A 54,737-nucleotide genomic window follows, 5' to 3' on the forward strand; every position below is an offset into this window, starting at 1 on the left:
CCCCCCGTCCCCCCGTGCCGCATCGGCTGTCGGGGTCAGGCCGGGGACTCGTCCGGCGTGGGATGCTCCGCGGTCGGCGGCGCGGCGCCGCGGCGGCCCGTGCCGGCCTCGTCCGTGTCGGGCACGTCCCCGTCCCCACCGTCGGCGGGCGCGTTCTCGTCGGTCTCCTCCAACCGGTCCGGCGCGCCGACCTCCCAGCGGTCGTCGCCCGGGCCGGCCTGCTGGTCCTGCATGTCCCGGGGCACCGGCGCGTCGGCCTGGCCCCCGTTGTCCCGCTCTTCGGCCACGGCGTGCTCCCTTCCTGTCGCGGCCCGGGCGGGTACCCCGCAGGCGGCGGCGCAACCTCACCCCGTGCGCGGTGCCCGCTCCTCCAGCACGGTCTGCCAGGCGGGGGCCGGACCGCCGGGCGGCGGCTCGGGCCGGCGCCCGCCGCGTGCGAAGAAGTCGGCCAGCGGCAGGATCGCGGCACCCACGGTGACCGCGTCCGGCCCGAGCCGGCCCAGCTCGACGGCGACCTTCTCGGCGGGGTGCCGCAGGGCGTACGCGACGGCGTGGCGGCGCACGGCCGACAGGAAGCCGCTGCCGAGCTGGAGTCCGGCCCAGCCGCCGATGAGGATCCGCTCGGGCTGGAAGAGGTTGATCAGGTCGGAGAGGCCGGCACCGAGGTACTCGGCGGTCTCCTCCAGGACCGCCCGGGCGACGGGGTCGGCCTCGCCGCCGCCCTCGGCCGGATGCGCGGCGGCGAGCATCGCCGTCAGGGCCGTCTCCTCGTCCGTCCCCTCGGGCGGCTGCCCGCCCTCCTCGCGCCAGCGGTCGAGGAGGGCCTCGGCCCCCGCGTACGCCTCCAGGCAGCCGAGCGCGCCGCAGCGGCAGCGGCGGCCCCGTACCCGGACGGTGAGATGGCCCCACTCGACGGCCCGCCCGTGCTCCACCTCGGGGGTGACCAGGCAGGCGCCGACACCGGAGCCGAAGAGGACGACGACCGCGTTGCGGGCGCCGCGCCCGCCGCCGAACCACATCTCGGCCTGGCCGAGGGTGCGGGCTCCGTTGTCTATGAAGTACGGCACCGTGCCGGGCAGGGAGGAACTCCCCCTCAGCAGTTCCTCCAGGGGGACGGCGTCCCAGCCGATGGTCTGTCCGTGCACGACCGCACCCCGTTCGGGGGTGCGCTCGACGATGCCGGGGACGCCGATGCCCACGCCGAGCAGCCGTTCCGGGGCGATGCCGGCGGCGTCCAGTACCTCGGCGACGCCGTCGCGGACATGGCCGACGATCCCTTCGACCTCGTAGCGCCGATGGGTCAACGGACGCTGGGCCCGGGCCAGTTCGGTGAGGGTGAGGTCGAAGAGCTCGATCCGCACCCGGGTCTCGCCGACATCGACGCCGATCATGTGGCCGCTGCCCGGCGACACGCGCAGCAGGGTGCGCGGCCGTCCGCCGTCTGAGTCGACGCTGCCGGCCTCCTCGACCAGGCCGTCGGCGACCAGGTCGGCGACGACGTTGCTGACGGAGCCGGAGCTGAGCCCGGTGGCGGGGCCGAGCTCGAAGCGGCTGAGCGGTCCGTCGAAGTAGAGCCGCTGCAGGACGGCCGTGCGGTTGGCCCGCCTGAGATCGCGTACCGTACGCCCGTTGCGCGCCGTCATGTGGCCCCCTTCGCACCCTGTCCGACCTGCAACATACCTCTGCGGGCGAGGTCCGCGCGATGATCCTCCAGCCCTTAGTTCACGGTGTGAGCCAAGAGGTGCCCGGCAGGCCTTCGGGGAGGAAATCCGATGGCTCGCGCCAACGCCTCCTCCCTACGCTGGGAACCCGAACCTAGACCCCCTAGGTTCGGGGAACTACCACGGCACTGGAGGCAACCCCCATGCGCCCGCTCACCGAGCAGGACATCCGCGACTCCTTCGTCAACTGCTCGAAGGGAGAGGCCAAGCGCCTGGCGGTGCCCCGCGACCTGGAGGCACGCCCGTGGGACGATCTGGACTTCCTCGGCTGGCGCGACCCCGGGGCGCCGGACCGGGGCTATCTGGTGACCGAGCGGGAGGGCCGCCCGCTCGGCGTGGCCCTGCGCCACCCGTCCTCGCGGCGCGGGTTCCTGCACCGCAGCCTGTGTTCGCTGTGCCTGACCACCCATCCCGGCGGCGGCGTGTCCCTGATGACCGCGCGCAAGGCCGGCGCGGCCGGCCGCGAGGGCAACTCGGTGGGGCTGTACATGTGCACCGACCTCGCCTGCTCGCTGTACGTACGCGGCAGAAAGGTCCCGCAGTCCGGAGGACGCTTCGAGGAGAGCCTCACCGTGGAGGAGCAGATCGCCCGGACGACGGGCAACCTCTTCGCCTTCCTCGACAAGCTCGACCTCTGACACCCCCGCCGGCACCTGGTCTTTTTCCGCCCCTCGTGAACAATGAAGCATCCCTTGCGGACAGCTCCCGTCCTAGAGGGACGTTCGAGATCACCGGGGACGGGGAACAGGCCACAAGATGCTGGATGTACGTGAGGGATCGGTGTCGCTCGAGCGACTGATGAGGCGGCGTCGGGACCCGGTGGTCGTGCAGACGCTGCGGTCGGCCGTGGCGGCGACGCTGGCCTATGTCGTGGCCCTGCGGCTGTCGCCCGAGGCCGCCCCGCTCACCGCGCCGCTGACCGCGCTGCTGGTCGTCCAGGTCACCCTGTACGCCACGCTCACCAACGGCATCCGCCGGGTCAACGCCGTGGTGGCCGGCGTCTTCGTCGCCATCGCCTTCAGTCTGCTGGTCGGACTGACCTGGTGGAGCCTGGCCCTGCTGATCGTGGCGGCGCTCACCGTCGGCCATCTGGTGCGCGTCGACGAGTACGTGCCCGAGGTGGCGATCAGCGCGATGCTGGTGCTCGGCGTCACCACGGTCGGCGACACGGCGTGGGCCCGGGTGGTGGAGACGCTCATCGGTGCGGTCGTGGGACTCGGCTGCAATCTCCTGCTGGCGCCGCCGGTCTGGGTGGACGAAGCCGGCGAGTCGATCGAGGGACTGGCCCGGCGGGTACGGCAGCTGATGCTGCGGGTCGGCGAGGAGGCCGCCGGGCGGACGCCCGTCGAACGGGCCGCCGCCCGGTTGCACGAGGCACGCCGTCTCGACCACGACATCGTGGAGGTCGACGCGGCCCTGCGGCAGGCCGAGGACAGTCTGCGGCTCAACCCGCGCGTCAAGGAGGGCCTGCTGCACCGGATCGTGCTGCGCACCGGGCTGGACACGCTGGAGATCTGCACGGTCGTGCTGCGGGTGCTCGCCCGCACGTTGACCGACCTCGCCAAGGAGCGCGAACCCGAACCGCTCTTCCCGGCCGAGAGCGGCGCCGCCCTGGAGCAGTTGCTGTCCGAGATCGCCGACGCGGTGGTCAGCTTCTCCGTTCTGGTCACCACCCATGTCAGCCAGAACGCCGACGCGGCGGAGGCGCGGCTGGCCGCCGAGCTGCACCAGGCCGCCACGACCCGCGACAAGCTGGCCCAGCTGCTCACGGAACAGATCCAGCGGGACGACCGCCACTGGCAGCTGCACGGCGCGGTACTGACCGAGGTCAACCGCATCCTGGACGAGCTGGACACCGAGCACCGCTCCCGCCGCCTGCTGGAGGAGCTGGACCGCTACGGACGCGAGCGGCGCTCCCGGCGGCCCCGCCTGACCCGGGCGAGGGAGTGGATTTCCAGCCATCGGTGGCGGAACCGCAAGGCGGCCGCCGGTCGTTCTATGTGAGGTGACGACGGCGGTCCGCTCGTGTGGCGGGCCGTGCGGTCCTCGGGCCGCACGACAGCGAGGGGGTACCGAGGGATGACCGACAGCAGCGTGCGCGTCGACGGGGACACACTGCGACTGCCGGGCGGTGTGGTGGTGCGGTTCGTGCGGACGCTGAGGCTGCCCGAGCAGGGCACCCACCCACTGCCGCCGGGCCTGGGCCAGTTCCCCGTCCGGCGGGTCGGCGACTACCCGGACACCGCGCCGGCCGAGTGGCTGGCGCGCGGCGGCGTGATGCTGCCGGTGTACCTGCGGGAGGCCATGTGGCTGAGTTTCGCGGGCAGCACGGAGCCCGCCGCCCTGCAGGTCGGGGTGGGCAAGGTGTGCGCGGTTTCCGGGAAGCGGTGGCGCGACCGGCTGAGCCGGCGCCCGCAGAACTACGTCGTACTGCCCCGTCAGCCCTGGCTGGACGGCATCAACTCCGGCAAGGGCACCGTGCGCCAGTTCGTGGCGGTGCCGCTGGGCCTGGGAGCGACCGTCGAGGGCCAGGTGACCGGCGAGGAGGTCTGGGGCGGGATCCAGCTGCAGGTGTTCCCGCTGAACGAGCGGAAGCGGGCCGAGTGGCGGAAGGCGGAGCGGCAGCGGGCGATGCGGCGGCCGCAGTTCGGCGGCGGGTACGGCGGTCCGCCGCCCGCCCCGGGCGGGGTGCCGATGCCCGTGGCCGCCGCCGCTCCGGCCGCCGCGCCGAGGGCCGCCGCGATGGGACTCGGAGTCGGCGGTTCGATGCGGCAGGAGGTCTACCAGGACGACCGGTCGCCGAAGGACTGGGCCGAGGAGCCGGCCGGCCGGGTCTTCGTGCACCTGGTGACCCCGCCGGAGTGGCGGCGCATCACCGGCGAGGCCCCGCCGCCCTCCCCCGTGGACCGCGCCGCGTACACGCGGGCGGGGCTGCCCTGGTTCGACTACTACGACCAGGACGGCGAGGACCTCGCCCCCACCGACACGCTGGGCGCGGTCAAGCCGGTCGGCGACTGGCTGGGCGACGACCTGGAGGCCTGGCAGCCGCCGTCCCCCGGCCAGGTGAAGCCGCTCGGGGACGCGCCGGGCAAACCGGTGCAGGACGGCGACTGGTAGGCCCACAGCGGTGATGCGGCTTTGCGCCCCGCGCGCTGCCGCGTCAAGGTGGCTGTCCGGAAGGGGACGACCGCGAGCCGAGGTGCGGACATGACCGGTGGGACACAAGAGGCGGACGCCGGCTGGAGCAGGCGCCGCTTCGTCGGGGCGCTCGGCGCCGCCCTGGCCGCCGGCGGGACGCTCTCCGGGTGCTCCGGGGACGGCGGGGAGGGGAGCCCCGCCTCGCCCGCCACACCGGACGGCTCCACCGGGCCCTCACGGCGGGCGGGTGCCTCGGCGCCGGCACCGTCCGCCACGTCCCGGTCGCCTTCCCGCCGTCCGCTGTACCTCGGCACCTACACCTCCGCCGAGGGCGGCGGCCGGGGCATCGGGACGGCGTCGTACGACCCGGTGTCCGGGCGGATCACCGGGGGTGCCACGGTGGCCGGCGTGGCCGATCCGTCCTATCTCGCCGTACACCCGGACGGCCGGACGCTGTACGCCGTGAACGAGCGGGAGCGCGGGACGGTGACCGCCGTGCGCACGGCAGACCGGAAGGTGCTGGGCAGCAGTGCCACGGGCGGCACGTTCCCGTGCCATCTCTCGGTCCACCCGGGGGGCCGCTGGCTGCTGAGCGCGGACTACGGCTCGGGCAGTGTCGCGGTGCACCGGATCGGCGCCTCCGGTGCGCTCGGCGACCGCACCGACACGGTCACGCATCGCCGGCCCGCGCCCGGGCCCGGGCAGGACGGCCCGCACGCGCACCAGTTCGTCACCGCGCCGGACGGCGGTCATCTCCTCGCCGTCGACCTGGGCACGGACACCGTCTACAGCTACCGGCTGGACGAACGGTCCGGGACCCTGCGCGAGGTGGCGCAGGCCCACGCGCGGCCCGGTGCCGGCCCGCGCCACCTGGTCTTCCACCCGGGCGGCCGGTACGCCTACCTGGCCAACGAGAACGACGACACGGTCACAGTGTGCGCCTACGACCCGGCGACGGGCCGCCTGACGATCGGCGCGCCCCTGTCCACCGGTTCCGGCGAGGGCACCAACTACCCGGCGCAGTTGGTGGTCGCGCCGGACGGCCGGCACGCCTATCTCGCCAACCGGGGCGCGAACACGCTGGCGCGGTACGCGGTGGAGGCGGCCGGGGCCCGGCTGCGGCTGCTGGGGACGGTGCCGGTGGCCGGGGACTTCCCGCGCCACCTGGCGCTGGCCCCGGGCGGGCGGCTGCTGTTCACGGCGAACCAGCGGTCGAGCACGGTCAGCGTCTTCCACGTGGACCCGTCGAGCGGCGGGCTGCGGCTCGCGGGTGAGCCGTTCGCGTCACCCGTCGCCGTCTGCGCGCTGCCGCTGTAGGGCGTGCGGGCAGCCGGCCCGCCCCGCCTGTGCGAGCAGGGCGTGCACCCGCTCGGTGAGCTGGGCGACCCCGTCGGCCGGGGTGTGGAAGGTCAGCCGTACGTCGCCGTGCGCACGGGCGCGTTCTACCCGCAGGGTCAGCCCGTGCCGGTCGACGGCGAGGGGCTGGACGCGGACCGCGCCGTGCAGGCTGTCGGGGCCGACGAGCCGGGTGAGGCGTTCCACGGCGTCGGGGTGGGCGTCGGCGAGGTGGGTCAGCAGACGGGCCTCGGCGCCGGCGAGCGGGTCGGGCGCGGCGGCGGCGAACTCGCCGCGGTCGACGACCACGGCCCCGGTGGGCTGCTTCAGCACGATCCGGGTGGCGTGGAAGGCGAGTCGGCCGTCGTCCTCGGGACGGAACCAGCCGGCGAGCCAGAGCCGGGCGCGGATCCGGGCGCGGACCGGGACCGGCGCGACGTCGGCGAACTCCAGCACGGCGGACGGCTCGCCGCGCGGCGAGCAGAGGGCGGCGGTGCGCAGGGCGCTGTCGTCGGGCACGCCCAGCAGGACGCGGCCGTCCTCGGCGGCGGTGTGCGCGCCGACGAACTCCTCGCGTCCGCCGTCCGCGGTCACCGCGCAGGACCACGCGGTGGCGAGCACGGACCGGGCCCGCTCCGCCGCGGACGGCGCGGCGGTCCATTCCTGGCTGTCACCCATCCCAGAACCTCCTAAGGTAAGCCTTGCCTAACTTATAGGAGATCGCGAGTGCAGCCAACCACCGGGCCGGCCTCGCGCGTCAGGCCAGCACCCCGAGCAGCGCCCGCGCGCACAGGTCCCGCACCTGCTCCCGGGTCAGTTCCGCCGTACGCAGCCACTCCAGGCAGACGGCCGTCGTGAAGGCCAGCCAGCCCCGCACGGCCAGCCGGACGTCCGCCCGCGCCTCGACGGCCGGTCCGAACTCGGGATCGGCGGCCAGGGCCGCGAGGATCTGGCGCTCCTGGGCGGCCAGCGCCCGCCGGTACACCTGACGCACCGTCCGGTCACCGGCGGCGTCCGCCCGGTGGAAGGCGCGGTAGCCGTGCGCGTGGGCCTGGACGTACTCCAGATACGCCTCCAGCCCGGCGGTGAGCTGTTCTCGGACCGGCACGCCCGGCACCGGGGCCGTCATCCGCAGCATCCGGTCGCTCTCGCGCTCCACCACCGCGGCGAAGAAGTCCCGTTTCGTCGGGAAGTAGTGGTACAGCAGTCCGCGTGAGACGCGGGCGATCTCGGCGACCTGCTCGATCCACACCTCGTCGTACGGACTCTCCGAGAAGAGCCGCGCCCCGACCGCCAGAAGCTGCTCACGGCGCTCCTGCGTACTGAGCCGGCGGCGGGTGCGCCCGCCCTCGTTCGCAGCCATGCCCGCACCTTACTTGACGCCGGTTCAACAAGCGCCGCAGACTGGGGCCGCTATTGAACCCGCATACAACAAGCCGCAAGCCGCCGCTGAATCAGGCTCGTTCAAGGGAGATCGCGTCATGGTGGCACCACTTCCGCGGGGGTTCCGCAGCGCCGAGCAGGGCTGGCCCGAACTGCACCGCATACCCCACCCGCCGCACCGGCTGCCGCTGCTCGGCGATGTGCTCGGCACCCACCGCGGCACCCCGGTGCAGGACTCCCTGCGCCACGCCCGGCGGCTCGGGCCGATCTTCCGGCGGCGGGCGTTCGGCAAGGAGTTCGTGTTCGTGTGGGGCGCGGACCTCGCCGCCGACCTCGCGGACGAGACGCGGTTCGCCAAGCACGTCGGGCTCGGCATCGCCAACCTGCGGCCGGTGGTCGGGGACGCGCTGTTCACCGCGTACAACCACGAGCCGAACTGGCAGCTCGCCCACGACGTCCTGGCCCCCGGCTTCAGCCGCGAGGCCATGGCGGGCTACCACCCGATGATGCTGGACGTGGCGCGGCAGCTCACCGACCACTGGGACCGGGCGGCGTCGGCGGGACGTTCCGTGGACGTGCCCGGGGACATGACCAAACTGACCCTGGAGACCATCGCGCGCACCGGGTTCGGGCACGACTTCGGCTCGTTCGAGCGGTCCCGGCCGCACCCCTTCGTGACCGCGATGGTCGGTACGCTCAGCCACGCGCAGCGGCTCAACACCGTGCCCGCGCCCGCCGCGCCGCTGCTGCTGCGCGGCGCGAGCCGCCGCAACGAGGCCGACATCGCCTACCTCGACCGCACCGTGGACGCCCTGGTACGGGCCCGGCGCGAGGGGGACGGGGCCGGCGGAGGCGACCTGCTGGACCGGATGCTGGCGACGGCCCACCCGCGGACCGGCGAGCGGCTGTCCCCCGAGAACGTGCGCCGACAGGTCATCACCTTCCTGGTCGCCGGCCACGAGACCACCTCCGGGGCGCTCTCCTTCGCGCTGCACTACCTCTCCCGCCACCCGGACGTCGCCGCCCGGGCCCGCGCCGAGGTGGAGCGGGTGTGGGGCGGCACCGCCGACCCCGGCTACGAGCAGGTGGCCAGGCTGCGGTACGTACGCCGGGTACTGGACGAGTCGCTGCGGCTGTGGCCGACCGCGCCCGCGTTCGCACGGGAGGCCCGGCGGGACACCGTGCTCGCCGGGCGGCATCCGATGCGGCGGGGCGCCTGGGCGCTGGTGCTGACCCCGATGCTGCACCGGGCACCCGACGTGTGGGGTGAGGACGCCGAGCGGTTCGACCCGGACCGGTTCGAGGCGGCGGCCGTACGCGCCCGGGCGCCGCACACCTTCAAGCCGTTCGGGACCGGGGCGCGGGCCTGCATCGGCCGGCAGTTCGCCCTGCACGAGGCGACGCTGGTGCTGGGCCTGCTGCTGCGCCGCTACGCCTTCCACGCCGACCCCGGCTACCGGCTGCGGGTGACCGAGCGGCTGACCTTGATGCCGGAGGGGCTGCGGCTGCGTCCGCAGCGGCGCCCGCCCGGGACGGACGCGACCGAGCCGGCCCCGGAGACGGTTCGGTCAGGAGCGTCCCGTCCAGTGCGCCGGACGGGAGACTGACGACGGCAGCCGGGTGCCCGCGCTCCCCCGCGCCGCGGTCACCTGCGGCTGAGTCAGGAAGAACGCGCCGCGCAGATCGGCGTCCGTCAGATCGGTGTCCCGCAGATCCGCGCCGATCAGGTCGGCGCCGCGCAGATCGGCCCCGGTGAGGTCCGCGGCGATCAGCAGGGCGCCGCGCAGGTTCGCCCCGCGCAGGTCGGCGCCCTTGAGCCGGGCGCCCATCAGATCCGCGCCCCGCCGATCCTTCTTCCTGCCGCCGGCGCCTGCCCGGGCCAGCTCGCTGACCCGCAGCAGCAGGACGTTGACGTCCTGGCGGTGGGCGGCCACGTCCAGGGCGGCCAGCTCCTCCGGGGTGCCCCGGGTCAGGGCCTCGGTCTCCTCCAGCGCGCGCCGCAACCCGGCGCGCAGCGGACGGGCCGCCGGCAGGGTGAGCGCCTCGGTGAGGTACCACAACAGTTCCTGCAACTGGCGCACCACCGGGAACACGTCGAACACGCGGCGGGCCTCGCCCCGGGGCGCGGTGCGCCAGTCCCGGCCGGCGAAGGTGACCTGCGAGACCTTCTGGCCGGCGCCGAAGCAGTCGTAGACCGTGCACCCCGTGAAGCCGTTCGTCCGCAGCCGCTCGTGGATGCCGCAGCGGTGGTCGTCCCTCAGGTTCGGGCAGGGCGTCCCGGCGTCCTTGTCGAGGGCGAAGTCCGCGGAGCGGGCGAAGGGCAGGGCGACGCAGCACAGTCCGAAGCAGTTCCCGCAGTCACCGCGCAGGTCCGCCCGACCGGTCGTCTGATCTTGCATGTCGTCCAGGATACGGAAGGCCCGGCGGCAAAAACTCACCGCCGGGAACCCGGGCCTGTGGGGGTCCTCTCATCCAGCGGAAAACAACGTCGGCTATCACTGGAGCACAGTCGACGGACGCAGGTGCAGCAGCGACGCTTCGAGGAGACCGCCATGTGCAGCCACCAGCCACCGTGCCCGCCCGCGGACAGCCGCGACCACCTGGCCGCCGTCGTGGTCCGCGCCCGTCCCGAACAGGGCTGGAGCCTGCTGTGCAACGGCACCATCGTCTTCGACGACACCGGTGAGCTGCTGCCCGACGGGCGGACGGTGGGTCGGCCGGCCGTCGCCGGCTGACCCCCCGTCCGGCGCCTCAGCGGCTGAACACCTCGAAGGCGACGGCGGGCCGGCCCCCGAACCGCTCGCCGGCCGCCCGGGTCGTCCCGGACAGGAACCCGCGTGCGTACGCCTCGGGGTCCTCGTCGGTCAACGCCTCGATGTACGTGCGGTGTTCGAGCAGGGAGGCCACGGCGCGCTCCAGGCCGGGCGAGGCGTCCACGGCGTGGGTGGGGGTGGCCGATCCGGCCACGGCGACCCAGCGGACGCCGTTCCAGGGCTCCAGGCCCCGCTCGGTCAGCTCGGGGAAGATCCAGCGGTTGCCGGCGTCGGCGGCCGCGTCCAGGGTCGCGCGGCCGACGGCGACGTGGTCGGGGGTGTTCCACGCGACACCGCCCCAGGTGTCCCGGTGGTTCAGGGTGATCACAAGTTCCGGGCGGTGCCGGCGGATCGCGGCGGCGATGTCGCGGCGCAGAGCGATGCCGTACTCGACGACACCGTCCCGGTGGTCGAGGAACTCCACCTCGGACACGCCCACCACGGCGGCGCTCGCCCGCTGCTCGCGCTCACGCAGCGGTCCGCACGCCTCCGGTGCCAGGGTGTCGATGCCCGCCTCGCCCCGGGTCGCCAGCAGGTAGGCGACCTCCCGGCCGGCGTCGGTCCAGGCGGCGATCGCCGCGGAGCAGCCGTACTCCAGGTCGTCGGGGTGGGCCACGACCGCGAGGGCGCGCCGCCAGTCGTCGGGCAGGGGCCGGAGCTGGTCGGTGATCGGCTCAGTCATGCCTCCAGCCTACGGAGAGGGCGTCCGCCGGGGGCCCGTTGCGCGCCGCCCGGACGCGTCGGCGGCGGGCGCGTCGTGCCCGGCCGCGGCGCCGCCGAGAAGGGCACGCAGCCGGCCCGGGGCGAGACCGGTGTGGTCACGCAGCGCGTGCGTCATGTGGGCCTGGTCGCTGAAGCCGAGGTCCGCGGCGAGTCGGCCCAGGTCGCGTTCGCCGTCCAGGAGGCGGTCCAGCGCGGCCGTGGTCCGCAGGTGGGCGCGGTGTCCGGCGAGGGTGGTGCCGGTGCGGGCGCGGAAGACCCGGCTGAGGTGGAAGGGCGAGCAGCCGAGCAGCGCGGAAAGGCGCGTCAGGCTGAGGGTGCGATCGGCGGCCAGGGCCTCGCGCGCCTCGTCGGCGAGCCGGCGCCGGGCCCGGTCCGTCGCGGGTGAGCCGGCGGCGACCCGGTCGGGCGCGAGGGCGGAGAACACCCGGCCTGTGAGGGCCAGGACCCGCTCCTCGACGGCGAACGGGTCGGGCGCGTGGCGGGCGGCGGCCAGCAGCGCGCGATGGCCGAGGGTGAGGGCGGGCGTGGTGAACACCAGGCCCTGCGGGATCACGGGGTCGCCGCCGAGGAGGTCGGCCACGGCGGGCTCCGAGACGACGATCTCGGTGTAGGTGTCGGCGCCGGCGGGGTGCGCGAACTGCTGCTCCCCGCCGAGCCGTTCGACGAAGACGGTGGTGGGGTCCATCAGCTGCTCCACCCCCTCGACGCGGGCCCGCACCACCCCGTGGCGCACCAGGACGAGCCCGAAGACCGGCGCGGGCCCCGGCTCGGTCCAGCCGGGGGGCGGATCCCCGCAGTACACGTCGGCGAGGGACGCGGCGTCCCCGTTCAGCAGTGTCCGGCGTGCCACGGCCATCGCGCCCACTCCCCCGGGGTTGCCCGGCCCTCGTCCCATCGGGCAAGAAGTTACAAGAGCGGGGGTTCCCGGGACAGGCACGCTTCTTCCTGTCATCAGCTCGTCGGCCGACCGGGAGGCCCCGCGGTGCGTGTGTCACGTCGGAACGTCCTCAGAGGTTCCACCGCCGCCCTGGGCGCGGCCGCGCTGCCCGCCTGGGCCGTGCCCCGCCGCTCGGGCGCGTTGGAGGTGCTGCCGCTGCTCGACGCCGCGGGACCGTTCCCGTTGCCGGCGCACCAGGCGTTCCCCGGCGTGGACGACGGCGACTGGGCGCGGGCCGAGCGGGTCGACCCGGGGGCGTTCGGCCCGGACGACGTGTGGCGGCCGGCCTTCCGCTGCTTCGCGGTACGCCGGCCCGGCGGCCGGGTCACCCTGGTCGACACGGGGGTCGGGCCGGCGGGCAGCCCGGCGTCGGGCTGGGCCCCCACGCCCGGTGAGCTGCCCGCCCGGCTGGCGCGGGCGGGGATCGGCGTCACGGACGTGGAGGCGGTCGTCCTCACCCATCTGCACTCCGACCACTACGGCTGGTCGGTGCTGCCCGACGGCGCCCCCGTCTTCCCCGCTGCCCGTTACCTGGTGCAGCGGGTGGAGGTGTCGGGGCTGCCCGCGGACGACCCGGCGCGGTCTTACGTGGTCGAGCCGCTGCGCGGGGCGGGGCTGCTCGCAGAGGTCGACGGGCGGTGCCGGGTACGCGGGCGCGGCGGGGCGCTGACCCTCGTACCGACGCCGGGGCACACCCCGGGCCACCAGTCGGTGCTGGTCGAGGGCGGCCGGGAGGAGGTGTGGATCACCGGTGACGTGCTGGTGCACGCCGTGCAGCTGGTGGCGCCGGGGACGGCGTACCGCTACGAGGCGGACCCCGGGCAGGCCCGCCGCAGCCGCCTGGCCCTGCTGGCCTCGGCGCGCCGCCGGCGCGCCTCACTGGCGACCTGTCACCTCCACCGGCCCTTCGTCACGGTGGGCTGAGTCGTCCGTGCCGCCCGCCGACGGGGGTGGCGGGCGGCACGGGCTCACACCTCGTCGCGGACGAGGGCCAGCAACCGGTCCAGGACGCGAGGTCCGCCGGTCCGGACTCCGTCGTGCTCGTACTCGTCCGTGACCCAGGTGCGCAGGCCCCGGACGGAACGGGCCGTGCGCAGGGAGTGGGCGGTGTCGACGTACATGTCGTCGTGGTAGATCGCTGCCGCGACGGGCACCTCGTTCGCGGCGAGGCGTGCCCGGTCGTAGAGGGGGGTCCAGCCGGTGTGGGCGGCGAGGCGGTCGGCGGTGTCGCGCAGGGGGCGCAGGGCGGGGTCGCAGTCGAACATCCACGGGTGGACGGTCTCGCCGGTGAAGAGCACGGGTCCGTCGCCGGCGAGGGCCTTGGCCGCGTCGAACCGCGGGAACTCGGCGCGGATCCGCTCGGCGGACCAGTCGGTGGGTCGCCCGTCCTGGCCGTAGATCGCCTCGTGGACGAGCGCGTAGAGGGGGTGGCCGGCGTACGACAGCAGGCTCCGCACCTGTTCCTGGAAGGCGTCGGAGAGTTCGGGGCCGCGCGGGGTGGTCACGAAGGCCTCTTCGAGGAGGTGGTGCAGTCGGTGGCTGCCGTCGGCCCCGCCGAGCAGGATGCCGAGGGACTGGAAGGCCTCGGCGGTGAGGCGGTAGCCGCCCGGGAGGGTGACGTCGCGGCCGAGCAGGTGGTCGGCGATACGGCGGGCCCGCTCGACGTCCTGCGGGTAGCGGGCGTAGTGCGCGGCGACCTTGCGTTCGACGCGCGGGTAGGCGGCGCGGTACACGTCGTCGGCGTGGGCGTCGAGGGAGGGCAGGCCGCCGGTGATGAGGGCGGCGGTGAGGGCTTCGGGGGCCCTTGACAGGTATGTCACCGTGCAGAAGCCGCCGAAGCTCTGGCCGAGGACGGTCCAGGGGGCGCCGCCGGTCACCTCGCGGCGGATCAGCTCGCAGTCCTCGACGATGGAGTCGGCGCGGAACCGGGTGAGGTAGGCGGCCTGTTCGGCGGGGCCGCCGCGCAGCGGGAGCGTCTGGCGGCCCGCGGGGGTGGAGTGGCCGGTGCCGCGCTGGTCGAGGAGGAGGACGCGGAACTCCCGCAGGGCGCGGCCGAGCCAGGCCTGCCGGCCGATGAACCGGTTGGCGCCGAATCCGGGGCCGCCCTGGAGGTAGAGCAGCCAGGGCAGGTTCTGGTCGGCCTTGTCGCTTGCGACGACCTCGCGGGCGTACAGTCCGATCGTCTCCCCGGCCGGGTCGTCGTGGTCGAGGGGGACGGTGAAGCGGCGGTCGGTGAGGACGACGCCGGGCTGGCGGTAGGTCGCGGTCAACGGGGCTCCCGGAGCGGTGGGTGGGCAGGCCGCGTCCCAGTTCAGCACAGGCGCCGGACGGGAGCGGTCCGGGGAGTTCCGCCGCGTGCGCCGCCCGGCGGCCGAGCGCGACGGACGGGCGCGACGGACGGGTACACCGGATGGGCGCGGTGCCGGGGAACCGCTGACCGGGCGCCGGGACCTGTCAGCGCGCGGAGAGGCTGGAGTGGCGGACCACCAGTTCCGGCTGGAGCACCACCCGCCGGTGTTCGTGCGGCCGCTTGCCCTCCCCCTCCTCGGTCTCCTCCAGGAGCAGTTCCGCGGCCAGGGCGCCCATGGTGACGGCCGGCTGGCGGACGGAGGTGAGCGGGACGGCCGCCGCGGCGGCGAACTCGATGTCGTCGTAGCCGACGATGGCGAGGTCCTCGGGGACGCCGACGCCGGCCGCGTACATGGCCTGGAGCACGCCGAGGGCGAGCAGGTCGTTGGCGCAGAACACGGCGGTGGGGCGGTCGGCGAGGCCGAGGAGGCGGGCGCCGGCGTCCCGGCCGGCGGCGACGTCGAGGCGTTCGGTGGGCAGTTCCCGCAGGTGCTCGGGGCCGAGACCGGCCTCGGCGAGCGCGTTCAGGGCGCCGGTGCGGCGGTCGCGGACCTGGTTGAAGCCGGGCGGTCCGCTGACGTACGCGAGGGAGCGGTGCCCGGCGTCGAGGAGGTGCCGCACGGCGAGGGCGCCGCCGGCGACGTCGTCCACGGACACCGAGCACTCGGTGGTGCCCTCGGCGACCCGGTCGACCAGCACGAAGGGGATGCCGTGCCGACGGAAGGAGTCGATGTTGCGGCCGGTGGCGTCGGCCGGGGTGAGCAGCACACCGCGCACCCGCTGCTCGGCGAAGAGGGAGAGGTACTCGGCCTCCTCGCTGACGCTCTCGGCGCTGTTGCAGACCATCACGCCGAGCCCGGCCTCGCGGGCGGCCCGCTCGGCGCCACGGGCGACGTCCACGAAGAAGGGGTTGCCCATGTCGAGGACCAGCAGTCCCATGATGCGGCTGCGGCCGGCGCGCAGCTGGCGGGCGGACTCGCTGCGGACGTAGCCGAGCCGGTCTATCGCGGACTGCACGCGGGCCCGGGTCTCGGTGGCGACGGTGTCCGGGCGGTTGATGACGTTGGACACCGTGCCGACGGACACTCCGGCGGCGCGGGCGACGTCCTTGATACCCACCGACTGGGCCATCGGGCAGGGACCTCCGGGGGGACGAGGGGCGACAGGACGAGCCTCACATTACCGTCGGGCCGCCCCACAACGGCTGGGTCAGGCGGGCAGGCGGAAGTTCAGCGAGCGCAGCGCCGAGGGCGTGATGCCGCCGGACTTCTCCTGGTACATGATCGACAGGAAGTTGTCCTGCCGGATCCGGGTCTCGTCGATCACGACCTCGCCGAAGGCGTCGAGTCCGGCGCTCACCCCGTCGTAGAGCATCGCCCAGTCGGTGTGTCCCGAGGCCGCGGAGGCGGCGGCGATCCGGCAGTACGGGAAGATCGCGTAGGCGTTGTCGTACCTGTCGAGGATCAGCTTGGTGCGCTGGCTGGAGTCGAGCGGGACCGGGATCTCGGTCTTCCGCCAGGTGCCGGCGGCGGTCTTGCGGAGGTGGAAGGCGCGGCCGTTCCTGGTGCGGTCGGCGACGTAGTTCGTGGTGCACTGGCCGAAGCGGCCGGGGACGTAGGAGATGATCCCGTGCGGGCGGCCGGCGGAGTCGGTGAACTGGCTCTCCTGGTTCATCAGGGAGTGGTCCGGGTCGAGCGGGTCCACCACCAGGCCGCCGTCGGTGACGGAGACCTTGTCGGAGCTGCCGGTGACGCCGACCACGGTGCCGGCGTCGTTGCGCCAGGTGCGGCCGCGGTCGTCGGAGTAGACGTAGCCGGTGTCGTGGTTGGTGATGCCGCCGCCGGAGCACATCACGGCGCCGTTCTGCTCGCGCCAGGTGAACAGAGCGTGCAGCCGGCCGTCCGCGTCGTAGTCGATGCCGTGCAGGTACATGTTGCGGGCCGTGCTGGAGCCGTGCTCGCCGGTGTAGGTGCCGGTGGAGCCGGTCCACTCGCCCAGGTCGGTCCAGGAGGTGCCGTCGTACTCGGCGAGGGCGCACCGGCCGTTGCCCGAGACGTCGACGCGGTAGCTGAGCTGGAGCCTGCCCTCGGGCGTGGAGACGAACTGCGGGTAGGTGAACCGGGAGGTGAGGGCGAGCCCGTCGAGCGTGGACTGCGGGGCGCCGAAGCGGGCGGCGGTCCAGGTGAAGGCGCCCGGGTCGTCCATCAGCCCGGCGACGGACTTGACGTAGGTGAAGCCGTCGCTGTGCGAGTCCATGTTCAGGTGGAGCCGCCCGTCGGCCTTCGAGACGCCCATGGAGATGACGTTGTGGGAGTCGTCGTAGCGCAGGGTGTGGCCGACCTCGACGGTCTCCCAGGTGGAGGCGGGGAACCTGCGCCGGCCGACGACGGCGTTGCGGTCGGCGGTGTACCAGACGGCGTACTGGTGGCCGTTGTGGGTGAGCAGGCCGTTCTTCTGGAAGGAGTTGTTGTTGACCAGGCCGTCGTAGGACACGAAATACAGGGCATGGCTGTCGAGGAGGGTGCTGCCGGTCAGGGTGACCGACGGGCCGGGGGCGGCGGCGCGGGCGGTGCCGTCGGCGAGCGCGGGGCCGGCCGCGGCACCGGCGAGCGCGGCGCCCAGCAACGTACGTCTCTTCATCTCGGGTGACTCCGTCGTCGGCGAGGTGCGGGGAGGGGGGACGTGCGGTTCAGGCGAGGTGGAACACCTCGGTGAGGGGCTTCATGGCCTCGTCGGGCCGGGCGCCGTCCAGTGACTCGAAGAACGGCGCCATCTCGGCCTGCCAGCGGGTGTTGACGTCGGTGGCCTCCATGCCGGTCACGGCGGCCCGGAAGTCCTCGGTCTCCAGGTAGCCGACGAGCAGGCCGTCCTCGCGCAGGAACAGCGAGTAGTTGTGCCAGCCGGTGGCCCGCAGGGCGTCGAGCATCTCGGGCCACACGGCGGCGTGCCGTTCGCGGTACTCGTCGAGGCGGTCCGCCCGGACCTTCAGCAGGAAGCACACGCGCTGCATCAACAAACCCTCCGGGGACTAGAAGGACCAGAAGGACTAGAAGTCGAACTGGTCGATGTTCTTCGCGTCGAACACGGTCGGCTTGCCGAGGCTGATCACGCCGTCCTTGCCGATGGTGTACGTGGTGCCGTCGGCCTCGAAGGCCTCGCCCTCCTTGCCGGTGATCTGCCCGGAGACGAGGGCGACGGCGGCGCGGGCGGCGAGGTCGCCGAGCTTGGCCGGGTCCCACAGTTCGAAGGCGTCGACGGTGCCGTCCTTGACGTACTTGCGCATGTCGTTGGGGGTGCCGAGGCCGGTCAGCTTGACCTTGCCCTTGTAGGTGGAGCCCGACAGGTACTGGGCGGCGGCCTTGATGCCGACGGTGGTCGGGGAGATGATCCCCTTCAGGTTCGGGAACTGCTGGAGCAGGCCCTGGGTCTGCTGGAAGGACTGCTGGGCGTCGTCGTTGCCGTATGCGACCTTGACCAGCTTGACGTCCTTGTACTTCGGGTCCTTCAGCTCCTCCTTCATGTAGTCGATCCAGATGTTCTGGTTGGTCGCGGTCTGGGCGGCGGACAGGATCGCGATCTCGCCCTTGTAGCCGATCTGCTCGGCGAGCAGCTGCACCTCGGTGCGGCCGAGGTCCTCGGCGGACGCCTGGGAGACGAAGGCGTTGCGGCACTCGGGCTTGGTGTCGGAGTCGTAGGTGACGACCTTGATGCCGTTGCTCATGGCCTGCTTCAGCGCGGTGCACAGCGCGCCCGGGTCCTGCGCGGACACGGCGATCGCGTCGACCTGCTGCTGGGTGAGGGTGTTGACGTACGAGACCTGGCCGGAGGTGTCGGTCGCGCTGGACGGGCCGACCTCCTTGTAGCTGGAGCCCAGCTCCGTCAGGGCCTTCTCGCCGCCCTGGTCGGCGGAGGTGAAGTAGGGGTTGTTGACCTGCTTGGGCAGGAAGCCGACGGTGAGGCCCTTCTTCAGCTCGGCACCGGGGTCGGCGGTGGCCCCGGAGTTCGCCGCGCCGGTGCTCTCGTTCTTCACGTCCTCCTTGGTGGTGCCGCCGCAGGCGGTGGCGGCGAGGGCGAGGGAGGAGACGGCTGCGAGGGCCGCGCAGGCACGGCGGAGGGAGGACTGGCGCATGGCTGGGGTTCCTTCGGGACGAGGGGAGCTGAGCGAGGGGAGGGTCACGACGTGGACGTGGAGGCGGACGCGGCCTTGCGGCCGGCCCGGGCGACGTGGATCCGGCGCGCGACCCGGGGGCCGAGCACGGACAGGACGAGCAGGACGCCGGTGACGACGATCTGCGACTGGGCGGAGACGTCCTGGAGGCTCATCACGTTCTGGAGCGCTCCGAGGAGGAACACACCGGCGACGGCGCCGCCCAGCGTGCCTTTGCCGCCGTCGAAGTCGATGCCGCCGAGCAGCACAGCGGCGACGACGGAGAGTTCCAGGCCGGTCGCGTTGTCGTAGCGGGCGCTGGCGTAGTGCAGCGCCCAGAAGACGCCGGTCAGGGAGGCCATCAGACCGGTCGCGGTGAACAGGATCAGCTTGTGTCGCTTGACCCGGATGCCGGCGAACCGGGCCGCCTCCTCGTTGGCGCCGATGGCGAACAGCGACCGGCCGAACGGGGTGGCGTGCAGGGCGACGACGGCCAGGGCGAGCAGGACGAGGAAGGGCAGGAAGGCCTGGGGCAGGAAGCTGTCGCCGACGCGTCCGGACGCGAAGGTGAGGTACCGGGTGGGGAAGTCGGTGACGGCGTCCGAGCCGAGCACGATCTGCGCGATGCCCCGGTAGGCGGCGAGGGTGCCGATGGTGACGGCGAGGGAGGGCAGTCCGAGCCGGGTCACCAGCAGCCCGTTGACCAGGCCGCACACCACGCCGAGCAGCAGGCACAGCGGGATGATCGTCTCGATGGTCATGCCCTGGTTCCACAGGGCGCCCATCACGGCGCCGGACAGCCCGGCGGTGGAGGCGACGGAGAGGTCGATCTCACCGGAGACCACGAGCAGGGTCATCGGCAGGGCGATCAGCGCGATCGGCAGGGTGTTGCCGATCAGGAACGACAGGTTGAGGCCGTTGCCGAAGCCGTCGACGAAGCCGAAGGAGAGGAGGAGGACGACGATCAGGAGGGCGCCGACGACCGTGTCCCAGCGGACGGCGCGCGTCAGGGGCTCAGGCATGGCGGGCGTTCCTCTTCTTCAGGGCGGTGGCCACGCGCAGGGCGACGATCCGGTCGACCGCGATGGCGAGGACGAGCAGGATGCCGTTGATGGCGAGGACCCACACGGAGCTGACGCCGAGGGCGGGCAGCACGCTGTTGACGGAGGTCAGCAGCAGGGCGCCGAGAGCCGCCCCGTGGACGCTGCCGGAACCGCCGGTGAAGACGACGCCGCCGACGACGACCGCGCTGACGACGGTGAGTTCGTAGCCGTTGCCGGTGCTGGAGTCGACGTTGCCGAACCGGGCCAGGTAGAGCGCGCCGGCGAGGCCGGCGAGGCCGCCGCAGAAGGTGTACGCGGCGAGGATCCGCTTGCGTACGGGGATGCCGGCGAGCCGGGCGGCCTCCGGGTTGGAGCCGAGGGCGTAGAGTTCGCGGCCGCTGCGGTACTGCTTGAGGTAGGAGGCGGTGGCGACCAGGACGGCGAGGGCGAGCAGGGCGAGGTAGGGCACCGCTCCGATACCGCCGGAACCGAAGTCGACGAAGCCGCCGGGCAGGTCGGCCGCGGTGATCTGCCGGGAGCCGACCCAGATGGAGTCGATACCGCGGATGATGTAGAGCGTGCCGAGGGTGACGACGAGGGCGGGCACCTGCCCGAAGCTGACCAGTGCGCCGTTGAGGAGGCCGAAGCCGACGCCCAGCAGGACGGCGAGGAGGACCGCCACGACCGGGTCTCCGCCGTTGTCGAGGCAGAGGCCGGCGGCGAAGGCGCTGATGCCCAGCGTGGAGCCGACCGACAGGTCGACGTTGCGGGTGATGACGACCAGGGACTGACCGGTGGCGACGAGGACCAGGATGGTCGCGTTGAGCAGCAGGTCCTTGATGCCCTGGGCGGACAGGAAGTCGCTGTTGCCGGCCTGGGTGACGGCGATCATCACGAGGAACACGGCCAGGATGGCGAGTTCGCGCATCCTGAGGACGCAGTCGACGAGCCGGGTGCCGCCGGACTCGGCCGGTTCGGTCACGGGGGCCTCCTGGGGGGTGGTGGCCGTCATGCGGCCCTCCCGGTGGCTGCGGCCATCACGGTTTCCTCGGTGGCTTCGGAGCGGGAGATCTCGGCGGTGAGCCGGCCCTCGTGCATCACCAGCACGCGGTCGGCCATGCCGAGGATCTCGGGCAGGTCGGAGGAGATCATCAGGACGGCGACGCCGTCGGCGGCCAGTTGACCGAGCAGGCGGTGCACCTCGGCCTTGGTGCCGACGTCGATGCCGCGGGTGGGCTCGTCGACGATGAGCACCTTGGGGCCGGTGGCCAGCCACTTGGCGAGGACGACCTTCTGCTGGTTGCCGCCGGACAGGGTGGCGACGGTGTCGGCGATCCGGGCGTACTTGACCTGGAGTCTGACGGTCCAGTCGAGGGAGCGGCTGCGTTCGGCGCCGCGGTCCATCAGCCCGGCCCGGACGGTGGTACGGAGTCCGGTGAGACCGATGTTGCGTTCGATGGACATGTCCATCACCAGGCCCTGGGCGCGCCGGTCCTCGGGAACGAGGGCGATGCCCGCGGCCATGGCGGTGGAGGGTGCCCCGTTGGTCAGCCCGCGGCCCTCGACCTCCACTTCCCCGGCGTCCCAGCGGTCGATGCCGAACACGGCTCGGGCGACCTCGGTGCGTCCGGCGCCGACCAGGCCGGCGAGGCCGACGATCTCGCCGTGGCGGACGTCGAAGGAGACGTCGGTGAAGACGCCCTCCCTGGTCAGCCGGCGCACGCTGAGCGCCACCGGGCCGGGGGTGACGTCCTGCTTGGGGTAGAGCTCGTCGAGGTCACGGCCGACCATCCGGCGGACCAGGTCGTCCTCGGTCATGCCGGCGAGGGGTTCACTGGCGATCCGTGCCCCGTCGCGCAGGGTCGTCACCCGCCGGCCGATCTCGAAGATCTCCTCAAGCCGGTGGGAGATGAACAGCACCGCGGCGCCCTGGTCGCGCAGGGTGCGCACGACGCCGAAGAGGCGGGCCACCTCGCTGCCGGTGAGGGCGGCGGTCGGCTCGTCCATGATCAGCACGCGGGCGTCGAAGGAGAGCGCCTTGGCGATCTCCACGATCTGCTGGTCGGCGATGGACAGGCCGCGCGCGGGCCGGTCGGGGTCGAGGGCGACGCCGAGGCGGGCCATCAGGGCGGCGGTGGCGGCGTGGGTGGCCTTGTGGTCGATGCGGCCGAGCGATCGCCTGGGCTGCCGGCCCATGTAGATGTTCTCGGCGATCGACAGGTCGGGGAAGAGCGTGGGCTCCTGGTAGATCACGGCGATGCCGGCGTCGCGTGCGTCGCCGGGGCCGTGGAAGACGACGGGTTCGCCGTCGAGGAGCACCTGGCCGGCGTCCGGCCGGTGCACCCCGGCGAGCGTTTTGATCAGGGTCGACTTGCCCGCGCCGTTCTCTCCGGCGAGAGCGTGCACCTCGCCGGCGAACAGCTCCAGACAGACGCCTTTGAGGGCGCGTACGGCCCCGAACGACTTGGCGACGTCCTTGAGCGCCAGCACCGGGGCCGGTCCCGCGTCGGACGGGTGGGTCATGGAGGACTCCTCGACGGCGCCGGCGGCGGGGCCGACCGAACGCCGTGAAAGGTTTCAACGGGATGGCCGGGACGTTAGGCACGCCAGCCATGTCACGTCAATGGGTCCGCCTCGAAAAGTTTTCGATAGGCCAAGGTCACGCCTCGGTTACGGAGAGCTTCCCTGGACAGGGGGGTTGACACTCCCCCAGCAGCCTCATAGCTTCCCCTTCTGAATCGTTTCATAGAAAGCGTGACCGACCGATGCCACAGGAGCCGGAAGTGACCGACCTCGCCGCGGTGAAGGCCGCGCTCAAGACCCAGGCCGTCGAAACACCGTCGTGGGCGTACGGGAACTCGGGGACCCGGTTCAAGGTGTTCGCGCAGCCCGGTGTGCCGCGGACTCCGCAGGAGAAGCTGGCGGACGCCGCCAAGGTGCACGAGTTCACCGGGGTGGCGCCGACCGTGGCGCTGCACATCCCCTGGGACAGGGTGGACGGCGCCGACGGATACGCGCGGCTCGCGAAGTTCGCCGAGGAGCGGGGGGTGAAGCTGGGAGCGATCAACTCCAACACCTTCCAGGACGACGCGTACCGGCTGGGCAGCATCTGCCACCCGGACGCGGGGGTGCGGCGCAAGGCCGTCGGCCATCTGCTGGAGTGCGTCGACATCATGGACGCGACGGGCTCGCGCGACCTGAAGCTGTGGTTCGCGGACGGCACGAACTACCCCGGCCAGGACGATGTCCGCGCCCGGCAGGACCGGCTGACCGAGGGCCTGGCCCAGGTGTACGAGCGGCTCGGGGACGGGCAGCGGATGCTGCTGGAGTACAAGTTCTTCGAGCCGGCGTTCTACACCACCGACGTCCCGGACTGGGGCACGGCGTACGCGCACTGCCTGAAGCTGGGCGAGAAGGCGCAGGTCGTGGTGGACACCGGGCACCACGCGCCCGGCACCAACATCGAGTTCATCGTCGCCACGCTGCTGCGGGAGGGGAAGCTCGGCGGGTTCGACTTCAACTCGCGGTTCTACGCGGACGACGACCTCATGGTGGGGGCGGCGGACCCGTTCCAGCTGTTCCGGATCATGTACGAGGTGGTGCGCGGCGGCGGGCTCGGCCCGGACGTCGCCTTCATGCTCGACCAGTGCCACAACATCGAGGCGAAGATCCCCGCGATCATCCGGTCCGTGATGAACGTCCAGGAGGCCACCGCCAAGGCGCTGCTGGTGGACCGGGCGGCGCTCGGTGCCGCGCAGGCTTCCGGGGACGTGCTCGCGGCGAACGGGGTGCTGATGGACGCGTACAACACCGACGTGCGGCCGTTGCTCCGTGAGGTGCGGGAGGAGATGGGACTGGACCCCGAGCCGATGGCGGCGTACGCGCGGTCGGGGTGGGCCGAGCGGATCGTGGCCGAGCGGGTCGGTGGGGAGCAGGCCGGGTGGGGGGCGTAGGTCTGCCGGGTTCCGTCCGCCGCGGGGGCGGGTCGTTCGTGGTCGATCGCGCGTTTCCCCGCACCCCTGCCGAGCTCACCGTCTGTCGATAAGGAACTGGAATGGCTGTTCATCCTGAAGCCGCTGCCCTGCTCGCCCGGTCACACCGGCTCGGTGCCGATCCGCGCAACACCAACTACGCCGGCGGCAACGCCTCGGCGAAAGGTGTCGACACGGACCCGGTGACCGGCGGGGAAGTGGAACTGATGTGGGTCAAGGGGTCCGGCGGGGACCTCGGGACGCTGACCGAGGCGGGGCTGGCCGTGCTGCGGCTGGACCGGCTGCGGGCCCTGCGGGAGGTGTACCCGGGGGTGGAGCGCGAGGACGAGATGGTCGCCGCGTTCGACTACTGCCTGCACGGCAAGGGCGGAGCCGCGCCGTCCATCGACACCGCGATGCACGGGCTCGTGGACGCCGCGCACGTCGACCATCTGCACCCGGACTCCGGGATCGCGCTCGCCTGTGCGGCCGACGGGGAGAAGCTGACCGCCGAGTGCTTCGGCGACACCGTGGTGTGGGTGCCCTGGCGGCGGCCCGGATTCCAGCTGGGGCTGGACATCGCCGCCGTGAAGGTTGCGAACCCGCGGGCGATCGGGTGCGTCCTCGGCGGTCACGGCATCACCGCCTGGGGCGACACGGCCGAGGAGTGCGAGCGCAACTCGCTGCACATCATCCGGACCGCGGAGGCCTTCCTGGCGGAGAAGGGGAGGCCCGAACCCTTCGGACCCGTGGTCGAGGGGTACGGGGCGCTGCCCGCGGACGAACGGCGGGAGCGGGCCGCGGCCCTCGCCCCGTACGTCCGGGCGATCGCCTCGCAGGACCGGCCGCAGGTCGGGCACTTCACCGACTCCGACGTCGTCCTCGACTTCGTCGCCCGCGCCGAGCACCCCCGGCTCGCCGCGCTCGGCACCTCCTGCCCGGACCACTTCCTGCGCACCAAGGTGCGGCCGCTGGTGCTGGACCTGCCGCCGTCCGCGCCGCTGGAGGAGGCCGTGGCGCGGCTGAGGGAGCTGCACGCCGAGTACCGCGAGGAGTACGCCGCGTACTACGCGCGGCACGCCGGGCCGGACTCCCCCGCCATGCGCGGCGCCGACCCGGCGATCGTGCTGGTCCCGGGGGTCGGCATGTTCTCCTTCGGCAAGGACAAGCAGACCGCGCGGGTGGCCGGCGAGTTCTACGTCAACGCCGTCAACGTGATGCGCGGCGCCGAGGCCGTCTCGGCGTACGCGCCGATCGAGGAGGCCGAGAAGTTCCGGATCGAGTACTGGTCGCTGGAGGAGGCCAAGCTGCGGCGGCTGCCGCGGCCCAAGCCGCTGGCGACCCGGGTGGCGCTGGTCACCGGCGCGGGCAGCGGTATCGGCAGGGCCATCGCGCACCGGCTGGCCGCCGAGGGCGCGTGCGTCGTCGTCGCCGACCTGAACGGCGACGGCGCCGCCGCGGTCGCCGAGGAGCTGGGCGGCCCGGACAGGGCGGTCGCGGTGACCGTCGACGTCACCTCGGAGGAGCAGATCGCCGACGCCTTCAAGGCGGCCGTACTGGCCTTCGGCGGGGTCGACCTGGTGGTCAACAACGCCGGCATCTCCATCTCCAGGCCGCTGCTGGAGACGTCGGTCCGGGACTGGGACCTCCAGCACGACATCATGGCGCGCGGCTCCTTCCTGGTGTCGCGCGAGGCGGCCCGGGTGATGACCGCCCAGGGCCTCGGCGGCGACCTCGTCTACATCGCCTCGAAGAACGCCGTCTTCGCCGGCCCGAACAACATCGCGTACTCCGCCACCAAGGCCGACCAGGCCCACCAGGTGCGGCTGCTGGCCGCCGAGCTGGGTGAGCACGGCATCCGCGTCAACGGCGTCAACCCCGACGGCGTGGTGCGCGGGTCGGGGATCTTCGCCGGCGGCTGGGGCGCCCAGCGGGCGGCGACGTACGGGATAGAGGAGGAGAAGCTCGGCGAGTTCTACGCCCAGCGGACCATCCTCAAGCGCGAGGTGCTGCCCGAGCACGTGGCGAACGCGGTGTTCGCGCTCACCGGCGGGGACCTGACCCACACCACCGGGCTGCACATCCCGGTCGACGCCGGCGTCGCCGCCGCCTTCCTGCGGTGAGCGGCCGGGTGCGGGCCTGCGCCGCCGTCGACCTCGGCGCCTCCAGCGGGCGCGTGATGGTCGGGCGGGTGAGCCGCGACTCGCTGGAGCTGGTGGAGGCGCACCGGTTCGCCAACCGGCCGGTGCGGCTGCCGGAGGGGCTGCGGTGGGACGTCCTCGGCCTGTACGCGGGGGTGCTGGACGGGCTGCGCGCCGCCGGCCGGGTGGACTCCGTGGGCATCGACAGCTGGGCCGTGGACCACGGCCTGCTCGACGCCGACGGGACGCTGCTGGGCAACCCGGTGCACTACCGGGACTCCCGGACCGACGGTGTCCCGGAGAAGGTGTGGGCGAGCGTGCCGCCGGAGGAGCTGTACGCGGCGACCGGGCTGCAGTACGCGCCGTTCAACACGCTGTACCAGCTGGTGGCGGCCCGGGAGAGCGGGCAGCTCGGGCAGGCCCGGCGGGTCCTGCTGATCCCCGACCTGCTGTCGTACTGGCTCACCGGGGAGTACGGCACGGAGCTGACCAACGCCTCCACCACGCAGCTGGTCGACCCGCGCACCCGGGACTGGGCGTACGGCCTCGCCGCGCGGGCCGGCGTCGACCTGGACCTGTTCCCGCCGCTGCGGCTGCCCGGCGACCCGGCGGGGCTGCTGCGGCCCGGGGTGCTGGAGGAGACCGGGCTGACCGGTCCGGTGCCGGTGACGGCGGTCGCCTCGCACGACACCGCGTCGGCGGTCGCCGCCGTCCCGGCGGCCGGCGAGCGGTTCGCGTACATCTGCACCGGCACCTGGTCGCTGGCCGGTCTCGAACTGGCCGCGCCGGTGCTCACCGAGGAGAGCCGGGCCGCCAACTTCACCAACGAGCTGGGGCTGGACGGCACGGTCCGCTACCTGCGCAACATCATGGGCCTGTGGCTGCTCCAGGAGTGCGTACGGGCCTGGGGCGACCCGGACCTGGGCGGGCTGCTGCGGGAGGCGGCGGCGGTTCCGGCGCTACGGTCGGTGGTGGACGCGGGCGACGCCGCGTTCCTCGCGCCGGGCCGCATGCCGGAGCGGATCGCCGAGGCGTGCCGGGCGTCGGGGCAGCCCGTGCCGGAGGGCCGGGGCGAGATCACCCGCTGCATCCTGGACTCGCTGGCCCTGGCCCACCGCCGGGCCGTGGAGGACGCCCAGCGGCTCGCCGACCACCCGGTCGACGTGGTGCACATCGTCGGCGGCGGCGCCCGCAACGCGCTGCTGTGCCGGCTGACCGCCGACGCATGCGGGCTGCCGGTGGTGGCGGGCCCGGCGGAGGCGGCGGCGCTCGGCAACGTGCTGGTGCAGGCGCGGGCCCACGGCATCGTCGGCGACCTCGCCGGCACCCGCCGGCTGCTCGCCCGCACCCAGCCGCTGACCCGCTACGAGCCGCAGGGCGACCCGGCCCGCTGGCGGGAGGCCCAGGCCCGGCTCGCCGCCAGGTGACCCGCTGCCTGTCCCGGCCCCCGTGACCCCACTACGCTTTCCCATCCGCTGAACGACCCCGAGGAGCCGCGATGCGTGTCGCACTGTTCCTGACCTGTGTCAACGACACGCTCTATCCGGACACCGGCCGTGCCGTGGTGAAACTCCTGACCAGGCTGGGTGTCGAGGTCGACTTCCCGATGGCGCAGACGTGCTGCGGGCAGGCGCACTACAACACCGGCTACCGTCATGAGGCCGAGCCGCTGGCCCGGCATTTCTCCGACGTCTTCGGGGAGTACGAGGCGATCGTGACGCCGTCCGGGTCGTGCGGGGCGATGGTGCGGGAGCTGTATCCCCGGATGGGTGAGCGGGCCCGTGCCGAGGGCCGGGGCGACACGCTGGCGCGCACGCTGGCGCCGGTGGTGCCGAAGACGTACGAGCTGACGGAGTTCCTGGTGGACGTGTTGGGCGTGACCGACGTCGGCGCCCACTACCCGCACACGGTGACCTACCACCCCACCTGCCACGGGCTGCGCGGCCTGGGGCTCGGCGACCGGCCCCGGCGGCTGCTGGCGGCGGTGCGGGGGCTGGAGCTGGTGGAGCTGCCGGGTGCGGAGGAGTGCTGCGGGTTCGGCGGCACGTTCGCGGTGAAGAACCCGGACGTCTCGGCGGCGATGGGCACGGACAAGGTCCGCAGCGCCGAGTCGACGGGCGCGGAGGTGCTGTGCGCGGCCGACAACTCCTGTCTGATGCACATCGGCGGCACCCTGGCCCGGCTCGGGTCCTCGATGCGGCCGGTGCACCTTGCGGAGATCCTGGCGAGCACGGGGGAGGAGGCGGCCGTATGAGCGGGACGTACCTCGGGATGCCGGCGTTCCCGGTCGCGGCCCGGCGGGCCGTCGGCGACGCGACCCTGCGGGGCAATCTGCGGCACGCCACGCACACCATCCGCGCCAAGCGCGCCAAGGCAGTCGCCGAGGTGTCCGACTGGGCGGAGCTGCGGGAGGCGGGCAAGCGGATCAAGGACCACACGCTCCGCCACCTCGACCGGTATCTCGTGCGGTTGGAGGAGTCGGTCACGGCGGCGGGCGGTGTCGTCCACTGGGCGGCGGACGCCGACGAGGCCAACGAGATCGTGACCCGGCTGGTCAGGATGACCGGCGAGTCCGAAGTCGTGAAGGTCAAGTCGATGGCCACGCAGGAGATCGGGCTGAACGAGGCGCTGGAGGCGGCGGGCATCCGGGCCTACGAGACGGATCTCGCCGAACTGATCGTGCAGCTGGGCAGGGACAGGCCCTCCCACATCCTGGTCCCCGCCATCCACCGCAACCGGGGCGAGATCCGGGACATCTTCCGCGACGAGATGGGCGAGTGGGGCCGGCCCGCCCCGGACGGGCTCACCGACAGCCCGGCCGAACTCGCCGAGGCGGCCAGGCTGCACCTGAGGGAGAAGTTCCTGCGCGCCAAGGTCGGCATCTCGGGCGCCAACTTCATGGTCGCCGAGACCGGCACCATGGTGGTCGTGGAGTCCGAGGGCAACGGGCGGATGTGCCTCACCCTGCCCGAGACGCTGATCTCGGTCGTCGGCATCGAGAAGGTCGTCCCGACCTTCCGGGACCTGGAGGTGTTCCTGCAGACCCTGCCCCGCTCCTCCACCGCCGAGCGCATGAACCCGTACACCTCGACCTGGACCGGGACGACGGACGGCGACGGGCCGAGCGCCTTCCATCTGGTGCTGCTCGACAACGGCCGCACCGACACCCTCGCCGACGAGGTCGGCCGCCAGGCCCTGCGCTGCATCCGCTGCTCGGCGTGTCTGAACGTCTGCCCGGTGTACGAGCGGGCCGGCGGCCACGCCTACGGCTCGGTGTACCCGGGGCCGATCGGAGCCATCCTCAGCCCTCAACTGCGGGGCACGGGCAGCGAGATCGACGCCTCCCTGCCGTACGCGTCGAGTCTGTGCGGGGCCTGCTACGAGGTGTGCCCGGTGGCGATCGACATCCCCGAGGTCCTGGTGCATCTGCGCGAGCGGGTCGTGCAGGGCGGTCCGGTCACCCGGGACGGCAACAAGGTCGTCGTCAGGCCAGCCAAGGGGCATGCCGCCGAGCGGGCCGCGATGCGGGCGGCGCGCTGGGCGTTCGCCCGTCCCGGTGCCCTGCGTTCCGGGCAGCGGCTCGCCTCGCGCACCCGGCGCTTCCATCCGCGCTCGCTGCCGGGTCCCGGCCGGGCGTGGAGCGCGACCCGGGACCTTCCGGCGGTGCCGGCCGAGCCGTTCCGGGACTGGTGGCAGCGTACGCACGGCGGGAACCGCGACAAGGGGGCCGGCGAGTGAGCGGCAGGGAACGGGTGCTGGGCCGGGTGCGGCGCGCGCTGGCCGATGCGCGGGGCGAGGACGGGCCGGTCGAACGGGCGTATCTGCGCGAGCACGGCCGGCGGAGCGCCGCCGAGACGGTCGCGCTGCTGGCGGAGAACCTCGCGGACTACCGGGCGGTCGTCCACCGGTGCGCTCAGGCCGAACTGCCTACGCTGATCGGCCGATTGCTGACCGAGCGAGCGGCCGGGTCGGTGCTCGTGCCGCCCGGCCTGGATCAGTCGTGGCTGGCCGGGTCGGACATCGTGCGGGTCGCCGACCGCGCCGGGAGCACCCCGCACGAGCTGGATCGGGTGGACAGCGTGGTGACCGGCTGTGCGGTGGCCGTGGCGGAGACGGGAACCATCGTGCTGGACGGTTCGCCGGACCAGGGGCGCCGCCGGATCACCCTCGTCCCCGACCACCACATCTGTGTGGTGCGGGTGCCCGGCCAGGTGGTGTCCTGCGTGCCGCAGGCTCTCGAACGCCTGGATCCGGCCCGCCCGTTGACGTGGATCTCCGGTCCGTCGGCCACCAGCGACATCGAGCTGGACCGGGTGGAGGGGGTGCACGGCCCGCGCACCCTAGAGGTGGTGCTCGTCGACTGACCGCGCTCAGAGGTCGCGCGGCTCCAGGGGCTGGACGGCGGGTCCCTGCAGGACGTGCCCGTCGGGGGCGAACCGGGAGCCGTGGCAGGGGCACTCCCAGGCCCGTTCGGTCCGGTTGAAGGAGACCAGGCAGCCCAGGTGGGTGCAGCGCGCGGACACGGCGTGGAGGGCGCCGTCGTCGTCACGGTGCACGGCACGGCGCTCCCCGCCGACGCGGACGACGGCCCCGTCGCCGGGAGTGATCCGGTCCACCGACGACGGTCCGCCGGACGAGGGGAGCCGGTCCCCGACGAAGTGGCGGGCCGCGTCCGCCTGTTGCTTGAGGAAGGCGGTGCCCTCGCGGACGACGGAGGCGATCCGGCGCGGGTCGTACAGCTCGCCCCACGGGCAGGCGCGGCCGGTGATCAGGTCGCACAGCAGCCGGCCCGCCATGATGCCGGTGGCCAGGCCCCAGCCGCCGAAGCCGGTGGCGACGTAGACGCCCCGGGCGCCGGGGTGCAGGGGGCCGACGAGCGGCACGGAGTCGGTGGGGTCGTTGTCCTGGGTGGCCCAGCGGTGAGTGAAGGACAGCGGGCCGAACCGGTCCGTCGCCCAGGCGGCGAGCCGGTCGAAGCGCTCCGCCACGTCCTCTCCGGTTCCGGGGGTGAAGTGCTCACCGGTGACGATGAGCAGGCGGCCGCCGTCCGGGAGGGGCGCGGTGCGCAGCGAGCGGGTGTTCTGCTCGGGGGTGATGTACATGCCGCGGGGGGCGGCGGCCGGGTCGACGGGGGCGGCCACCACGAGTTCGCGGCGCGGGGAGAGCCGGGTGAACAGCAGCGCGCGGTCGAAGACGGGGTAGTGGGTGGCGACGACCACGTTCCGGGCGCGTACCTCGGTGCCGCCCGTGCCCGACGCGGTGGTCAGCACGCAGGGGTCGCCCTCGCTGAGGGCGGTGACCCGGGTGTGCTCGTGGATCGCGCCGCCGAGCCGGCGGATGTCGTCGGCGAGGGCGAGCAGGTACTTCACGGGGTGGAACTGGGCCTGTCCGGTGACGCGGACCGCGCCCGCGACGGGGAACGGCAGCTCGGTGTCGGTGACGAACTCGGCCGGCAGGCCGGCCTCTTCGGCGGCCGCCGCCTCCGCCCTCAGCTCGGGGATCCGGCCGGGGTCCTCGGCGTAGGTCCAGGCGGCGGTTTCCTCCCACTCGCAGTCCACGCCCAGCTCGGTGGCGGTTCCGGCGGCGTGGCGGATGGCGTCCGTCTGGGAGCGGGCGTAGAGCCGGGCGGCGTCGGGGCCGCGGGTGCGGCGCAGCCGGTCGTAGATCAGGGTGTGCTGGGCGCTCAGTTTGGCGGTGGTGTGCCCGGTGACGCCGGACGCGAGGCGGCCGGCCTCCAGGACGGCGACGGACCGGCCGCGCCGGGCCAGCTCCCACGCGGTGCTGATGCCGGCGACGCCCCCGCCGACGACGGCGACGTCCACGTCGAGGGGGCCCTCGGGGGGCGGCGCGGGGTCGGTCGGCGGCGCCGTCCGCAGCCAGTGGGAGCCGTACAGGTGGTCCGGTGCGCGCATGCGGTCCGGGTGCCCAGGCCGGTGCGGGTCACACGGGGCGCGGCCCGGCCCCGCCGGTGCGGCGGGGCCGGGAGCGGGGCTCGATCGCCCGGGCCTGATGTGTCACGGGCTGGGCGGTGTGTCCCGCCGCGGGTCTGTCCCCGGTCACCGGTTGGGCCGGGCGACGCTGATGTCCCCGAGGGCGGATTCCGGGTCGCGTTCCATGGCCAGGTCGCCGAGGGAGACGATGCCGACCGGCCGTCCGTCCTCGACGACCGGGATCCGGCGCACGGCGTGCTCGCGCATCAGGCCAACGGCCTGGTCGACGTCCTGGTCGGGGGTGATGGTGACGAGGTCGTCGCTGCAGGTGCGGACCACGGTCGTGTCGTCGGGGTCCCAGCCCTCGGCGAGGGCGCGCACCACGAGGTCGCGGTCGCTGACCACGCCGCGCAGCTCGTCCTGGTCGGTGACCAGGACGGCGCCGATGTTCTCGTCCCGCATCAGACGGGCCACGTCGGTCACCGAGGTCTGCGGTTCCACGGTCACCGGCGTCGCGGTCATGATGTCCCGTACGTGCTGGGTCACTGCGTGCCTCCTTGCCGTCCGGCGGTGGCCGTCACCGCCGTTCGGCGGCCGGGTACCCGGTGTCCCCGTCGTACTCGTGGCGGGCCCGCTCCACCTTGGGCAGGTTCTCCTCGGCCCAGGTGGCGAGGTGGGCGAAGAGCGGGGCGAGGCTGAGGCCGAGTGCGCTGATCTCGTACTCGACGCGGGGCGGGACCTCCGGGTGGTAGGTGCGCACCACCAGGCCGTCCCGCTCCAGCTGCCGAAGGCGCTGGGTGAGCACTTTGGGCGTGATGGCGGGGATCCGCCGCTGCAGTTCGACGAAGCGCTGCCGGCCGTGCGTGTGGAGCGTCCACAGCACGGGGGTGGTCCAGCGGCTGAAGACGATGTCCACCACGGGCGAGACGGGGCAGGCCAGTTGGGGGTCGGCGGCGGGTGCGGCGGGCTTCGCTCGGGCGGTCGGCATGGGCTGCGCATCCCCTCTGGAAAGTCACTTTCCTCTAGGTACCTACTATACCGACGCTGTTAGCGTCCTCGACGAACACACCGATTCTTTGCGGGGAGTTACTCATGATCGTGGTGACGGGGGCGACGGGGAACGTCGGCCGTGAGCTGGTGCGGGTCCTCTCGGCGGCGGGTGAGCGGGTGATCGCCACCTCGCGGGGCGTCTCGGAGCGGGACGTGCCGAAGGGGGTTCGGGCCGTACGGGCCGACCTGACGGACGCCGGGAGCCTGCGACCGGCGCTCGACGGCGCCCGGGCCCTGTTCCTGCAGAACGGCGGGGCGAGCGCCCCTCTCATCAGCCCGCGGGACATCCTCGACGCGGCGAAGGCCGGCGGGGTCGAGCGGGTGGTGCTGCTGTCGTCGCAGGGCGTGGTGACCCGCCCGGAGTCGGCGTCGCACGGCCGGCTGGCCCGGGGCATCGAGGACACGGTGCGGGACTCGGGCCTGGACTGGACGCTCCTGCGGCCGGGGGGCTTCCACTCCAACGCCTTCGCCTGGGCGGAGCCGGTGCGCGCGCACCGTACGGTCTCGGCGCCCTTCGGGGACGTGGGCCTGCCCACCGTCGACCCGGCGGACATCGCCGAGGTGGGCGCCGCGGCGCTGCGCGAGGACGGCCACACCGGCCGGATCTACGAACTGACCGGCCCGGCGGCGACCACTCCGAGGCAGCGGGTCCGGGCCCTGGCCGACGCGATCGGCGAGCCGGTCCGGTTCGTCGAGCAGACCCGCAAGGAGGCGCGGGAGCAGATGCTCGCCTTCCTGCCCGAGCCGGTGGCCGACACCACCCTCGACATCCTGGGCGATCCGACACCGCGGGAGCGGCGGATCAGCCCCGACGTCGAACGGGTCCTGGGCCGGGCGCCCCGGGACTTCGCGCAGTGGGCGCGGCGGAACGCGGCCGCGTTCCGCTGACGGCCCCGCGCCCGGCGCAGGGGCGTGACAGAAGAGCTGAACAAGCGCTTAGATAGTGACCCGGTCGCCCTGCCGGGCGGCCGGTCGCCGTCGTGCCCTCACCCTCGGGAGGCCCCGTTGTTCACGTCCGTCGACGACGTCCGCGCACGCCTCGCCGCGACCGGTTATCTGGCTTCCCCCGGGGTCGCCACGACCGTGTTCCTCGCCGACCGGCTGGGCAAGCCGCTGCTGGTGGAGGGCCCGGCCGGCGTCGGGAAGACCGAACTCGCCAAGGCGGTCGCCCAGGTGGCGGGCGCCCGGCTGATCCGGCTGCAGTGTTACGAGGGGGTCGACGAGTCCCGCGCGCTGTACGAGTGGAACCACGCCAAGCAGTTGCTGCGGATCAGCGCGGGGCGGGACCAGAGCTGGGACGAGACCCGCACGGACATCTTCACCGAGGAGTTCCTGCTGCCCCGCCCGCTCCTGACGGCCATCCGCGGGGACGATCCCAAGGTGCTGCTGATCGACGAGACCGACAAGGCGGACGTCGAGATGGAGGGCCTGCTGCTGGAGATCCTCAGCGATTTCCAGGTCACCGTGCCCGAACTGGGCACCGTCACCGCTGCCCGCCGTCCCTTCGTGGTGCTCACGTCCAACGCCGGCCGTGAGCTGTCGGAGGCCCTGCGCCGCCGCTGCCTCTTCCTGCACATCGGCTTCCCGGACGAGGAACTGGAGCGCAGGATCGTCCGGTTGAAGGTGCCCGGCATCGACGCCGCGCTGGCCGCGTCCGTGGTGCGGGTGGTCGGCGCGCTTCGGGCGATGGACCTGAGGAAGCTGCCCTCGGTCGCCGAGACCGTCGACTGGGCGCGCACCCTGCTGGCGCTGGGCGCCGACACCCTCGACGAGGGTGTCGTCCGGGACAGCCTGGGCGTCCTCCTCAAGCACCAGGAGGACGTCCTCAAGGCCGCCGCCAAGCTGGATCTGGACGCGCTGTGACCGACGCGGCGGACCACGCGCGGGATCCGGGCCCGTCGGGGGACACCACGGCGCGGCTGACCGGCTTCGTCGCCGCGCTGCGCGCCCACGGCCTGCGGATCGGCACCGCCGAGACCGTCGACGCGGCGCGAGCGGCGGCCGAGCTGGGGTTCGACGACCGCACGCTGCTGCGCGAGGGGCTGGCCGCCACGCTGCTGCACACGCTCGGCGGGCGGCAGTTGTTCGACGCGGTCTTCGACCTGTACTTCCCGACCGCGGTCGGCGGGCCGGCCGGGCAGTCGGCCGGCCGGGACGACCTGCGTGACCGCCTCGCCGCGGCCCTCGCCGCGGACGACACCGCGCTGCTGCGCCGGCTGGCCGTCGAGGCGGTCGACGGTTTCGGCGGCTACGGCGGTTCGCCGGGCGGGGACGGCTGGTCGTCCCACCAGACCCTGGAGCGGCTGCGCCCGCAGACGTTGCTGGCGCGGGTGCGCGACGACGTCCGTGCCCACGGCGGTGCTCCGGGGTTCGCGGACCGGGTGCTGGAGGACGAGATCCGGCGGCGCGTCGAGGCCTTCCGAACGCTGGTGGCGGCCGAGGCGCGGCGCCGGGTCGCCGAGCGGCGGGGCCGGGAGGAGATCGCCCGGCGAGCCGTCGCGCCGACCGCCGACCGGGTCGACTTCCTCTACGCGGGCCGCGACCGGCTGGCCGAACTGCGCCGGACCGTGCAGCCGTTGGCGCGCAAGCTGGCCACCCGGCTGACCGCACGCCGGCGCCGGGCCGCCCGCGGCAGCATCGATCTGCGCCGCACCCTGCGCGGTTCGCTGTCGACCGGCGGAGTGCCGGTCCGGCCGGTGCTGCGCAGGCGCAGGCCCGCGCGGCCCGAGCTGGTGCTGCTGTGCGACGTCTCGGGCTCGGTCTCGGGCTTCTCCGACTTCACGATGCTGCTGGTGCAGGCGCTGCACGACCAGTTCGCCAAGGTCCGCGTGTTCGCCTTCGTCAACCGGGTCGACGAGGTGACCGGCCTGCTGCGGCGCGGCACGGCGGACCCGGCGGGCCTCAGCGGCCGGATCCACGCCGAGGCGGCCGTCGCCTCCTGGCATGGCAGCAGCGACTACGGCATGGCGTTCGGCGAGTTCGCCGAGCGCCACATCACGGCGCTGACCTCCCGTACGACGGTGTTCGTCCTCGGCGACGCCCGCACCAACCACGCCGACCCGAACCTGCCGGCTGTGCGGGAGATCGCCCGGCGGGCCCGCCGGGTCCACTGGCTCAACCCGGAGCCCCGCGCCCAGTGGGGCACCGGCGACTCCGTCGCGCCGGAGTACGCGGAAGTCGTCGCCATGCACGAGTGCCGCAACGCCCGCCGGCTCGGCGAGATCGTGAGCCGTCTGCTGCCGGTCTGACGCCGGGCACTGCGGGGAGCCGAACCCTGGGGAACCTCCCCGACACCGTTACCGTCGGCCGGGCCGCTCGCCTACGCTCCGTGGAGAGCGAGGCCGCCCCGGGCGCTGCGGCATCTGGAGACCGATCACGCGCGGGGGAAGCTCGTCGTCACCGTGTGAGCGCGCACCGCCCGTTCAGCCGTCCGTGGCCTTCGCGTACTCCTTCGCCATGGTCCCCGCGAAGTCGTGCACGACGACCTGCTCGTCGCCCACGACCCAGGCGTCGTGCCCGGGCGGGCACACGAAGACGTCACCGGGGCCGACCTCGCTCTCCGCGCCGTCGTCCATGCGGATGCGCATCCGGCCCTGGACCATGTAGCCGTTGTGGTGGACCTGGCAACTGGCCGTGCCGGCGATCGGTCCGACCGACTCCGACCAGCGCCAGCCCGGTTCGAAGGTCGCCACGGCGAAGTCCAGACCGGTGAGGTGGACGGCCTCCAGATGGCCGCGGGGGAAGTCCCGCCGCTCGTCGGGCTTGTCGAGCGTCTTCACTTCCAGCATGACGCTCCTCCTTCCGGCCGGTGCCGCGCACCGAGGGTGCCTCTTACCCCCTCATCGTGCGTCCGTCCACCCGGGGCCGCCATTCGGCGGGGCGGTCAGCGTCCGCGCAGGTCGGCGAAGCGTTCGGCGTCGACGTTCCCGCCGGACAGGATCAGCCCGGTCCGGGGCGGAAGCGGACCGGCCCGCCCGGTGAGGACGGCGGCGAGCGGCGTGGCGCCGCTCGGCTCCAGGACGATCTTCAGCCGCTCGAAGGCGAACCGCATGGCGTCCCGGATCTCGTCGTCGCTCACCAGCACGACGGCGTCGACGAGCCGCCGGTTGACCGAGAAGGTCAGCTCGCCGGGGGTGGCAAGGGCCTGGCCGTCGGCGATGGTGCGCGGGACGTCGACGGCGACGCGCCGGCCGGCCTCCAGGGACCGCTTGGTGTCGTCGCCGGCCTCGGGCTCGACCCCGATGATCCGGGTGTCCGGCCGCAGGCCCTTCGCGGCGGTGGCGCTGCCGGCGATCAGTCCGCCGCCGCCGACGGGTACCACCAGCGCGTCCAGCTCACCGGCCTCGTCGAGGAGTTCGAGGGCGCAGGTGCCCTGCCCGGCCATGACGTGCGGGTGTTCGTACGGCGGGATCAGGGCGAGGCCGCGTTCGGCGGCGAGGGCCTCGCCGATGGCGACGCGGTCCTCGGTGTAGCGGTCGTAGGTGACGATCTCGGCGCCGTAGCCTGCGGTCGCCGCGCGCTTGGCGGGCGGGGCGTCCTCGGGCATGACGATCACGGCGGTGCTGCCGAGTTCCCGGGCGGCCAGCGCGACAGCCTGGGCGTGGTTGCCGGAGGAGTAGGCGGCGATGCCCCGGGCGAGTTGCCCGGGGGTGAGGCGGGAGGCCGCGTTGTAGGCGCCGCGGAACTTGAAGGCGCCCGCCCGCTGGAAGTTCTCGCACTTGAGGAAGAGCTCGGCGCCGGCCCGTGCGTCGAGGGTGCGTGAGCGCAGTACGGGTGTGCGGTGGGCGACGCCTTCGAGCCGCCCGGCCGCGTCGCGGATGTCGGCGAGAGTGATCGGCGGGGTGGTCACGGGAGGGCTCCCTCGGTGTCGTCGGCGGCGGCCGCTCTGGCCTGGGCGAGATAGTGGTAGGCGGAGGCGCGGGAGATGCCGAGGCGGGCGGCGACCTGTTCCACCGAGCGGCGCACGGCGAAGACGCCGTGCGTGTCGAGACCGCGGAACAGGGCGATCCGCTCTGCGCGGTCCAGGGCGGTCCAGGCCCGGTCGTGCGGCGAGAGGTGCCGGTCGAGCAGGGCGTCGACGACCGAGTCGATGTCGTCGCCGAAGGTCGTCTCGGGCGCGTCGGCGGCCCGGTCGGCGGCGCCGGCCAGCGAGCCGAGGAGGGAGCGGGCCCGGTCCAGGGCGGTGACGTCGACATTGACGCACAGGGCTCCGAAGACGGTGCCGGAGGAGTCGCGCAACACCATGGTCGATGCCTTGACCAGGTCTCCGCGGGGGGTGCGGGTGAGGTAGTTGAGCTCGTCGGCGGCCGTGTCGCCGCGGGCGAGGACCCGCATCCCGATCTCGCTCATCGCACCGCCGACCGCGCGCCCGGTCACCGATCCGGCGACGGCGACGACGGACGCCTCCGGCCGCCGGTAGTCGTGGAGCACGACTTCGCACAGTGGTCCGAACGTCGCGGCGATCCCTTCGACGACCGGCCGTACAGCGGCGAGGATCGCGTCACGCTCGGCTTCCCGCGCCATGCGCTCCCCCTTTCCGACCCACGGGGCTGCCCGTTCACACCCACTGGACTTTCTGTCTGATGATCGGACTGTACGTCCAGCAGGCGTGCACGGCAAGGGGCGACCGAACTGGCGACCGAGGGAAGTCTCCTCCGCGCGTGCCGTTCCGGACGCCGTCGCGCAGGGACGGGTGGATCAAGAGCTGATACGACCAATTGCCGCTTGCCTACGATGTATTGTCGGTCGCGCCGGTCCACGGCGCGGTGCGGATCTGGGGGAAACAGATGCAACCTGGCGAACAGCTGTCCACGTCGATCGATGCCACGGTCCCCACGGCCGCGCGCATGTACGACCACTACTTGGGCGGCAAGGACAACTACGCGGCCGACCGGGCCGCCTGCGAGGAGCTGGACAAGGTCGTCCCCAGCACCCGCGCCCTGGCGCTGAACAACCGGCGCTTCCTGCAGCGGGTGGTGCGCACGCTCACCCAGGAGTACGGCATCCGGCAGTTCCTCGACCACGGCTCCGGCCTGCCCACCCAGGACAACGTCCACCAGGTGGCACAGCGGATCGACCCGAGCGCCCACGTCGTCTACGTCGACAACGACCCGATGGTGCTCGTGCACGGCCGTGCCCTGCTGGAGCAGGACGAGCGGACCACTGTGATCCACGCCGACCTGCGGGACACCGAGGCCGTCTTCGAGCACGAGGAGACCCGTCGGCTGATCGACTTCGACCAGCCGGTGGCGGTGCTGTTCAACTCGGTCTTCCACTGCATCCCGGACAGCGACACCGACGGCCCCCGGGCCGTGATCCGCCGGGTCACCGAGCGCCTCGCACCGGGCAGCTACCTGCTGATGTGCCAGCTGGTCAGCGACGACCCGAAGGTGCGGGAGTTCGTCACGGACTTCATGGACAAGGCGACCCAGGGCCACTGGGGCCGGGTGCGCGAGGAGAAGGACGTCGCCGAGTGGTTCACCGGCATGGACGTCCTGGAGCCGGGGCTGGTGGAGGTGTCCACCTGGCGCCCGGACACGGAGGTGGCGCCCCGTCAGGCCACACAGGAATGGATCGAGTTCGGCGGTGTGGGCCGGCTCAGGTAGCCGGCCCCGGTCGGCGTGTGGGCCGGCGCAGGTAGCCGGCCCCCGGTCACGGGAGCGGGTAGCGCCGGTCCCGGGTCTCCTCGATGAGCGCCAGCGACTCACGGGGGTCGAGCGCCTCGTCGGCCAGCCGGTCCAGGGTGACCCGGTACTCCTCCGTCTCGTCCCGGTCCTCCAGGAACGTGGCGCTCCTGATCTGTTCCAGATACACCACGTCGGGCAGATCGGAGCCGCCGAAGCGCAGATAGGTGAGCGGGAAGCCCGGCGCCGAGGCGTGGGTGACGTCCAGCGGCACGACCTGCACGGTCACTTGCGCGCTGCGCGCCTTCGCCAGCAGATGGTCGAGCTGCTCCCGCATCACCTCCGGTCCGCCGAGGACCCGCAGCAGCACGGACTCGTCGACGACCGCCCACAGTTGCGGTGCGTCCTCGCGCTCCAGCAGCCGGCTGCGGCGCGTGCGCAGTTCCACCCGCCGCTCCACCTCGCGCGCGGGCGCGCTGGGCAGCCCGCGCTTGACGACCGCACGGGTGTAGGCGGGCGTCTGCAACAGGCCCGGCACGTACTGGGTCTCGTAGGTGCGGATCGCGGTCGCCGCCTCCTGCAGTCCGACCAGCCGGTCGAACCACTCGGGCATCAGCCGCTTGTCGTACCGCTGCCACCAGCCGGGCTCGCCGGCCCTGCGCAGCAACCGCAGGAGCACCGACGCCTCGTACTCGTCGGTGCCGTACAGATCCAGCAGCGCCCGCACATCGGCCTCGACCGGGGGCTTGCGGCCTTTTCCGGCCTCGATGCGCGAGAGTTTGGCCGGGCTGAACCCGAGGGCACGCGCCGCCTGGTCCTGAGCCAGGCCGGCATCCTCGCGGATGCCCGCCAACTGCACGCCGACCAGCATCTTCAACAGCGTCGGGGCGGGCTCCGCACGGTCCAGATAAGGTTCGAGGCGGGTGACGCGAGGTGACTCGGCGGACATCCTGACTCCCCATGAACCGGCTGACGGCGACACCTCATTGTGGCACCGGTCCGCCGAAAGCACCGCACCGGACGTTGCCTGACTGCGAGTCAACTACGGACTCACACCAGGTGGTCGAACTCCCCGCCCTTCGCACCGGCCAGGAACGCGGCCAGTTCGGCCGGGGTGTAGACCAGGGCCGGGCCCTCGGGGTCGCGCGAGTTGCGCAGCGCGACGTCTCCCCCGGTCAGCAGGGCGATCTCGACGCAGTTGCCCTCGGCGTTGCTGTGACTGCTCTTCGTCCAGCGAACCCCCAGGGAACTCGCCGGCACTCCGTTGCGCACTGACGGCATCGCACTCTCCTCACTCGTGGCGCAATTTCTCGTGAAATTGCACGAGGCCATCGACTCCGTGGATAATAGCGGTGCCGTCAACCGCCTTTCGGCGCCCCGTCCTGACGTCGCCTCAGGGAGATGCCGTGTCATCACCTGCGCAGTTCCGGAGCCAGGAGTCCGCAGAGGACTCGCCGAGAACAGCCACGCTGCACATCACGGGCACCCGCGAGGGGTTCGCCGAAGCTCGTGACTTCACCCACCGCACCCTGGACCGCTGGGAGCTCGGCCGGTGCGCCGAGGACGCGGTCACCGTGGTCACGGAGCTGGCCGCCAACGCCGTGCTGCACGCCCTGCCTGACGTCACGCCGGGCGTCGCCGACGTGCGGCTGCGGCTCAGCCTGCGCAGCTCCCACCTGGTGTGCGCGGTCACCGACCAGAGCGACACGCCGCCCGTGTACCCGTACCCGGAGGAGTCGCTGCTGGAGCACGGGCGGGGGCTGCACATCGTCGAGGCGCTGTCGGAGCACTGGGGCTGGACCCGGCGCTCCCCGCTGGGCAAGACCGTCTGGGCCATGCTGCCGACCCGGCCCCGGCCGGCATGAGCGGCCGACCGGGGGCCCTCGCCGGGCTCGCACTGGTGCCCTGGCCCGAGATCAAGGACTCCACCGGCTCGGCCGCCGGGATCCCGTACCTGCTGGCCGACGTGGCCCGGGGCGACGAGGCCGCCGCCACCGGCGCGCTCGACCAGCTGCGGGCGCGCATCTGCCAGTACGGCTTCGTGGTGGACCAGGCGACCGCCGCGACGGTGCCCTTCCTGTGGGAGCTGGTCCAGCTGCCACAGGTTCCCTGCCGGGCGCGGATACTGCGTCTGCTCAAGGACATCGCCGACGCCCGCCAGTGGGAGACGACCGCTGCGAGCTATCCCAAGCTGCTGCGCCACCGCGACAACTACGTCGAGTGGGAGCGGGCGGCCCGCCGGGCGGTGCGCGCCCAGCGCGGCGTGCTCGACCGGCTGCCCGCCGAACCGGACCCCGACATCGCCCGCGCGCGAGCGGAACTCGCGGCGACCATCGGCGGCTGACGCCGAGGCGCCCGACCTCGCGATCCCCGACCTCGCGGTTCATGGCCCTGTGGTTCATGGCCCCGCGGTTCATGGCCCCGTGGTTCCGGGCTCCCCTGCGCCTGGCGTTCCGGGGCCCCGCCTTCTTGGAGTGCCGGTCCGCGGCGTTGGCCAGATCCACCCGGTGCACAGGCGTCGGTCACCTCAACTCCCTTGGCAACTGCCGGAGTTCACCTAGGGTGGTCCCGCGTTGATCATCAGAACTCATGGGAGGTCTTGCCGTGACGGACTCCACCGCTCCGGACGCCGCCGTTCCGGGAGGACGTGCCCGGATCGACACGTCCAAGCCTCACTCCGCGAGGTTCTGGAACTACTTCGTCGGCGGCAAGGACAACTACGAGGTCGACCGGGAGATCGGCGACCAGATCAAGGAGATCTTCCCCGGTCTGGTCGACGTCGCGGTGACCAGCCGGGACTTCCTCGGGCGGGTCGTACGCCATCTGGCAGGCGAGGCGGGCATCCGCCAGTTCCTGGACATCGGCACCGGCCTGCCGACCGCCGACAACACCCATGAGGTCGCCCAACGCGTCGCCCCGGACGCCCGGATCGTCTACGTCGACAACGACCCGGTGGTGCTGGCGCACGCCCACGCCTTGCTCACCAGCACCCGCGAGGGCCGGACCGCCTACCTCGACCAGAACCTCTACGATCCCGAGGGCATCCTGAAGGCCGCCGCCGGGACGCTGGACCTCTCCCAGCCGGTCGCCCTGATGATCCTCAACACCCTCGGCCACGTCGCCGAGTACGAGCAGGCACGGGACCTGGTCGGACGCCTGCTGGCGGGTCTGCCGTCAGGCAGTTACCTGGTCATCAGCGACGGCACCGCCACCAGCGAGGGCATCATCGCCGCCTCGGACGCCTACAACGCGAGCGGCGCGGTGCCGTACTACGTGCGCGGTGTCGAGGAGATCGCCGGGTTCTTCGAGGGGCTGGAGCTGGTGGAGCCGGGCGTGGTCCAGGTGACCGCGTGGCGCCCGGACCCCGCGGATTCGGCCAATCCCGGCCTCACCGTCGACGCGTACGGCGCCGTGGGCCGCAAGGCGTGACCGGGACGTGACCCGCCGCGCTGCCGGGCGCGGCGGGTCACGCCCGTCTCGGTCCGTCGCGTCAGGCCGACGAGCAGCTACTCGGCTTCCCCTGGTCACGGGCTCGTCGGCCGGGCCGGCTACCCGGAACCATCGGGCAGGGCTCGCCGGCCCGCGGTCCTGCTACCCGTCAGCCGGGCCAGGTGCCCGTCAGCCGCCGGGTGGCGGCGGCGCCGGCGCCGTCCACGGCCGCCTTGGTCACGGCGAAGATCGCACCCTGGACGGTGGCCGCCAGCAGGACCTCCCGCCAGGTGCGTTCCTCGTCGGTCGCGTCCGGGGCGTCCTCGTCGTGCCCCAGTACCTTCCAGGTCTGTTTGAAGGCCGCACCGGCCATCGCCCCGCTGGCGGCCCCCGCGGCCAGCCCGACGGGCTTGTAGGCGATCTTGCTCGCTCTCATCGGTGGTTCCCCTTGTGATGGCGGACTGCCAGGACGACGGCACCGCCCGCGGCCGTCCCCGCGAGCAGGGCGGTACGACGGCGCCGCATGGCCGACCGTGCCCGGTGCCCGCCCCGGGCGCGCACCGGCCCGGGCGTCGTACCCCGCTCGACGTGGCCGGAGCCGGAACCGGCGGCGGAGTCCCGGGCGCGCTCGGCCGGGTGGTGGACCGCTTCCGGCAGCTTCTGCCGCATCCGGTCGGCCGTGTGGTGGACGGACTCCGGCACCTTCCGGCGTACCCGGTCGGTCCCGTGCTGGACGGCTGCGGGCACCTTCCCGCGAACCCGGGCGGCGCGGGCACGGGCGCGCGCGGCGATGCGGTCGGCGGCATCACCGGCACGCGCCTTGGCGGCACCGGCCTTCTCCTGGGCGCGGGCCTTGACATCGGCCCGGGCGGCGAGTTCTTCCACGGTCCTGCCGAGGTCCTCGCGGGTCCGCTCGATCTGATCGCGCAGTTCCTCGGCGCTGGGCTTACGGGCAGGCGTCCCCTCGCTGCTCATCGATGTGCCCTTTCCTTGATCTCCGCAAGGTCAGCCTTGACGGTGTCGATGGTCTGTTCGGGCGTGGGCGGGTTGGCCCGGCGGACCTGCGACCTGCCCACGACGGCCAGCACGGCGGCGATCAGGAGCAGACCGCCGGCCGTGATCAGCCCCGCGGCCCACACCGGAAGCGGCAGGGACAGGGCGGCGATCGCGGCGGCCACCAGCGCCTGGAGTGCCAGGAAAGCGACCAGGCCGGCGCCACCGAACATGCCGCCGCCCAGCCCGAAGCGCTTGCTCTTCTGCGTCATCTCGGTCTGCGCCAGCCGCATCTCGGCCCGGACCAGTTCGGTCATCTGCCGGGAGGCCTGCTGCACCAGCTCGCCCACCGAGGCGTCGGCTGGAACGCTGTGCCGCGGTTGCGTGACGGTCATGTCGATTCTTCCTCTCCGGAGCAGGGCTGGTCGGCCGAGTACCCGGCAGGCGATGACTCTCACCAGAGACAGGTACCTTGACATAGGTATCCGCGGATACTTACCTTGGCGGACATGTCCCGACCCAGCGCACCCGGACCGGACGTCGACGAGGTGGCCGCCGGCCTCGTGGCATGGCTGCCCGCGCTGCACCGCGCCCTGGACCGTCGGGTCGGCCGGGACTGCCCGGCCGCGAAGCTGCCCGAGGCCCAGCTGGCGCTGTTGCGGCACGTCGAGGCACAGGCCGGGGTGACCGTGCGCCAGGCCGCCGACGCCCTGCTGATGAAGCCGAACAACGTCAGCGCGCTGGTCACCCAGCTCACCGGACAGGGACTGCTGGAACGACGGGGGGACCCCGCCGACAAGCGGATCGCGCACCTGCACCTCACCTCCGCCGCACGGCGACGGCTCGACGAGGCCGGACAGCTGGCGGGCACCCACCTCGGGCACGTCCTGCGCGCTCTGCCCGACCGTGAGCTGGACGCCCTCGGCGCCGCTCTGGGCGCGCTGCGCACCCTCACCGAGCAGCTGCGCCTCGACGCCCCCTGACAGGCGCGCCGGTTCCGCGGACACGTCGGGCCGGCACGCCCGGCAAGGGCTACGTCCCGAACGTCGGTCCCATGGCGCCGCCGCGGTCCCCGCCGCCGGTGCCCGCGCGAACGCCCCCGGCCGACGGGCGCCGGCGTACGGCGGCCCGGGTCAGTGCCGGGCGAACTGCACGCCGGTGCGCTGGACGACGTCCGGCCGCAGCGCCATACCGTCGATCACCAGCCGCTCCCCGTAGATGTCGGTGAGCCGGAGGGAGCCGCCGCAGCCCGCACCCTGCTCGGAGAGGAAGTAGTTGTACCCGGTGCGTGGCAGGGCCCGCCAGCCGGCGCCGGCGCGCACCTCCAGCCGGGCCAGCGGATTACGGTGGCCGAGCGCCTGGATGCCGCACCAGTACCGGCTGGAGCCGGTCTTGTAGCGGATCGAGAGCGGCTCGGAGGTGCTCGGGCTCAGCAGACTCCAGGTGACCGCGATCCGGCCGGTGACGGGATCGGCGAGCTTCGCGAACGCCTGTCGGCTGAGGTCCAGTTGGCCGGGCGCGCAGGGCAGCGGGCACTCGTTGGTGATCAGCACGGTGACGGTGGCGCCGTTCGCCGCGCGCACCAGCACATGCGCCCCGCACGCCTGGGCGGAGGCGTAGTCGGTGGTGTTCATGGCGGCGATCATGAGGTCGTCGCTGGGGCCGAAGGAGCATGCCCCGTTGCCGTCACCGGCGTCGTAGTGGGTGGCGACGCCCCGGTAGGTGGTGCCGGGGCGGATCCGTCCGGCCTGCGGGGCGGTGGCGGGGGCGGGCCGCCCGCCGTCCGCGGCCTCGGAGCGCGCGGACGAGGTGTCCGCCGTAGGGGTGGTGGTCGGGCTCGCCGTGGGCGACGGGGACGCGGACGCCGAGGGGGAGGACGGGAGGGGCTCGGGCCTGGTGCCCGTCGCCGTCGGCGTCGCCGTGCCGGAGGTCTGGGCTGGGACGAGCGCGCGCGGCGCGGCGGCAGCCGTGGCCGGGCCTGGCCCGGAACCGTCCCCGTCGCCGGGGCGAAGTACCAGGACGAGGGAGACGACGGCCGCGACGGCCGCCACGGCGACGGCGGATATGAGGAGGGGGTGCCGCCGGCGGGGGGCACGGCGGTGGGAACGGGACGCCACAGGTGAGTCCTTACGCGGTTCGGCCGGACATGGTGCGGATACGGGGCTCCCGCCACGAGGAGCCTTCGACTCGTCAGTGGCCGCGAAACCCGGAAAGGTTGCCGTGCACCCGGCGCGGCGGTGCACGACCACCGTCACCGAGCGCCGTCACGCCTGCGCGTGATGCCGCGCACACGCTTCGGGACGCATGGGGCGCACGTGTTAGCGTCCGGGCCGTGACCTCCCCGGTTCTGCACGCAACCCCCGCACTCGGGCCGCTCGACCTGTTCGGCGACGGCTTCGTGAGCGACCCCTATCCCTGGCTGGACACACTGCGCGCGCAGGCTCCGGTGCACCACGACCCCGGCACCGGGCTCTGGCTGGTCAGCCGGCACCGGGACATCCGCCGGGTGCTGCTGGACCCGGACGTCTTCCGCCCCGACAACGCCCAGCACGCGGTGACGCCCCTGCCGGTCGGGGTGCTGCGGGTGCTCGCCCGGTCGGGCTTCAAGCTGCCGCCGGCGCTGGCCAACAACGGCACCGCGAGCCATGCGGGGCTGCGCCGGGTCGTCACCAGGTTCTTCAACGCGCGGCGCGTCGCGGACGCCGTGCCGGTGATCGAGCGGATCGCCGGCGAACTGCTCGCCGCGGCGCGGGAACGCCTCCACGTCTCGGGCGGCGTCGACCTGTTCCCGTCCTTCGCCCAGGTGCTGCCCTGCCGGGTGCTGATGGAACTGCTCGGCATCGACGGTGTCTCCCCCGCCACGCTGATCCGGTGGAGCGATGCCTCCCTCGAACTGTTCTGGGGCCGGCCCTCACCCCAGCGCCAGCTCGAACTGGCGGAGCTGGTGGGCGAGTTCCACCAGTGGCTGACGCAGGTCGTGACCGACCGGACGCACTCCCCCGGCTCGTTCGTCGGTGCCCTGGCCGAGCACCGGCTGCCCGACGGCGAGCCGGTGGACGTGGCGACCGCGGTCGGCGCCTGCTTCTTCGTGTTCATCGCCGGGCAGTCCACCACCGGGCAGCTCATCGCCACCGTGCTGCGCCGGGCCCTCGCCGAGCCGGGCGTGTGGTCCCGGGCCGGGCGGGAGGACGGACTGGCCCGGGCGTGGGTGGAGGAGGTGCTGCGGCGCGAGCCGCCGGTGACCACCTGGCGCCGGGTCACCGCCCGGCCCGTCGAGCTGGGCGGGACACAGCTGCCGGGAGGTGCGCAGCTGCTGCTGATGCTGATGGGCAGTGGCTCGGACCCGGAGGTCTTCCCGGCGGCGGACCGCATGTGCCCGCACCGGGCCGAGATCCGGCAGCACCTGGCCTTCGGTGCCGGCCGACACCGCTGCCCCGGCGCGTCGCTGGCGCGCACGGAGGCGGCCGTGGCGCTCCGGGCGGCGGCCCGGGCGTTGCCCGCCGTGCGGCAGACCCCGGATGCCGCCGACGCGCCGGTGCTGGGACTGTTGTCCTTCCGCGCGCCGCTGCGGGTGCCCGTGGAGCCTGCCTGACGGGGGCCCGCCGGGGCGGCCGGGGACGGTCGGTCTGCCGGGGCGACCGGAGAACGTCGGCCTGCCGAAGGCAGCCGGAGACCGTCGGTCGCCGACGGCCCCCGGCTCCGTGGTGCGCGCCGGCCGGCTATCCGGCGTAGGTCTCGAACTCGGCGACCCGGGGGGTGCCGGACGAGCCGGTGATCTCAAAGGTGATCTTCTTCAGGGACGTGCGGGGGAAGGTGATGACACCGGCCCCGCTGCCGGAGGTGAGGGTGGCACCGGTGTCGTGGTTGACGACCCGCCACGAGCCGATGCGGCCCACGGCGCCCGCCGCCTCCCGGATGTTGATCTTGGAGACGCCGGTGGCGGAGCCCCACTTGATCGAGATGGCACCCGTGGAGCCGTCCGGTGACCAGTACGTGCCCATGTCACCGTCGCGTACGTTGCCGTAGCTCGTCCCGTCGGCCTTGCTGGAGCCGTCGGAGCCGGCGCCGATGCTGAGGTTGGTGCCGGTCGGTTGGCTGGGCTCGGGGCCGGGATCGGTGGGGGTGGGCGTCGGAGTGGGCGTCGAGCCGGTCGGGGTGGGCGTCGGCGTCTGCGGGGTGCAGTTGCCGTCCGAGACCCGCAGTCCCTTGCCGGCGCCGGCTGTCGCGCTCACCACGCTCGGCACGCAGTCGGCCGCGTCGAGACTGTACGAGTAGGGGACGCTCACCGTGGTGGTGGAGCGCACGTCGGGGCCCGCCGGGTGGTTCTCGGCGCCGGGCTCGGACCAGGTGACGTTGTCGAAGATGTTGCCGCTGACCTGCCAGTAGCCGGTCGCGTCGGTGTAGAAGGTGCCGAGGACGTCCTTGGAGTCCTCGAAGTAGTTGCTGTCCACCTTGGCGTGGGCGCCGGCCCGGGAGTTGATGCCGGACTTGTTCAGGTGGACGTAGTGGTTGTTGTACATGTGGGCCGTGGCGCCGCGCAGCAGGGGTGCCCGGGAGTCGATGTTCTCGTAGAGGTTGTGGTGGTACGTGATGTAGTTGTTGGACAGCTCCGTCTCACTGGAGCCGACGAGGCCGCCGCGGCCGGAGTTGCGCAGGATGCTGTAGGACAGGGTCACGTACCGCGTGTCGTCCTTCATGTCGAAGAGGCCGTCGTAGCCCTCCGACTCCCCGCCCGACGCCTCCAGGGTGGTGTGGTCGACCCAGACGTTGTGGACGTCGCTCTCCAGGCCGATGGCGTCACCGCCGTTGGAGGTGGGCGAGCCGGACTTCTTGACGTTCCGCACCGTCACGTTCTGGATGACGATGTTGCTGGACTCCCGGATGTGGATGCCCAGTTGGTCGAAGACGGCACCGCTGCCGACCCCGACGAGAGTGACGTTGCTGACCCTCTTCAGCTCGATCTTGTCGTCGGCGGTGTCGCAGCTGTCGCCCGAGACCTTGCTGGTGTTGGCATGGTTGATGGTGCCCTCGACCTGGATGGTGATCGGGGTGCTGCTGCTGGCCCGGTTGCACAGGGCCGCGTGGATCGCGGTGCCGGTGGTCGCCCGCACAGTGGTGCCGCCGGCACCGCCGGTGGTCCCGCCGTTCTGCGTCGCGTATCCGGTGACGCCACCGGTCGCGGCGGAAGCCTCCGACATGGACAGCGCCACGCCGGTCGCGCCGGCCAGGGCCATGGTGGCCAGCGCCGCACAGAGGCGCATGGTGACTGGTCGTCGTCTCATCCTCGTCTCCCCAATTCGTCCCGGAATCTCGGGTGGTGCGCCTCTCATGCCATGGGCATGACAGCAAGGCATCGAGGGTGCCGACCTGTCGTGAGCGGCTGGCGGTCGGGCCGGTTGCGGGTGCCGTCCTCGATGCGGTGCGTTCGCGGGTCGGTCGCGCGACGGTCGTGATGCGGTGCGCGACGGTCAACGCGTACGGCGCGACGGAAGCGCTTACGCGACCGACCCATGGAGCGGTGACACTTCGCCAGACACGCACCTCCACGTCTCGCGGCGCGCAGACGACCAGGTCAAGTCAGGTCTTGACTCACCTGGGAGGCACACCCGCAGTCGTGAGAGGTGCTGTGACGGTCGCTTTCACCCGACGGGTGACACCTCGCTGGGGAAAGCGCTTTCTAGCCTTGAGAATAGGGCTGAGCCGGTTCGGCTGGCAAGGCTCTTGCGCCGAGCGGCTCGGCCCGGGGGGAGGGCGCAGCGCTACCGGACTCCCCCGTCGGCCTCCTCGGTCGTCCAGGGCTCCTGGCTCTCCGAGGCTTCGGGGAAGCTCGCGAAGTAGGCCGCGACCATGTCCTCGTCCCCGTGCCCCTGCGCCGCCGCACGCTCCAGCCGTGCCGCGCTCGCGGCGGCCACGTCCAGGCGCAGGCCGTACTGCCGGCCCGCCTCGACGATGAGCCGGGCGTCCTTGGCGGCCGTCGCCACCGCGAACTGGGCCGGGGAGAGCCGGTCCTCCAGGACCAGGCTCGTCTTCGCCCGCAGGTACCCCATGTCGAGCGGGCCGCCGGCGACCGTGTCCAGGAAGCTCCGCGGGTCCACTTCGAGGGCACGGGCCAGGGCCAGCACCTCGCCCATGGCGTTGGTGGTGGCGATGACCCAGGTGTTGGCCACGAGCTTCAGCCGGGTGGCGCTGCCGGCCGCGCCGTCCTCGCCGGTCCACACGGTCCGGGCGCCGACCGCGTCGAAGATCGGGGTCACCGCTTCCCGGCCTGCCGCCGGCCCGGCCGCGAGGACGACCAGTCGGCCGCTCTCCGCGGGCTCGCGGGTGCCGAGCACGGGGGCGTCGTAGAAGAGCAGTTCGTGTTCCCGGGCGAAGGCCGCCAGGTCGGCGAGGGCTGCCGTCCCCGCGGTGGTGCACTGCGCCCAGGCGGTTCCCGGACGCAGGCCGGGAGCGGCCCGCCGCATGACGTCGAGGGCGGCCGGACCGTCGTGGAGCATGGTGAGGACGGTGTCGGCGCCCGCCACCGCTTCCTCGGGGGTGTCCACGACGAGCGCGCCGTCGGCGGCCAGCGGCGTGGCCTTGGCGGAGGTGCGGTTCCAGGCGCGCACGGTGTGCCCGGCGCGGAGGAGGTTGCGGGCCATCGCGGCGCCCATGATGCCGGTGCCCAGGACGCTCACGGTGAGCTGGTCGGTCATGTGTCGGCTTCCCTGTTCGTTCGTGGTCTTCGTTCGTGGTCTTCGTTCATGCGCTGACGACGGCGGTGAGGCCCGGGTGCCCGGTGGCGGCGGTGGCACGTGCGCCTGTGGGAATCGGGCGCTGTCGGCCCGGGGCGGGGTCGGGTCTGCTGGACGCTGAGACGGCTCACCCTGCGCCGCGGTCCGCGTCTCGACGGGACGCCGCGTCGGCAAGCCGGCCGCGACGGCGATCACGGCGGGCGCGTCGATCACGGCAGCCGGACCCCGCCGGCCACGGGGCCCGGTCGCCTTCCCCCGGTGACGCGCAACGCCTCCCGACCGTGTGGACCGGTCGGCGGGCGCGTACGGTGGCCCGCCGCGAGTCCGGCTCGGCGGCCCGGTCGCGTGCTAGCGCCGCCTTGTGCGGCCGGTCCGGCGGAGACCGGGTCTGCCGCCGCAGGTGCACTCGGTTGCCGGGCCGGCGGGTCGGCGGCGGGCCTGTCGGGCGTCGCAGGGTTCGGGTGCCGGGGTTTCGGGTGCGGGGTTGGGGGCGGACGTGCCGAAGCAGCGATCCTCGAAGGTGTCCATCACGAGGATGAACACCAGCATCAGTGCGGGGAAGAGCAGTGCCATCACGACGAAGACCATGGCTGCCTCCCGGGCCGGCGAGCGGTCGGACCCTTGTCCTCATCGTCACAGGCCCCTCGCCCGCAGCAAGGCGAACCCGCGCCGGGCAGCCCGCCCGGGACTCCCCCGGCACCCTGCGGCCAGCGGCGGAGGACCGGTCGTTCGCCCACCCGCCACTAGCCCGGCCGGGTGAATCGGCGGCGTCCGTGCCTGCCACGCCACCGGTCACCGCAGCGGGGTGGCGGGCCGGCGAACGCGGCGGCCGTCAGTGGATCTCCGCCACGAACGCCCCCTCGGCGCCGAAGGCGAACCGGGCGAAGCGCTCCCCGATGCGCCGGTGGGCGGCGGGGTCCGGGTGCAGGGCGTCGGGCAGCGGCAGCTCGGCGTGGTCGGGCTCCCCGTAGAGGTCGAGGCCGTCGAGGTGGTGCAGGTACGGATCCGCGGTGGCACGTTCCCGGACGATGCGGGCCAGCTCGCTGCGGATCACGGTCAGCGTGAGCTTCCCGGCGGCGGTCTCGTCGGGGTCGCCGAGGGCGACGAAACGCAGGCGTCCCTCGCTCATCGCGCCCAGATCCGGGGCGCTGGGACCGGGCGTGTCCTCGTGGATGGCGCAGTGGAGCGGGGAGACCACGAGCAGCGGGGCGGTGGGGTGCCCTTCACGGATGGTGTCGAGGAAGCCGTGGACGGCGGGGCCGAAGGCGCGCAGCCGCATCACGTCGGCGTTGACCACGTTGATGCCGATCTTGACGCTGATCAGGTCGGCCGGGGTGTCGCGTATGGCGCGTGCGGTGAACGGGTCGAGCAGCGCACTGCCCGCGAACCCCAGGTTGATCAGCTCCACCCCGCCCAGGGAGGCGGCGACGGCCGGCCAGGTCCCGGTGGGACCGGCGGCGCTGGACCCGTGGCTGATGGAGCTGCCGTGGTGCAGCCAGATCCTGCTGCCGTCGTCCGGACGGGGAGCCACGGGGGCGTCGGTGCGCAGGGCGACCAGTCGGGTGGTCTCGTCGTGCGGCAGCCAGATCTCGACGTCCTTCTCCTTTCGGGCCAGGCCGGTGAAGCGCACGGTCCGGACGGGCCCGGGCCGGCATTCGGCGCTCCCGGAGGCCAGGTCGACGGTGAGGGTGTCGCCCTCGGTCACGCCGGCCCGGCCCGCGACCCGCCCGTCGACGAGCAGTTCGTACACCCCGTCGGGGCGGGCCGGGGCTCCGGGGTAGACGCGCTTGGTGGCCAGGACGTCCAGCTCGACAGCGGTGGCCCGGGTGCGCAGGACGAGCCGCACTCCCGAGGGCTGCGACTCCGCCATGGCCAGCTGGTCGTCGGGGATCTGCCGCCGGGCGCCCGGCGGCAGCCGGTGGGGCAGCAGGCCCCGTTCGGTGCGCTCCAGGTCCAGTGCGCCGCGCAGGAGGTCGGCGGTGATGGGGGTGGTGATCCAGTCGGGCTCGGCGTTCATGTCTTCGGTCTCTTCGATCTCTCGTGCCGTTCAGGCCGTGGTGAGCCGCTCAGGCTCCGTAGTAGTCCGCTCAGGCCGGTAGCTGGTCCGCGCAGGAGGTAGTCCGCTCAGGCCGGTAGTCGGTCCGCGCGGGAGGTAGTCCGCTCAGGCCGTGGTGGGCCAGGTGCGCAGCAGACCGTCGAGCGCGGTCAGGATCTCGGTCCAGCTCTCCTGCGCGTCGGGGGCGCTGTGGCTGAAGCCCCCTGCCGCCTCCAGGGCGACGAATCCGCCGAAGACGCTGCCGAGCAGCCGTACGGCGTGCGTCTGGTGCGGCTCGGCCAGGTGATAGCCGCGCAGGAGTGCCCGCGTCATCTGCGCGTGCCGTACCCCGGCACTGGCGGCCGCCGTCTCCGGGTCCAGCCGGAAGCGGGCGGCGGCGAAGCGCCCCGGGTGCTGGAGGGCGTAGTCCCGGTAGGCGTCGGCGAAGGCGGTCAGCGCCTCCCGGCCGGCGCGGCCGGCCACGGCGTTCGAGACCCGGTCGGCCAGTTCCTCCAGTGCCCGCAAGGCGATCCTGGTCTTGAGGTCGTGGGCGCTCTTCACGTGCGAGTACAGGCTCGCCGTCCTGACGCCGAGTCGCCGCGCGAGCTCGGCGGGGGTCACGCCCTCGAAGCCGATCTCGTCGGCCAGGTCCGCCCCCGCCAGCACCAGGCGCTCCGTGGTCAGTCCGATCCTGGCCATCCTCACCTCCTTGTGTCCCACAACAGTCTGCCATAAGCGAGTAGCCAACTGCCTAATTGGATTAGGTAACGCCTTGTCGGGAGGCTCGGAGAGCCCGGCTGGCGGGTCCTGGACGACCTCACCGGCGGCTCGGACGACGCGGAGCCCGACCTGGGGGCGCAGCGCCGGCTGGCGCGGCGGCTGGTGGCGCTGCAGTCCGCCCACGAGATCGCCGAGGAGCGGGTCGTCTGGCGGCCGTGCGCCGGCTGTGCGAGGACGGGGAGGCGCTGGTGGAGACGGCGCTGGCGCAGGAGCACGAGGCCAAGCGGGCCCTGAACGAGCTGGCCCGTGTCTCGCCCGGCGGGCAGGAGTTCACCGAGTGCGTGAACACGGTGGCCGGGCTGGACCGGGGCCACTTCAGCTACGAGGAGACGCAGATCTGGCCCCGCCTGGACGACCGGCTCACGGCGCGGGACGCGGCGCTGCTGGCACGCCGGTGGGAGACCGTCCGCAGGCGGGCCCCGACCCGGCCGCATCCCCATCTGCCCGCCCGGAGGTCCTCGGCACGGTGGGCGGGGCGGCCGCCGTCCTGGACCGCGCCAGGGACCGGATCCCGGGACGGTGACGACCCGGCCGGGCCCGTGGGCGTCAGGGGGGCAGGGAGTCACTCGGTGGCGCGCAGCCGTTCGGCGTTCAGGGCGTCCACCGCCGCCCGTGCGCTGCCGACGGTGACGTAGTCGACCGCGATGAAGTTGACCGGCCGGCCGCGCTCCTGCTCGCACCGGTGGGCACGGTCGAGGATCCGTTCGCGGGAGTTGACCACGCCGGCGCCCAGTCGCCTTCCGCCGCCCGCGGTGACGAAGTGGTTGAGCAGGAACAGCCGCTTGTCCGTGCCGCCCCGGTTCGGCAGGCAGGTCATGGTGTCGGGGCTGTGGACGGCGAACGGGGTCTCCATGCCGTAGCGGTAGAAGTTGCGGTACCAGGGCGCGGGGCCGTCCGCCTTCTCGGCGAAGACGACCAGCCGACGGCCGCTGTCGATCATCGTGCCGAGCCTGGGCCACGGCTTGTCCGGGTCGTCGTCGGGTTCGAACAGCAGGTCCGTCAGCCCGGCCTGCGCGAAGGCGCGCGCGGTCTCGTACGGTCCGATGCCGTCCTGGATGATGAGGGTGACGACCTCCGTGGGGTGGGTCCGCAGCCATTCCCCGATCCGGTGCAGCGTGGGCACCAGCTCGATGGCGCCGGCGCCGCACGCGGAGTGGCACAGCCACCACCCCGGCCGGGGAGGGTTCGCGCGGGCCAGGGCCCGGGTGAGCTGGGCGCGCAGGGCCGGTGAGAAGTCGGAGTCGCTGAGCCGGTCGGCGAGTTCCTCGGGCGTCTCCCAGTGGTGGGTGTCGAGCAGCAGGGTCCGCACCCCGGCGTTCAGCTGGCCTACGACGTCCGGGTCCTGGAGGGGGCCGATGAACCGGTCCGCCGTGGTGGCCATCGCGTTGTGCGACGCCAGCTGGGCGATCTCGTCGTACCGGGCCTGGCACAGCCGGGCGCTGCCCTGGCAGACCCGCGGGGCGGC

Annotated in this window: 55 protein-coding genes (1 of these 55 running past the window's edge); 23 read left to right on the forward strand and 32 right to left on the reverse strand. The window is 73.3% G+C overall.

The features are described from left to right. Positions 1-35: 35 nt before the first annotated feature. Positions 36-287 carry a hypothetical protein gene (locus ACSLTV_RS30025; RefSeq protein ID WP_432138201.1) on the reverse strand — a complete coding sequence of 84 codons (252 nt, stop codon included), beginning with the start codon at positions 285-287 and terminating at the stop codon, positions 36-38. Between the two features lie 57 nt (positions 288-344). After that, complete coding sequence (locus ACSLTV_RS30030; protein ID WP_432155254.1) at positions 345-1,643, reverse strand: ROK family protein; 1,299 nt, start codon at positions 1,641-1,643, stop codon at positions 345-347. Positions 1,644-1,864: 221 nt separating this feature from the next. Between ACSLTV_RS30030 and ACSLTV_RS30035 the strand changes: the two genes are divergently transcribed. From ACSLTV_RS30035 to ACSLTV_RS30050, 4 genes are all read left to right on the forward strand, one after another. Continuing rightward, positions 1,865-2,359: an FBP domain-containing protein gene (locus ACSLTV_RS30035; protein WP_432138199.1), complete on the forward strand. Its 495-nt coding sequence runs from the start codon at positions 1,865-1,867 to the stop codon at positions 2,357-2,359. Between the two features lie 118 nt (positions 2,360-2,477). Continuing rightward, positions 2,478-3,725 (forward strand): FUSC family protein, encoded by a 1,248-nt coding sequence (locus ACSLTV_RS30040; protein ID WP_432138198.1) that lies wholly within the window; start codon positions 2,478-2,480, stop codon positions 3,723-3,725. A gap of 75 nt (positions 3,726-3,800) precedes the next feature. Continuing rightward, positions 3,801-4,838 carry a hypothetical protein gene (locus tag ACSLTV_RS30045; protein ID WP_432138197.1) on the forward strand — a complete coding sequence of 346 codons (1,038 nt, stop codon included), beginning with the start codon at positions 3,801-3,803 and terminating at the stop codon, positions 4,836-4,838. A gap of 90 nt (positions 4,839-4,928) precedes the next feature. Further along, positions 4,929-6,176 carry a lactonase family protein gene (locus ACSLTV_RS30050; RefSeq protein WP_432138196.1) on the forward strand — a complete coding sequence of 416 codons (1,248 nt, stop codon included), beginning with the start codon at positions 4,929-4,931 and terminating at the stop codon, positions 6,174-6,176. On the opposite strand, the gene ACSLTV_RS30055 is transcribed toward ACSLTV_RS30050, so the two are convergent. Beyond that, complete coding sequence (locus ACSLTV_RS30055) at positions 6,144-6,872, reverse strand: DUF2470 domain-containing protein (RefSeq protein ID WP_432138195.1); 729 nt, start codon at positions 6,870-6,872, stop codon at positions 6,144-6,146. The two genes, ACSLTV_RS30050 and ACSLTV_RS30055, sit on opposite strands and share 33 nt — an antisense overlap. A gap of 79 nt (positions 6,873-6,951) precedes the next feature. Next, the gene (locus ACSLTV_RS30060) at positions 6,952-7,557 is read right to left on the reverse strand and encodes a TetR/AcrR family transcriptional regulator (RefSeq protein ID WP_435613228.1); all 606 of its coding nucleotides are present in this window, start codon (positions 7,555-7,557) and stop codon (positions 6,952-6,954) included. A gap of 118 nt (positions 7,558-7,675) precedes the next feature. Between ACSLTV_RS30060 and ACSLTV_RS30065 the strand changes: the two genes are divergently transcribed. Beyond that, complete coding sequence (locus ACSLTV_RS30065) at positions 7,676-9,184, forward strand: cytochrome P450 (protein ID WP_435613229.1); 1,509 nt, start codon at positions 7,676-7,678, stop codon at positions 9,182-9,184. Here the strand turns inward: ACSLTV_RS30065 and ACSLTV_RS30070 are convergent. Then, positions 9,146-9,976 carry a pentapeptide repeat-containing protein gene (locus tag ACSLTV_RS30070; protein WP_432138192.1) on the reverse strand — a complete coding sequence of 277 codons (831 nt, stop codon included), beginning with the start codon at positions 9,974-9,976 and terminating at the stop codon, positions 9,146-9,148. The genes ACSLTV_RS30065 and ACSLTV_RS30070 overlap by 39 nt on opposite strands. A 153-nt stretch (positions 9,977-10,129) precedes the next feature. Here ACSLTV_RS30070 and ACSLTV_RS30075 point away from each other — a divergent pair, with 153 nt between their 5' ends. Then, positions 10,130-10,312, forward strand: a complete 183-nt coding sequence (locus tag ACSLTV_RS30075) for a DUF5999 family protein (RefSeq protein WP_432138206.1) — start codon at positions 10,130-10,132, stop codon at positions 10,310-10,312. A 16-nt stretch (positions 10,313-10,328) separates the two neighbouring features. Here ACSLTV_RS30075 and ACSLTV_RS30080 read toward each other — a convergent pair whose 3' ends face one another. Together ACSLTV_RS30080 and ACSLTV_RS30085 are read right to left on the reverse strand one after the other, a co-directional pair. Continuing rightward, on the reverse strand, positions 10,329-11,072 hold the full coding sequence (locus ACSLTV_RS30080) for a PIG-L deacetylase family protein (protein WP_432138191.1): 744 nt from the start codon (positions 11,070-11,072) through the stop codon (positions 10,329-10,331). A 9-nt stretch (positions 11,073-11,081) separates the two neighbouring features. Further along, positions 11,082-11,969 (reverse strand): helix-turn-helix domain-containing protein, encoded by an 888-nt coding sequence (locus ACSLTV_RS30085; protein WP_435613230.1) that lies wholly within the window; start codon positions 11,967-11,969, stop codon positions 11,082-11,084. Positions 11,970-12,095: 126 nt separating this feature from the next. Between ACSLTV_RS30085 and ACSLTV_RS30090 the strand changes: the two genes are divergently transcribed. Further along, the gene (locus ACSLTV_RS30090; RefSeq protein WP_435613231.1) at positions 12,096-12,974 is read left to right on the forward strand and encodes an MBL fold metallo-hydrolase; all 879 of its coding nucleotides are present in this window, start codon (positions 12,096-12,098) and stop codon (positions 12,972-12,974) included. A gap of 44 nt (positions 12,975-13,018) precedes the next feature. On the opposite strand, the gene ACSLTV_RS30095 is transcribed toward ACSLTV_RS30090, so the two are convergent. From ACSLTV_RS30095 to ACSLTV_RS30130, 8 genes are all read right to left on the reverse strand, one after another. Further along, complete coding sequence (locus ACSLTV_RS30095; protein WP_432138188.1) at positions 13,019-14,320, reverse strand: alpha/beta fold hydrolase; 1,302 nt, start codon at positions 14,318-14,320, stop codon at positions 13,019-13,021. A 184-nt stretch (positions 14,321-14,504) separates the two neighbouring features. Next, the gene (locus ACSLTV_RS30100; RefSeq protein ID WP_432138187.1) at positions 14,505-15,530 is read right to left on the reverse strand and encodes a LacI family DNA-binding transcriptional regulator; all 1,026 of its coding nucleotides are present in this window, start codon (positions 15,528-15,530) and stop codon (positions 14,505-14,507) included. A 78-nt stretch (positions 15,531-15,608) separates the two neighbouring features. Further along, positions 15,609-17,039: a BNR repeat-containing protein gene (locus ACSLTV_RS30105; RefSeq protein WP_435613232.1), complete on the reverse strand. Its 1,431-nt coding sequence runs from the start codon at positions 17,037-17,039 to the stop codon at positions 15,609-15,611. A gap of 49 nt (positions 17,040-17,088) precedes the next feature. After that, positions 17,089-17,409 carry an L-rhamnose mutarotase gene (locus ACSLTV_RS30110; protein ID WP_435613233.1) on the reverse strand — a complete coding sequence of 107 codons (321 nt, stop codon included), beginning with the start codon at positions 17,407-17,409 and terminating at the stop codon, positions 17,089-17,091. A gap of 36 nt (positions 17,410-17,445) precedes the next feature. Then, positions 17,446-18,528: a rhamnose ABC transporter substrate-binding protein gene (gene rhaS, locus ACSLTV_RS30115; RefSeq protein WP_435613234.1), complete on the reverse strand. Its 1,083-nt coding sequence runs from the start codon at positions 18,526-18,528 to the stop codon at positions 17,446-17,448. 44 nt (positions 18,529-18,572) lie between these two features. Next, complete coding sequence (locus ACSLTV_RS30120) at positions 18,573-19,568, reverse strand: ABC transporter permease (RefSeq protein ID WP_435613235.1); 996 nt, start codon at positions 19,566-19,568, stop codon at positions 18,573-18,575. Further along, the gene (locus ACSLTV_RS30125; protein WP_435613236.1) at positions 19,561-20,601 is read right to left on the reverse strand and encodes an ABC transporter permease; all 1,041 of its coding nucleotides are present in this window, start codon (positions 20,599-20,601) and stop codon (positions 19,561-19,563) included. The genes ACSLTV_RS30120 and ACSLTV_RS30125 overlap by 8 nt, the downstream gene beginning before the upstream one ends. Beyond that, positions 20,598-22,112, reverse strand: coding sequence for a sugar ABC transporter ATP-binding protein (locus ACSLTV_RS30130; RefSeq protein ID WP_432155262.1), 1,515 nt, complete (start codon positions 22,110-22,112; stop codon positions 20,598-20,600). The genes ACSLTV_RS30125 and ACSLTV_RS30130 overlap by 4 nt, the downstream gene beginning before the upstream one ends. A 260-nt stretch (positions 22,113-22,372) precedes the next feature. Here ACSLTV_RS30130 and rhaI point away from each other — a divergent pair, with 260 nt between their 5' ends. The 6 genes from rhaI (at position 22,373) to ACSLTV_RS30160 (ending at position 30,065) form a co-directional block, all read left to right on the forward strand. Next, positions 22,373-23,542: an L-rhamnose isomerase gene (gene rhaI, locus ACSLTV_RS30135; RefSeq protein WP_435613237.1), complete on the forward strand. Its 1,170-nt coding sequence runs from the start codon at positions 22,373-22,375 to the stop codon at positions 23,540-23,542. Positions 23,543-23,643: 101 nt separating this feature from the next. Next, complete coding sequence (locus ACSLTV_RS30140; protein ID WP_435613238.1) at positions 23,644-25,683, forward strand: bifunctional aldolase/short-chain dehydrogenase; 2,040 nt, start codon at positions 23,644-23,646, stop codon at positions 25,681-25,683. Between the two features lie 8 nt (positions 25,684-25,691). Continuing rightward, positions 25,692-27,128 carry a rhamnulokinase gene (locus tag ACSLTV_RS30145; protein ID WP_432138205.1) on the forward strand — a complete coding sequence of 479 codons (1,437 nt, stop codon included), beginning with the start codon at positions 25,692-25,694 and terminating at the stop codon, positions 27,126-27,128. Between the two features lie 71 nt (positions 27,129-27,199). Next, complete coding sequence (locus tag ACSLTV_RS30150) at positions 27,200-27,955, forward strand: (Fe-S)-binding protein (RefSeq protein ID WP_432155264.1); 756 nt, start codon at positions 27,200-27,202, stop codon at positions 27,953-27,955. After that, positions 27,952-29,439: a LutB/LldF family L-lactate oxidation iron-sulfur protein gene (locus ACSLTV_RS30155; RefSeq protein ID WP_435613239.1), complete on the forward strand. Its 1,488-nt coding sequence runs from the start codon at positions 27,952-27,954 to the stop codon at positions 29,437-29,439. Before ACSLTV_RS30150 ends, ACSLTV_RS30155 begins: the two co-directional genes overlap by 4 nt. Then, positions 29,436-30,065 (forward strand): LutC/YkgG family protein, encoded by a 630-nt coding sequence (locus ACSLTV_RS30160; protein WP_435613240.1) that lies wholly within the window; start codon positions 29,436-29,438, stop codon positions 30,063-30,065. The genes ACSLTV_RS30155 and ACSLTV_RS30160 overlap by 4 nt, the downstream gene beginning before the upstream one ends. A 6-nt stretch (positions 30,066-30,071) precedes the next feature. On the opposite strand, the gene ACSLTV_RS30165 is transcribed toward ACSLTV_RS30160, so the two are convergent. The 3 genes from ACSLTV_RS30165 to ACSLTV_RS30175 all read right to left on the reverse strand — a co-directional run bounded on the left by ACSLTV_RS30165 (position 30,072) and on the right by ACSLTV_RS30175 (position 32,619). Further along, on the reverse strand, positions 30,072-31,613 hold the full coding sequence (locus ACSLTV_RS30165) for an FAD-dependent oxidoreductase (RefSeq protein ID WP_435613241.1): 1,542 nt from the start codon (positions 31,611-31,613) through the stop codon (positions 30,072-30,074). 144 nt (positions 31,614-31,757) lie between these two features. Continuing rightward, complete coding sequence (locus ACSLTV_RS30170) at positions 31,758-32,177, reverse strand: CBS domain-containing protein (protein ID WP_432138174.1); 420 nt, start codon at positions 32,175-32,177, stop codon at positions 31,758-31,760. A gap of 31 nt (positions 32,178-32,208) precedes the next feature. After that, entirely contained in the window at positions 32,209-32,619 is a 411-nt protein-coding gene (locus ACSLTV_RS30175; RefSeq protein ID WP_432138173.1) for a winged helix-turn-helix transcriptional regulator, read from the reverse strand. Positions 32,620-32,723: 104 nt separating this feature from the next. Between ACSLTV_RS30175 and ACSLTV_RS30180 the strand changes: the two genes are divergently transcribed. The 3 genes from ACSLTV_RS30180 (at position 32,724) to ACSLTV_RS30190 (ending at position 35,929) form a co-directional block, all read left to right on the forward strand. Beyond that, the gene (locus tag ACSLTV_RS30180; RefSeq protein WP_435613242.1) at positions 32,724-33,569 is read left to right on the forward strand and encodes an NAD(P)H-binding protein; all 846 of its coding nucleotides are present in this window, start codon (positions 32,724-32,726) and stop codon (positions 33,567-33,569) included. Between the two features lie 117 nt (positions 33,570-33,686). Continuing rightward, positions 33,687-34,544 carry an AAA family ATPase gene (locus ACSLTV_RS30185; RefSeq protein ID WP_432138171.1) on the forward strand — a complete coding sequence of 286 codons (858 nt, stop codon included), beginning with the start codon at positions 33,687-33,689 and terminating at the stop codon, positions 34,542-34,544. Next, positions 34,541-35,929 carry a VWA domain-containing protein gene (locus tag ACSLTV_RS30190; RefSeq protein ID WP_435613243.1) on the forward strand — a complete coding sequence of 463 codons (1,389 nt, stop codon included), beginning with the start codon at positions 34,541-34,543 and terminating at the stop codon, positions 35,927-35,929. The genes ACSLTV_RS30185 and ACSLTV_RS30190 overlap by 4 nt, the downstream gene beginning before the upstream one ends. Before the next feature lie 174 nt (positions 35,930-36,103). Here the strand turns inward: ACSLTV_RS30190 and ACSLTV_RS30195 are convergent, their stop codons facing one another. From ACSLTV_RS30195 to ACSLTV_RS30205, 3 genes are all read right to left on the reverse strand, one after another. After that, a complete protein-coding gene (locus ACSLTV_RS30195) occupies positions 36,104-36,469 on the reverse strand; it encodes a cupin domain-containing protein (RefSeq protein ID WP_432138169.1) in 366 nt (121 codons plus the stop codon). A gap of 95 nt (positions 36,470-36,564) precedes the next feature. Further along, entirely contained in the window at positions 36,565-37,530 is a 966-nt protein-coding gene (locus tag ACSLTV_RS30200) for a pyridoxal-phosphate dependent enzyme (RefSeq protein ID WP_435613244.1), read from the reverse strand. Further along, positions 37,527-38,204, reverse strand: coding sequence for a helix-turn-helix transcriptional regulator (locus ACSLTV_RS30205; protein WP_432155270.1), 678 nt, complete (start codon positions 38,202-38,204; stop codon positions 37,527-37,529). Before ACSLTV_RS30205 ends, ACSLTV_RS30200 begins: the two co-directional genes overlap by 4 nt. 263 nt (positions 38,205-38,467) lie before the next feature. On the opposite strand from ACSLTV_RS30205, the gene ACSLTV_RS30210 reads away from it, so the two are divergent. Then, on the forward strand, positions 38,468-39,286 hold the full coding sequence (locus ACSLTV_RS30210) for an SAM-dependent methyltransferase (protein WP_432138166.1): 819 nt from the start codon (positions 38,468-38,470) through the stop codon (positions 39,284-39,286). A 46-nt stretch (positions 39,287-39,332) separates the two neighbouring features. Here the strand turns inward: ACSLTV_RS30210 and ACSLTV_RS30215 are convergent, their stop codons facing one another. Both ACSLTV_RS30215 and ACSLTV_RS30220 read right to left on the reverse strand, forming a co-directional pair. After that, positions 39,333-40,253: a helix-turn-helix domain-containing protein gene (locus ACSLTV_RS30215; RefSeq protein ID WP_432138165.1), complete on the reverse strand. Its 921-nt coding sequence runs from the start codon at positions 40,251-40,253 to the stop codon at positions 39,333-39,335. A 101-nt stretch (positions 40,254-40,354) separates the two neighbouring features. Then, complete coding sequence (locus tag ACSLTV_RS30220; RefSeq protein ID WP_432138164.1) at positions 40,355-40,585, reverse strand: DUF397 domain-containing protein; 231 nt, start codon at positions 40,583-40,585, stop codon at positions 40,355-40,357. Positions 40,586-40,710: 125 nt separating this feature from the next. Here ACSLTV_RS30220 and ACSLTV_RS30225 point away from each other — a divergent pair, with 125 nt between their 5' ends. The 3 genes from ACSLTV_RS30225 to ACSLTV_RS30235 all read left to right on the forward strand — a co-directional run bounded on the left by ACSLTV_RS30225 (position 40,711) and on the right by ACSLTV_RS30235 (position 42,733). After that, complete coding sequence (locus ACSLTV_RS30225) at positions 40,711-41,169, forward strand: ATP-binding protein (RefSeq protein ID WP_432138163.1); 459 nt, start codon at positions 40,711-40,713, stop codon at positions 41,167-41,169. Next, positions 41,166-41,648, forward strand: coding sequence for a hypothetical protein (locus ACSLTV_RS30230; protein ID WP_435613245.1), 483 nt, complete (start codon positions 41,166-41,168; stop codon positions 41,646-41,648). The genes ACSLTV_RS30225 and ACSLTV_RS30230 overlap by 4 nt, the downstream gene beginning before the upstream one ends. Before the next feature lie 260 nt (positions 41,649-41,908). Beyond that, entirely contained in the window at positions 41,909-42,733 is an 825-nt protein-coding gene (locus tag ACSLTV_RS30235; RefSeq protein WP_432138161.1) for an SAM-dependent methyltransferase, read from the forward strand. A gap of 169 nt (positions 42,734-42,902) precedes the next feature. On the opposite strand, the gene ACSLTV_RS30240 is transcribed toward ACSLTV_RS30235, so the two are convergent. The 3 genes from ACSLTV_RS30240 to ACSLTV_RS30250 are packed head-to-tail and all read right to left on the reverse strand — an operon-like array spanning position 42,903 to position 44,121. Next, a complete protein-coding gene (locus ACSLTV_RS30240; protein WP_432138160.1) occupies positions 42,903-43,169 on the reverse strand; it encodes a DUF4235 domain-containing protein in 267 nt (88 codons plus the stop codon). Then, positions 43,166-43,708 (reverse strand): DUF3618 domain-containing protein, encoded by a 543-nt coding sequence (locus tag ACSLTV_RS30245; RefSeq protein WP_432138159.1) that lies wholly within the window; start codon positions 43,706-43,708, stop codon positions 43,166-43,168. Before ACSLTV_RS30245 ends, ACSLTV_RS30240 begins: the two co-directional genes overlap by 4 nt. Continuing rightward, positions 43,705-44,121, reverse strand: a complete 417-nt coding sequence (locus ACSLTV_RS30250) for a phage holin family protein (protein ID WP_432138158.1) — start codon at positions 44,119-44,121, stop codon at positions 43,705-43,707. Before ACSLTV_RS30250 ends, ACSLTV_RS30245 begins: the two co-directional genes overlap by 4 nt. A 114-nt stretch (positions 44,122-44,235) precedes the next feature. Here ACSLTV_RS30250 and ACSLTV_RS30255 point away from each other — a divergent pair, with 114 nt between their 5' ends. Next, positions 44,236-44,709, forward strand: a complete 474-nt coding sequence (locus tag ACSLTV_RS30255; protein WP_432138157.1) for a MarR family winged helix-turn-helix transcriptional regulator — start codon at positions 44,236-44,238, stop codon at positions 44,707-44,709. 150 nt (positions 44,710-44,859) lie between these two features. Here the strand turns inward: ACSLTV_RS30255 and ACSLTV_RS30260 are convergent, their stop codons facing one another. After that, a complete protein-coding gene (locus ACSLTV_RS30260) occupies positions 44,860-45,843 on the reverse strand; it encodes an expansin EXLX1 family cellulose-binding protein (protein ID WP_432138156.1) in 984 nt (327 codons plus the stop codon). Between the two features lie 215 nt (positions 45,844-46,058). Between ACSLTV_RS30260 and ACSLTV_RS30265 the strand changes: the two genes are divergently transcribed. Then, positions 46,059-47,318, forward strand: coding sequence for a cytochrome P450 (locus tag ACSLTV_RS30265; protein WP_432138155.1), 1,260 nt, complete (start codon positions 46,059-46,061; stop codon positions 47,316-47,318). Positions 47,319-47,445: 127 nt separating this feature from the next. Here ACSLTV_RS30265 and ACSLTV_RS30270 read toward each other — a convergent pair whose 3' ends face one another. From ACSLTV_RS30270 to ACSLTV_RS30285, 4 genes are all read right to left on the reverse strand, one after another. Beyond that, positions 47,446-49,008 carry a pectate lyase family protein gene (locus ACSLTV_RS30270; RefSeq protein ID WP_432138154.1) on the reverse strand — a complete coding sequence of 521 codons (1,563 nt, stop codon included), beginning with the start codon at positions 49,006-49,008 and terminating at the stop codon, positions 47,446-47,448. 477 nt (positions 49,009-49,485) lie between these two features. Then, positions 49,486-50,418: an NAD(P)-dependent oxidoreductase gene (locus ACSLTV_RS30275; RefSeq protein WP_432138153.1), complete on the reverse strand. Its 933-nt coding sequence runs from the start codon at positions 50,416-50,418 to the stop codon at positions 49,486-49,488. A gap of 871 nt (positions 50,419-51,289) precedes the next feature. Beyond that, positions 51,290-52,474 (reverse strand): GDSL-type esterase/lipase family protein, encoded by a 1,185-nt coding sequence (locus tag ACSLTV_RS30280; protein WP_435613246.1) that lies wholly within the window; start codon positions 52,472-52,474, stop codon positions 51,290-51,292. Positions 52,475-52,618: 144 nt separating this feature from the next. Continuing rightward, the gene (locus ACSLTV_RS30285; RefSeq protein WP_432138150.1) at positions 52,619-53,191 is read right to left on the reverse strand and encodes a TetR/AcrR family transcriptional regulator; all 573 of its coding nucleotides are present in this window, start codon (positions 53,189-53,191) and stop codon (positions 52,619-52,621) included. Positions 53,192-53,427: 236 nt separating this feature from the next. Here ACSLTV_RS30285 and ACSLTV_RS30290 point away from each other — a divergent pair, with 236 nt between their 5' ends. Further along, positions 53,428-53,907, forward strand: coding sequence for a hypothetical protein (locus tag ACSLTV_RS30290; protein ID WP_435613247.1), 480 nt, complete (start codon positions 53,428-53,430; stop codon positions 53,905-53,907). On the opposite strand, the gene ACSLTV_RS30295 is transcribed toward ACSLTV_RS30290, so the two are convergent. After that, positions 53,835-54,737: the final stretch of a hypothetical protein gene (locus ACSLTV_RS30295; protein ID WP_435613248.1), read on the reverse strand. The gene runs 1,323 nt beyond the window's last position; only the last 903 of its 2,226 coding nucleotides appear in the window; its start codon lies off the right edge, out of view; the stop codon is at positions 53,835-53,837. The two genes, ACSLTV_RS30290 and ACSLTV_RS30295, sit on opposite strands and share 73 nt — an antisense overlap.

Source organism: Streptomyces sp. bgisy159, assembly GCF_965341775.1.
GTDB lineage: Bacteria > Actinomycetota > Actinomycetes > Streptomycetales > Streptomycetaceae > Streptomyces.

Coding starts and splice junctions, on each gene's coding strand:
- ACSLTV_RS30205 (WP_432155270.1), bottom strand. CDS start 38,204: ATGGCGCGGGAAGCCGAGCGTGACGCGATCCTCGCCGCTGTACGGCCG.
- ACSLTV_RS30250 (WP_432138158.1), bottom strand. CDS start 44,121: ATGACCGTCACGCAACCGCGGCACAGCGTTCCAGCCGACGCCTCGGTG.
- rhaS (WP_435613234.1), bottom strand. CDS start 18,528: ATGCGCCAGTCCTCCCTCCGCCGTGCCTGCGCGGCCCTCGCAGCCGTC.
- ACSLTV_RS30105 (WP_435613232.1), bottom strand. CDS start 17,039: ATGAAGAGACGTACGTTGCTGGGCGCCGCGCTCGCCGGTGCCGCGGCC.
- ACSLTV_RS30040 (WP_432138198.1), top strand. CDS start 2,478: ATGCTGGATGTACGTGAGGGATCGGTGTCGCTCGAGCGACTGATGAGG.
- ACSLTV_RS30120 (WP_435613235.1), bottom strand. CDS start 19,568: ATGCCTGAGCCCCTGACGCGCGCCGTCCGCTGGGACACGGTCGTCGGC.
- ACSLTV_RS30050 (WP_432138196.1), top strand. CDS start 4,929: ATGACCGGTGGGACACAAGAGGCGGACGCCGGCTGGAGCAGGCGCCGC.
- ACSLTV_RS30125 (WP_435613236.1), bottom strand. CDS start 20,601: ATGACGGCCACCACCCCCCAGGAGGCCCCCGTGACCGAACCGGCCGAG.
- ACSLTV_RS30270 (WP_432138154.1), bottom strand. CDS start 49,008: ATGAGACGACGACCAGTCACCATGCGCCTCTGTGCGGCGCTGGCCACC.
- ACSLTV_RS30210 (WP_432138166.1), top strand. CDS start 38,468: ATGCAACCTGGCGAACAGCTGTCCACGTCGATCGATGCCACGGTCCCC.
- ACSLTV_RS30055 (WP_432138195.1), bottom strand. CDS start 6,872: ATGGGTGACAGCCAGGAATGGACCGCCGCGCCGTCCGCGGCGGAGCGG.
- ACSLTV_RS30100 (WP_432138187.1), bottom strand. CDS start 15,530: ATGGCCCAGTCGGTGGGTATCAAGGACGTCGCCCGCGCCGCCGGAGTG.
- ACSLTV_RS30280 (WP_435613246.1), bottom strand. CDS start 52,474: ATGAACGCCGAGCCCGACTGGATCACCACCCCCATCACCGCCGACCTC.
- ACSLTV_RS30085 (WP_435613230.1), bottom strand. CDS start 11,969: ATGGCCGTGGCACGCCGGACACTGCTGAACGGGGACGCCGCGTCCCTC.
- ACSLTV_RS30045 (WP_432138197.1), top strand. CDS start 3,801: ATGACCGACAGCAGCGTGCGCGTCGACGGGGACACACTGCGACTGCCG.
- ACSLTV_RS30240 (WP_432138160.1), bottom strand. CDS start 43,169: ATGAGAGCGAGCAAGATCGCCTACAAGCCCGTCGGGCTGGCCGCGGGG.
- ACSLTV_RS30175 (WP_432138173.1), bottom strand. CDS start 32,619: ATGCCGACCGCCCGAGCGAAGCCCGCCGCACCCGCCGCCGACCCCCAA.
- ACSLTV_RS30285 (WP_432138150.1), bottom strand. CDS start 53,191: ATGGCCAGGATCGGACTGACCACGGAGCGCCTGGTGCTGGCGGGGGCG.
- ACSLTV_RS30080 (WP_432138191.1), bottom strand. CDS start 11,072: ATGACTGAGCCGATCACCGACCAGCTCCGGCCCCTGCCCGACGACTGG.
- ACSLTV_RS30060 (WP_435613228.1), bottom strand. CDS start 7,557: ATGGCTGCGAACGAGGGCGGGCGCACCCGCCGCCGGCTCAGTACGCAG.
- ACSLTV_RS30195 (WP_432138169.1), bottom strand. CDS start 36,469: ATGCTGGAAGTGAAGACGCTCGACAAGCCCGACGAGCGGCGGGACTTC.
- ACSLTV_RS30220 (WP_432138164.1), bottom strand. CDS start 40,585: ATGCCGTCAGTGCGCAACGGAGTGCCGGCGAGTTCCCTGGGGGTTCGC.
- ACSLTV_RS30255 (WP_432138157.1), top strand. CDS start 44,236: ATGTCCCGACCCAGCGCACCCGGACCGGACGTCGACGAGGTGGCCGCC.
- ACSLTV_RS30230 (WP_435613245.1), top strand. CDS start 41,166: ATGAGCGGCCGACCGGGGGCCCTCGCCGGGCTCGCACTGGTGCCCTGG.
- ACSLTV_RS30155 (WP_435613239.1), top strand. CDS start 27,952: ATGAGCGGGACGTACCTCGGGATGCCGGCGTTCCCGGTCGCGGCCCGG.
- ACSLTV_RS30245 (WP_432138159.1), bottom strand. CDS start 43,708: ATGAGCAGCGAGGGGACGCCTGCCCGTAAGCCCAGCGCCGAGGAACTG.
- ACSLTV_RS30075 (WP_432138206.1), top strand. CDS start 10,130: ATGTGCAGCCACCAGCCACCGTGCCCGCCCGCGGACAGCCGCGACCAC.
- ACSLTV_RS30035 (WP_432138199.1), top strand. CDS start 1,865: ATGCGCCCGCTCACCGAGCAGGACATCCGCGACTCCTTCGTCAACTGC.
- ACSLTV_RS30110 (WP_435613233.1), bottom strand. CDS start 17,409: ATGCAGCGCGTGTGCTTCCTGCTGAAGGTCCGGGCGGACCGCCTCGAC.
- ACSLTV_RS30275 (WP_432138153.1), bottom strand. CDS start 50,418: ATGACCGACCAGCTCACCGTGAGCGTCCTGGGCACCGGCATCATGGGC.
- ACSLTV_RS30165 (WP_435613241.1), bottom strand. CDS start 31,613: ATGCGCGCACCGGACCACCTGTACGGCTCCCACTGGCTGCGGACGGCG.
- ACSLTV_RS30140 (WP_435613238.1), top strand. CDS start 23,644: ATGGCTGTTCATCCTGAAGCCGCTGCCCTGCTCGCCCGGTCACACCGG.
- ACSLTV_RS30180 (WP_435613242.1), top strand. CDS start 32,724: ATGATCGTGGTGACGGGGGCGACGGGGAACGTCGGCCGTGAGCTGGTG.
- ACSLTV_RS30065 (WP_435613229.1), top strand. CDS start 7,676: ATGGTGGCACCACTTCCGCGGGGGTTCCGCAGCGCCGAGCAGGGCTGG.
- ACSLTV_RS30070 (WP_432138192.1), bottom strand. CDS start 9,976: ATGCAAGATCAGACGACCGGTCGGGCGGACCTGCGCGGTGACTGCGGG.
- ACSLTV_RS30150 (WP_432155264.1), top strand. CDS start 27,200: ATGCGTGTCGCACTGTTCCTGACCTGTGTCAACGACACGCTCTATCCG.
- ACSLTV_RS30130 (WP_432155262.1), bottom strand. CDS start 22,112: ATGACCCACCCGTCCGACGCGGGACCGGCCCCGGTGCTGGCGCTCAAG.
- ACSLTV_RS30215 (WP_432138165.1), bottom strand. CDS start 40,253: ATGTCCGCCGAGTCACCTCGCGTCACCCGCCTCGAACCTTATCTGGAC.
- ACSLTV_RS30030 (WP_432155254.1), bottom strand. CDS start 1,643: ATGACGGCGCGCAACGGGCGTACGGTACGCGATCTCAGGCGGGCCAAC.